Raw genomic sequence first — 57,671 nt, 5'->3', positions numbered from 1 at the left:
GCAGTAATTTCAAAAGAGGCAAAGCATTTATGGCGCATATCCTACTAATCGATGATGACACCGAACTCACCAGCTTATTGAAAGAGGTATTAAGCTATGAAGGGTTTACGGTGACGGAAACCAACGATGGCGAGTCTGGACTTGCAGAAGTCAGTGATGATATCGATTTAATTTTGCTGGATGTCATGATGCCAAAGCTCAACGGCATGGATACCTTGAAGAAGTTACGTGAAACATGGAGCACACCGGTTCTGATGCTCACCGCCCGAGGCGAAGAGATCGACCGTGTCATTGGGCTAGAACTAGGTGCTGATGATTATTTACCTAAGCCTTTTAGTGATCGCGAGCTACTGGCAAGAATGAAAGCGATATTACGCCGAACGCAAACCCAAGCTGCGCCTAAAATGACGGACTGCATCGAGTATTTAGATATTAAGGTTTATCCCGGAAAACAAGAGGCGTACTGCCAAGAGCAGCTATTAGAGCTAACCACCACTGAATTTGCCCTATTAACGCACTTTATTCAAAACCCCGGAGTCACGCTCACTAAAGAAACGCTAAGCCTTGATGTGCTAGGAAAGCGTCTAGCCGCTTTTGACCGAGCCATTGATATGCATGTCTCCAACTTACGCAAAAAACTGCCTGATACAGAATCGGGTCGCTCACGAATTAAGACCTTAAGAGGTCGCGGCTATTTGCTGATTGAGGAGGATTGATGCGCCTGCCTAAAGCCACAAGCCTATATGGCCGTATCTTTGCCATTTTTTGGTTCACCATGCTATTGGTCCTGCTTGCGGTTCTCTCTCTGCCTCACCTCGATCCAAGAAAAGCCCGAGATGTTCCGGGTGATCAACTGCAAAAGCTCGCTAGGCTTAAAGAAAACATAGAGAACAGACACAGAAAAGATACCGACCTCGGGCGGATCATCTTTAATCTTGAAGATCAGCGCGGATCCCATCGAAATTCGCGACCGCGCATTTTTATCACCGATCTTGAGGGTAATGTGCTCACCACGAAGAAACACCATGACTTTAAGATTCGAGCACTGAAAAACTTTGTCACCAGCATCGAGTCCATTGAGACACCAAAGCAGAAGCTTTATGGTCAATATATGGTGGCAGGTCCACTTCCAATCACTCTTGCTAAGCGTGACCTGCTGCTTTATGTCGGTCTGAGATGGGATCAACCTTCGCCATTCTTACTGCGACTGTTTGATAAGCCCTTTCAGTTACTGTTTGCTGTCATGCTGGTCAGTACTCCACTGCTACTGTGGTTAGCATGGGCTTTAAGTCAACCAGCACGAAAGCTTGAACGAGCGGCAAAACGTGTCGCAAGGGGAGAGTTTATTGTCGACCCTGAGCTTGAAAAAGGAACATCAGAATTTCGCCAAGCGGGCACCAGTTTTAACCAAATGGTTGAAGCGGTAAACAGCATGCTCTCAGGTCAACAGAGGCTTCTATCGGACATATCTCATGAACTGAGATCGCCATTAACAAGGTTGAGAATGGCTAATGCACTCGCGACTCGAAAGCAGGGAGAAAGCTCAGAACTGAGCCGGATTGACACCGAAGCTCAGCGATTAGAGCAGATGATAGCCGAACTATTAGAGCTTTCACGCATGCAAGCGGATAGTCACCTAAAGCGTGAAGAACAACCATTAAGCAGCTTATGGGAAGAGCTACTCAAAGACGCACAGTTTGAAGCCGAACAGATAGAAAAGAGCTTATGCTTCTCTTCGATTCCCGAGCGAGTTATCTCAGGCAATCCAAAGCTGCTGATGAGTGCAATTGAGAACATTACTCGCAATGCTATCTATTATGGTAAAGACCAAGTTAGAGTCACAATGAATGCGAGTGAAACTAATCTAACGATCGTTGTTGAAGACAACGGTGAAGGCGTACCTGAAAATGAAATGAATGAGATATTTCGCCCTTTCTATCGTGTATCGACTGCCCGAGATCGAAATTCAGGGGGAGCCGGATTGGGCCTAGCGATTACAGAGAGTGCGATTCGCCAACATAGCGGCACCATTTCAGCGAGTCGAAGTGAGCTTGGAGGCTTGAAAGTCACGGTCCAACTGCCTTTAAGTGCTTAAATCGACTGTCAGCGATAAAACCACACAAATAACGCAGTTGTAAATGATTATCATTAGCAATAAAGTAATCCTTCTATTAAGGAGGATTACTATGTCTCACACATTCCCAGAGTTACCTTATGCTTACGATGCCCTAGAGCCTTATATTGATGCTCAAACCATGGAAATCCATTACAGCAGACATCATCGAACCTATTACGATAAATTCATCACAGCAGTAAAAGGAACATCACTAGAGCAAGCGACACTGACGGATATTTTTGATTCGGTATCTCAACACTCTCCTGCGGTGAGAAATAACGGCGGCGGCTACTTTAATCATATTCTGTATTGGCACTGCATGACACCCAACCCTCAAGGGGAGCCCACGGGCGCATTGGCTCAAGCCATCATCTCAACCTTTGGTACATTTGACGCCTTCCAAGAGCAATTTACTCAAGCAGCGATCAACACCTTCGGTTCAGGTTTTGTTTGGTTAATCGTTCAAGACGAACAACTAAAAATCACTTCAACAAGCAATCAAGACAACCCACTTATGGATGTCGTTTCTGAACGGGGTGAGCCGATTCTGGCTCTCGATGTATGGGAGCACGCCTATTACATCAGCTATCGAAATAAACGGCCTGAGTATATTCAAGCGTGGTGGAATGTGGTCAATTGGGATGCAGTAAGTGAAAATTACGCAGTCGCGAGAACGATAAATTCCTAGCCGCACTTCACTGAGAATCATTATCTTGCTTGGCGGCTACCATAAGCCGCCTTATACTCTAGTCCCAAACTTTTAACACAGACACTTTCCGTATGTTTGATATTGCTCTCTATGAACCTGAAATAGCCCCGAACACTGGGAACATCATTCGACTTTGCGCTAATTGTGGAGCGAACCTACATCTTATCGAGCCACTCGGCTTTGATCTGGAAGAGAAGAAAGTACGTCGCGCTGGTTTGGATTATCACGATTTAGCCCGCGTAAAACGTCACAAAGATTTCGCTGCGTTTATGGAATATTTGGAAAATGAACGTGAAGGACAGTTCCGAATTTTCGCCTGCACCACTAAAACAACAGGTCATCACGTCGATGCTAAATATACCCAAGGTGACGTACTGCTGTTTGGTCCTGAAACGCGTGGGCTTCCAGCGGATCTGATTGAAAGCTTACCAATGGATCAGCGTATTCGAATTCCAATGATGCCAGACGCGAGAAGCCTTAATCTGTCGAATGCCGTCGCTATCATTGCTTTTGAAGCATGGCGTCAGATGGGTTTTGATGGTGCAGTGTAAATATTGCCTTTATGGCACTGACTGTTTCGCCATAAACTAGATAACAAAAAAGCAGCTCCTTAGCTGCTTTTTTTCACTCTCAGAAACTGAAATAGTTCTAATTCAGCTTGTTTCTGTCTTGGTCGTCTTTCTTTTCGTATTCACCCTCAAAGGTGCTGCCGTTCGAATCAGAATTAAACGGGTCACGATGAAAAGGGTCCTGTTCAAATGGGCTCTGCCCAAATGGCTGACCACCAAAGCCAGCCCCACCGACAGACTTAACCACCATTTTACTCATAAGGTATTTCGCTATCGCAGCTCTCGGAGCAGGAAGTAGAACTAACATACCAAAGGCGTCGGTCATAAAGCCCGGAGTCAGTAGTAAAACCCCAGAAACCGCCAGCATGACACCTTCAAAAATTTGTTGTGCAGGCATTTCACCTTGATTTAGGCGACCCTGTACAGACCTTAACGTCTGCAAACCTTGGCTACGAACCAATGAAGCGCCGACAAAAGCCGTCAGTAAAACTAAGCCGATTGTTGGCCATAGGCCAAAGAAATCACCCACTTGGATAAATAGAGCAATCTCTATGATCGGTACAAAAATAAATAGTAATAGTAAGATAGGAAACACACGCCCTCCTTTGTTGAATCCAGTGTACGCGCAAACGCTCTCTTAGCTCAAATGAATCATGTAAAAATCTGTATGTTCAACAAAAAACGTACACTAAGCAGTATCCATTTTTAGATAACTATTACTAATGGATCACCAATACATTTCCTCTTGTGAAGTATCGTTCATATTTTCATAAAAAGGTGATCCAGTTACTATTTTTATGTGCCTAGTTCAGTATCATGTGCTTCAGATGTTAGGAAAGATTTCCTAGCCCACAATTCTGAAGAAGGGATTCTTAAATGCAGAGTTGGGGAATATTTTATTAATTACCAATAATAATTCTCTAAGGATCCCGTTATGGCTACCCCGTCTAATGCTACAACTACAGCTCAACAAGCCACTCGAATCGAAGAAGATCTTTTAGGTCAACGTCATGTCCCTGCTGATGCGTATTACGGCATCCATACTTTACGCGCGATTGAAAATTTCAACATCTCTAACTCAACCATCTCTGACGTACCTGAATTCGTTCGCGGCATGGTGATGACTAAAAAAGCAGCCGCTCTAGCAAATAAAGAGCTCGGCGTGCTACCAAAAGATGTCGCAAACCATATTATTCAAGCGTGTGATTTGATCCTTGATACAGGTAAGTGCATGGATCAGTTCCCATCGGATGTATTCCAAGGTGGTGCTGGAACGTCAGTTAACATGAACACCAACGAAGTAATTGCTAACGTTGCATTAGAGTTAATGGGTAAAGAGAAAGGTCAATACGAGTTCGTTAATCCAAATGATCACGTCAATAAGAGCCAATCAACTAACTGTGCTTACCCAACGGGCTTCCGTATTTCTGTATTTAATAGCGTTCGTAAACTCATTGACGCAATTGAGTACCTAAAGGGTTCTTTCGATCTCAAGAGCAAAGAGTACGAAAACACATTAAAGATGGGTCGAACTCAGCTTCAAGATGCTGTACCTATGACGGTTGGACAAGAGTTCCATGCTTGGTCAGTCACTCTAAATGAAGAGATTCGTGCACTACAGTTCACCTCTAAGTTACTGCTTGAAGTAAACCTTGGTGCAACGGCAATCGGTACCGGTCTAAACGCTGTTGATGGTTACCAAGAAGCGGCAGTTAGACACTTGGCAGAAGTAACTGGACACGAATGTGTTCAAGCAGAAGATCTAATTGAAGCAACATCAGACTGTGGCGCTTACGTAATGGCACACGGCGCACTTAAGCGTCTAGCAGTGAAACTGTCTAAGATCTGTAATGACCTACGTCTACTCTCTTCTGGTCCCCGTACTGGTCTTAACGAGCTAAACCTTCCTGAACTGCAAGCTGGCTCTTCAATCATGCCTGCTAAAGTAAACCCAGTTGTTCCTGAAGTAGTAAACCAAGTGTGCTTTAAGGTTCTAGGTAACGACAACACCATCTCTTTCGCAGCAGAAGGCGGTCAGCTTCAACTTAACGTGATGGAGCCTGTAATTGCTCAAAGCATGTTTGAGTCTTTAGATATTCTGACTAACGCGTGTGTCAACCTACGTGATAAATGTGTGGATGGTATCACCGTCAACAAAGAAGTCTGTGAAGGCTACGTGTTTAACTCTATTGGCATCGTCACTTACTTAAATCCATACATTGGCCACCACGAAGGTGACATTGTCGGTAAGATTTGTGCAGAAACAGGTAAGAGTGTCCGTGAAGTCGTACTAGAGCGAGGCTTATTAACCGAAGAAGAGCTTGATGACATTTTCTCGGTTGAAAACCTAATGAGACCTCAGTATAAAGGCAAGCGTTACGAGTAATTGCTAAAACAGGCTCCCAACTGGGGGCCTTTTTTGGGCTTATTGACAATAAATCAAAATAACAAATACGTATAAGCTACTCATAATAAACATTTATCTTATTTAATTTAACAATATAAAAGAGGTGATCACATGATCGCAGTTGAACTATTTGTGGTTCTGTTCTTTATTTTTATCGGAGCACGAATCGGTGGAATCGGTATTGGTTTCGCAGGTGGTGCCGGTGTTATCGCACTATCACTGATCCTTGGTGTACCAACCAGCCAATCGTTTATTCCCGTCGATGTTATTCTTATTATCATGTCTGTTATTACCGCCATTGCTGCAATGCAGGTTGCGGGCGGCATGGACTGGCTAGTGCAGATTGCTGAAAATTTTCTGCGAAAACACCCTGAGCGAATCACTTTTTACGCACCTATTGTTACCTTCTTTATGACGCTAATGGCGGGTACTGGCCATACAGCCTTCTCAACTCTTCCTGTTATTGCAGAAGTTGCAAAAGGCCAAGGCGTTCGCCCATCTCGCCCTCTTTCTATCGCCGTTGTTGCTTCACAAATTGCCATTACCGCATCTCCTATTTCAGCTGCGGTAGTCGCTTTTGCTGCTATGCTGGCTCCTTTTGGCGTTGATTACTTAACGCTACTTGCGATATGTATTCCAACCACTTTCCTTGCTTGTATGGCGGGTGCCTTTGTTGCCAACTTTATGGGCTGTGAGCTAAAAGATGATCCTGTTTATCAAGAGCGTCTTGCAAAAGGGCTTATCAAACAAGAGAACAACCAACAACGTGAAATTTTACCAACAGCAAAACGCGCTACCTATATTTTCCTTGCTGCGATTGGTTTCGTTGTTTGTTACGCGGCTGCTATTTCAGGTTCAGTCGGTCTAATTGAGAACCCAACGCTAGGTCGTAATGAAGCAATCATGACCTTCATGCTAGCGGCCGCTGCTGCTATTGTTCTGTTCACAAAAATTGATGCGTCTAAAATCCCAGCTGCGGCAACTTTCCGCTCGGGTATGACAGCGTGTGTTTGTGTACTGGGCGTAGCATGGCTAGGTTCAACGTTTGTTAACGCACACGTAGATAGCATCAAAGACGTGGCTGGTGCGCTGCTTTCTGATTACCCATGGATGTTGGCATTGGTATTGTTCTTTGCGTCTATGCTTCTATATTCTCAAGGTGCAACAACAGTTGCTCTAATGCCAGCAGCGCTTGCTATTGGTGTTGCTCCGCTAACGGCTGTTGCTTCATTTGCTGCGGTTAGTGCACTGTTTGTTCTTCCAACCTACCCGACTCTACTGGCGGCGGTTGAGATGGACGATACAGGCTCAACTCGAATTGGTAAGTATGTGTTTAACCACGCATTCTTTATTCCAGGTGTTACCACCATCGCGACAGCTGTCGCGTTAGGTTTCACTTTTGGTAGCCTATTCATCTAATTAACCGCGTCTAAACAAAGGGAGCTTCGGCTCCCTTTGTTATTTATACTCTATAATTTTATTGACCCTAATCAAAATAGCCTTCGAAAATTGCATTCCTCTCCAAAAATAAAGTTTGAATAAAATTCCACACTTACTATTTGTTATAAGAAAAACCCATCAACAGCCGTGTTCACTTGATTAAACGGTCGAATATTAATTCAAGTTTAATAACAGAATACCCCTCCTGATTTTTAGACTAAAAAGCACCTACTTTTTAGTGGTTAATTTTTGTGAACGAACACAAGGTTAACTCTTTGAGTCACGCTTAGAATAATTGCAGCTAGATTACCTAAACACCTAATAACAGTGGATTACAACCACTGAAATAATTTAACTATAAATATATATTTATCAATTTAGTCCATGCGATTTATTTTAATTTCGCCAATAACATAATTAATTAGTCGCTTATTCACATCTATTTAACTATTAATAGATGTAAGGAGATAGCTATGACAACTGAAACTCTACCAACAGAAAAAAAGAAGGGTGGCTTCTTTGCCAACTTTAAATTCCCCTCTGCCTACACCATTTTATTTATTCTTATTGCATTAGTTGCCCTACTTACTTGGATTGTCCCAGCTGGGCAATACGATCGCGCAATGAACGATGACCTCGGCCGAGAAGTTCCAGTTACTGGCACCTATCAAAAAGTCGACGGTAACCCTCAAGGTGTCATTGATGTATTACTGGCACCAATTGATGGCTTCTACGATCACGAAAGCTACGAAGCAGCCGCCATTGATGTCTCGCTATTCATCCTTATTATTGGTGGCTTTCTAGGGCTAGTAACAAAAACTGGTGCTATAGATGCTGGGATAGAGCGAGTAACCGCACGCTTAGAAGGGCGTGAAGAGTTAATGATCCCCATACTCATGGCGCTGTTCGCTGCAGGCGGCACGGTTTATGGTATGGCGGAAGAGTCCTTACCTTTCTACACCCTACTAGTCCCTGTCATGATGGCGGCTCGATTTGACCCCCTCACTGCAGCGGCAACCGTACTACTGGGTGCAGGTATCGGTGTTCTTGGCTCTACCATTAACCCGTTTGCTACCGTGATTGCAGCTAACGCCTCTGGTATACCATTCACTGACGGCATCATGCTACGTATCGCAATGCTTGTCATCGGTTGGGTCATCTGCGTTGCCTATGTCATGCGCTATGCTCGCATGGTGAAAGCAGACCCTAGTAAATCGATTGTTTATGACAAGTACGAAGAGAACAAAGCTCACTTCTTGGGTAATGCAAACGGTGAAAAACTGGAGTTCACCGCAACACGTAAAGCAATATTGGCTATTTTTGGCGGCTCATTCGGGGTCATGATCTACGGCGTATCTGTTGCTGGTTGGTGGATGGCAGAGATCTCTGCGATGTTCTTAGCTGCGACTATCATCGTTGGAATTGTGGCTCGAATGAGTGAAGAGGAGTTTACTAATAGCTTTATTGATGGTGCTCGCGACCTATTAGGCGTTGCACTGATCATTGGTATTGCTCGTGGTATCGTCGTCGTCATGGACCGCGGAATGATCACCGATACTATTTTGTTTTCTGCGGAACAAATGGTGACGGGGCTATCTTCGGTAGTCTTCATTAACGTAATGTTTTTCCTTGAAATTCTACTATCGTTCTTGGTTCCTTCAACGTCTGGTCTTGCAGTATTAACTATGCCAATTATGGCTCCATTGGCTGATTTTGCGGGAGTCGGGCGAGATCTGGTTATCACCGCTTATCAATCAGCTTCAGGGCTTGTTAACCTTATTACACCAACCTCCGCTGTGGTAATGGGTGGTCTAGCGATTGCGAGAGTGCCTTACGTACGATGGGTTAAATGGGTCATGCCACTGATTGGAATCTTAACCGTGTTCTGTATTATCACGCTAAGCATTGGTGCGCTTATCTAGCGCCTAACCATTAGCATACAATCTGCAAAAACAGATTCAATAAAGCCACTGTCTCTCAGTGGCTTTTTTATTAGCTAGAGCTTCTAGGTGATTCTAACCATCACGAGTAGCTGAGTCTTTAATCAAATAAATAGGCACTATTCATCGTTATTTATATTTAGCGCCAACTCAATATGATTAGATTAATTTATAAGAGCATGACTATTTCTAATGGAACACTTTCCCTATCTAAAACAGCCTCAGTAATAAAATGTGATCCTAACGATTTTATTAGGAAAAAGTTTTGTTAACAACCGTCGAAATCACTCTTCATTTATAACTATCTAAATAAAAAAAATGCATATTTTAATAATGTACATACTCACATTAAGCATCATGTATTGAATACAATCCCCCAAACCTATCCTCATCTTTAGAGTGATTAGGTAAATAGTGCATAATATTCCTTAACCAACGGCTAGTTAGGAGGAGATAACCGAGTGGATAACTGAATAGATATTGTTAAACCCTCGTATTTAAAGGGTTCCGTGATAAAAAACAATTTGTGATTGACCTCTAAGAAAGCCAGCCAAACCTGAGTAATATGAATTACAGAACAAAAGAATAATATTAAATATTCTCTACTTTCCTCCTACAAAATAAATATTGTTTTTTGAATAAAACAATTTCAATTAATAAGAGAGATACGATCATGAGTAAGTTCTATGTAGGTTCTGAAATAGGTCAATTACGTCGCGTTTTAATTCATCGCCCAAGACGAGCACTGACTCACTTAACACCATCAAATTGCCACGATTTGCTGTTTGATGATGTTCTTGCTGTTGAACGTGCTGGTGAAGAGCATGATGCATTTGCTCAAACCTTGAAAGACCAAGGTGTTGAAGTACTGCTGTTGACTCACCTACTTGCTGATACATTGGCAGTACCTGAAGCAAAAGACTGGTTGCTTAATACACAAATATCGAACTATCGTTATGGCCCGACGTTTGCCAATGATGTGCGTTGTTACCTTGGTGATATCCCTAATCTTGAACTGGCTAAAATCTTAACTGGTGGTTTGTCGTTTGCTGAGTTACCAATGAAGTCCTCTTCAATGCTGCAATCTATGCACAAACCGACCGACTTCATCATCGATCCGCTACCTAATCATTTATTTACTCGTGATACCTCATGCTGGGTCTATGGTGGTGTGTCCATCAACCCGATGGCGAAAATGGCTCGTCAACGTGAAACGAATCATTTGCGTGCAATTTATCGCTGGCATCCAACGTTTGCTGGTGAAGATTTCATTAAGTACTACGGAGACGAAGAACGTGCCTACGACCGCTCAACTATAGAGGGTGGTGATGTACTGGTCATCGGCAAAGGTGCTGTTCTTATTGGTATGTCTGAGCGTACGACTGCTCAAGGTGTTGAGCAGCTTGCATCAAGCCTATTCAAACACGGTCAAGCGAAGCAAGTCATTGCACTTGAGCTGCCACAAGATCGCTCTTGTATGCACTTAGATACCGTCATGACGCACATGCGTGAAGATACGTTCTCTATCTATCCAAACGTTATTCCAGATGATGTGAACTGCTGGAGTTTGACTGGGGATGAATCCGGCACGGTCAAAGCAACACAGCAAGAATCTTACATGCGCACTATCGCTAAAGCCCTGCATGTCGACAAACTCAATCTTATTACTACGGGTGGTAATAGCTTTGAGGCAGAACGTGAACAGTGGAACGATGCCAACAACGTATTGACGGTGAAACCAGGTGTGGTTATCGGCTATGAGCGTAACACCTACACCAATGAAAAATACGATAAAGCAGGCATTACTGTTCTGCCAATTCCAGGGGATGAGCTTGGCCGAGGCCGTGGTGGTGCTCGCTGCATGAGTTGCCCAATTGAGCGTGACGGTATCTAACCGCCAAAGCGATAACGGTCGAGGTGCCTATCTCGACCACAATTAAAGAGAAAATCATTATGACTAGAAAAACAGTTGTTGTCGCACTGGGTGGGAATGCACTTCTAAAACGTGGCGAGCCACTAGAAGTTGACGTTCAACGCCACAATATTGAAACAGCAGTTAAAACCATTTCAGAGATCGCTAAAGAGTATGACGTGGTATTGGTTCACGGCAATGGCCCACAAGTTGGTCTACTTGCACTGCAAGGTTTGGAATACAAGAAAGTGAGCCCTTACCCGCTCGATGTTCTTGGCAGTGAAACTCAGGGCATGATTGGTTACATGCTCATGCAAGAGTTCAAAAACTATCTGCCTGAGCGCAACATCTCTTGCATGCTGACTCAGATGATGGTTGATCCCAACGATCCTGCGTTTGCCGATCCAACCAAGCCAATTGGCCCTATTTACGAAGAGAAAGAAGCCCGAGAAATGGCTGAAAAATACCACTGGACAATCAAGCCAGACGGAAAGCACTTCCGCCGTGTTGTCCCAAGTCCTCAGCCGACTGGTATTGTCGAACATCAAGCTATCACTAAACTTATCGACGAAGGTCACCTTGTTATCTGTACCGGTGGCGGTGGCATTCCAGTGAAAAAAGAGAACGGCAAGTTAGTTGGTGTTGAAGCGGTTATCGACAAAGACATGTCAGCGGCATTTTTAGCAAAACAGCTTGATGCTGACGCGCTACTTATTCTCACTGATGCCGATGCCGTTTACCTAGATTGGGGCAAACCAACTCAGCACCCACTACGCAGCACAACGCCAAGTGCGCTAGCAAAATACAAGTTTGATGCGGGCTCCATGGGACCAAAAATCGAAGCTTCATGTGAGTTTATTAAGCACGGTGGAAAAGTCGTGGGCATTGGCGCACTCGAAGATGGTCTACACATTCTTCAAGGTACAGCGGGCACAAACATTGTCCGAGAGCACTAATCTCTAACTCAATATCTGTTGAAAATAGAGTCATTACCTACTGATTCTATTAATAAATAACAAAATGACTAATAACTAAAAACAGAGCGCTCTTTGCTCTTCCCTACAACGCAAGAGCGCCTAATACAGAAGGAATAGACCATGGCTTTTAATCTACGTAACCGTAATTTCCTAAAATTGTTAGATTTTACTCCTCGTGAAATCCAACACCTATTAGAGCTATCAGCAGAGCTGAAAAAAGCAAAATACAACGGCTACGAACAACCGCGTCTAACCGGAAAGAACGTCGCTTTAATCTTTGAGAAAAGCTCGACTCGTACTCGTTGTGCTTTCGAAGTTGCCGCTTATGACCAAGGCGCACGCGTATCTTACTTAGGCCCATCAGGCTCTCAAATTGGCCATAAAGAATCAATGAAAGACACCGCTCGTGTTCTTGGCCGTATGTACGATGGCATCGAATATCGCGGCTTTGGACAAGAGATTGTTGAAGACCTAGGGGCTTACGCAGGTGTCCCTGTATGGAATGGGCTAACAGATGAGTTCCACCCAACGCAAATCTTGGCTGATTTCCTTACCATGATGGAGCACGGCCGTGGTAAGCAGCTACATGAAATGAAATTCGCTTATCTTGGTGATGCTCGCAACAACATGGGTAACTCACTGATGGTTGGCGCGGCAAAAATGGGCATGGACATTCGCCTTGTGGCACCAAAGCAGTTCTGGCCAGAAGAGCAGTTATTAGCAACATGCCAAGAAATTGCACTTACAACGGGCGCCAAAATCACGCTAACTGAAGATGTCCAAGAGGGCGTACAAGGCTGTGATTACCTCTACACTGATGTTTGGGTATCGATGGGTGAAGCGAAAGAGGCGTGGGCAGAACGCATCAACTTAATGCTCCCTTACCAAGTGAATATGGCGATGCTAAAAGCGACTGGCAATCCACATGTGAAATTCATGCACTGTCTACCTGCCTTCCACGGCGAAGATACTACGGTAGGTAAGCAACTAGCCGAAGAGTACCCAATGCTCAAAGAGGGTGTTGAAGTCACTGATGAAGTGATCGAATCCGACCACTCAATTGTCTTTGACGAAGCAGAGAACCGTATGCACACCATCAAAGCGGTCATGGTCGCCACCTTGGGTGATTAATCAATAGAAAATGCCTCCTTTAAGGGGGCGTTTTTTTGTCTGCAATTTATAGGTAGCTATCCACCTTGATACACAGGGTTAATATATAAAATAAGGAGCTTTTTCTATGGCACATTCACTGTTTAATAAACACATCATATCGATTCCGGAGCTGACCCGAAGTGAGTTAGAACTCATCGTCAATACCGCAACAAAGCTCAAAGCAGAGCCAAACCCAGAGTTGTTAAAAAATAAGGTGGTTGCGAGCTGTTTCTTTGAGCCTTCGACACGAACTCGACTTTCATTTGAGACTGCGGTTCAACGTCTAGGTGGGACAATCATTGGCTTTGATAACGGTGGCAATACATCACTGGCAAAAAAAGGCGAGACACTGGCGGATTCAGTTCAAGTGATCTCATCGTATGTAGACGCCTTTGTAATGCGTCACCCACAAGAAGGAGCCGCTCGTTTAGCGTCAGAATTTTCCAACGGTGTCCCTATTGTTAATGGTGGTGATGGCGCCAATCAGCACCCAACCCAAACGCTACTCGATCTGTTCTCCATTCAAGAGACTCAAGGCTCGCTTGATAACCTTAATGTCGCCTTTGTTGGTGATCTGAAATATGGCCGCACCGTACACTCACTGACTCAGGCGCTATCTAAATTCAACAATGTGCGCTTCTTCTTTATCGCGCCAGATATTTTAGCGATGCCTGATTACATTTGTGAGGAGCTTGATGATGCCGGGATCACTTACAGTACCCACAGCAGTATTGAGGAAGTTGTGCCTGAGCTTGATATTCTGTACATGACCCGTGTACAAAAAGAGCGCTTCGATGAGTCTGAATACGCTCATATGAAATCCTTGTATATCTTAACCAAGGAAGCGTTAACCGAAGCTCGAAGCAATATGCGAGTGTTACACCCGCTTCCAAGAGTGGATGAGATCACCACTGATGTTGATAAAACCCCACATGCCTACTATTTCGAGCAAGCTGAGAATGGTGTTTACGCTCGTGAAGCCCTATTAGCCCTCGTACTCAATGACAACCTATAAGCAGGAGATACCATCATGGTGAAGCAAACCCAACTTCAAGTTGAAGCCATTCGTAGCGGCAGCGTTATCGATCATATTCCTGCGCACGTTGGAATAAAAATCCTCAAGCTTTTCAAAATGCATAAAACCGACCACCGTATTACTATCGGTCTGAATCTACCCTCTTCAGCCTTAGGGGCTAAAGATTTGATTAAAATAGAGGATCTCTTTTTAACCAAGGAGCAAGCCAATCAACTCGCACTTTATGCACCCAATGCAACGGTTAATCAGATTGAAGAGTACAACGTGGTGAATAAGTTAACACTCGCACTGCCTGAGCAGATAAACGGTGTGTTTGAGTGCCCGAACAGCAACTGTATTTCTCATGGTGAACCGGTAGAAAGTTGTTTTAATGTGCAGCTAAAACACGAGAAAGTTCAGCTAAAATGTCACTATTGTGAAAAAGTATTCTCTCGCGGAATAATGAGAGAAGCGCGCTAGCGCCCATACCTATTAATCAAGCATATAAACAGATGAACCATCACCGGATAATTATTCACTCAAGTGGATAATTATCCCACCAGATAGAATTAAACGCCAAAATTACAACGAATTACTAGTTGTTTGTTTTGGTGATCGCCTTCAAATAGCCTATTTAAATTCAGTGCTACACTCCAAATGCAAAATATAATAACAACTCAACTTAAAGAGTGGACAGTAAAAGAACTGATACTTTAAGGATTTAGAAGTATCCATGATGCTAAGGACCAGCAACATCCAGAACGTCAAATACAAGGAGTTGACCTTGAACGACACCTTAGAACACGGATCCTTATTTTCCGCAGAAGACAAAACCCTGACTGCGGCTTGTAAACGCTTACTGCAACAGCAAAGTTTCGCAACGCAAAACGATCTGCGATTAAAGCTTGTTGAGATTGGTTTTGAGGGGATCAGCCAATCGACCGTTTCACGCTTATTATCCAATTTGGGCGTGGTAAAAGTTCAAAATGCTTGTGGAAAAAAGGTCTACTGCATTACCGTTGAAAATGCTCCAGTGCGTGTCGAATCCTCTATTGCTTCACAGATTGAATTTATCACTCATAATCAAGCGACAGTCGTGGTAAAAACGCACCCGGGTAGTGCTCAGCTGGTTGCTAGGCTGGTCGACATTGACCCACATACCGAAATACTCGGTACGGTTGGCGGAAATGATACTGTTTTGATCATCCCTAAAAGCGTAGAGAATATTGACGCTTGCGAGGCTGTAGTAAAGGCGCGCCTCGGCGTTAGGTGATTTATCTAATACATAAGCACTTACAATCAGGCTTGTTCTTCAAGCCTGTTTTATTTTGGATGAAACTTATTCCCTTCTAAACCTGTCTGATTAAGTTAAGATACCCAATCCACTAATAGAAAGACGACTCATATGCGTTTATTTTCTCTTGTATTAGCTTTTTGTTTATCGCTCACGGCGCTTCCCGCCAATGCTTTGTTTTCAACAAACTCAGAGCTTTCAAATAGCTCGGACTCGCTGTTTTCACAATCTGACAGCAATACCTTTGTCCCTGTGGACGAAGCGTTTCCGTTTAATTTCTATCAACAAGGCAATATTCTTTCTCTAGATTGGCAAGTAAAGGATGACTATTACCTTTATCAAAGCCGTATCTCATTTAGTGGTGAAAACGTTACGCTAGGCGAGATTGACATGCGCCAAGGTCAGCCTTATGAAGATGAGTTCTTTGGCAAGGTAAACATTTATACCGAGCCTTTATTAGTCGATATCCCTTTAAGTGATTACCAAGACAACGCGCGCGTCATCGTTCAATATCAAGGCTGCGCTAAAGCAGGGTTTTGCTACCCGCCAGAAACACGCGTCATCGATATTTCCAACTTCGAGTTTTCAGGCAGCACTCCCATCGTCAATGCCTCAAAACAAGTGACGGCAGAAAACTCTCAACCTCAATCGAATATTCAAACCTCACAAGACAGCAGTCTGGCTGATAACTTAGCTGAAAATTGGTGGACACCCCTGCTATTTCTCGCGTTAGGTGTCGGCCTAGCATTCACGCCTTGCGTGCTACCGATGTACCCAATTTTAACCAGTATCGTATTGGGCAGTGGCAAGCTAAGTCATCGCCGAGCACTTGGGCTTTCGTTTATTTATGTTCAAGGGATGGCGCTGACCTATACCTTGCTTGGTTTAGTGGTAGCCTCTGCGGGCATGCAATTTCAAGCCGCTATGCAGCATCCGTACGTATTAATAGGGCTAAGTACTCTGTTCATCGCGCTGGCAGCTTCCATGTTTGGCTTATATAGCCTACAACTCCCAAGCGGAATGCAAACTTGGCTTAATAACTTAAGTAACCAGCAGAAAGGCGGCAGCACTCTTGGTGTTTTCTCAATGGGCGCAATTTCTGGTCTAGTTTGTTCCCCGTGCACCACCGCACCGCTATCTGGCGCACTACTTTATGTGGCGCAAAGTGGTGACTTACTCACTGGTGGTGTAGCTCTGTATGCATTAGCCATGGGGATGGGCATTCCGTTGATGCTCGCAGCAGTGTTCGGTAATAAACTGCTACCAAAAGCAGGCGCATGGATGGATGTGGTCAAAACTTTGTTCGGCTTCGTTCTGCTTGCCGCGCCAATCTTCTTACTGGAGCGAATTCTGCCAACACTATGGACGACGATACTATGGTCACTGCTTGGTTTAGTGGCATTTAGTTGGCTTTATCACCTAAAAAACAGATTGCCATTCGGCGGATGGAAGCAGAGCGTGATTGGGATTATTGCCGTACTTGGTCTTTTTGCTTCAGCTCAACCTGCACTCAACTATTACTTCAACCCAAGTTCTAGTATCAGCGAGACTAAGGTAGAGTTTATTCAGGTCAGTAGCGTGGCAGAGCTTGAAGAACAGTTAGCGATTGCCAAGCAAAATAACAAGCCAGCGATGCTCGATTTCTATGCGGACTGGTGTGTAGCGTGTAAAGAGTTTGAGAAGTACACCTTCCACCAACCTGATGTTGAAGCGCAGCTCAAAAACTTTGTCTTGCTACAAGCCGATGTAACTCGTAATCAACTTAACGACATCGCTCTGCTGCAACACCTGAATGTGCTCGGCCTACCGACTATTGAATTCTGGGATGCCTCAGGCGAACAAGTGAATGCCGCACGCTTAACCGGATTTATGGAAGCGAAGCCATTCTTGGAGCATATCAATGCTCTACTTAATCAGCCTGCAATTCAGAAATAGCGATTCAAAAATAACGACTCACCAAATAACACCATCAGTGCCTATGCGGTTAGACTCGACATAGGCACTGTCTATCTCACTGACACCAAATTATTCCCTTGATAAATAGATGAATAAGACCATTACGTTCTTATTAGCGAGAACTATTTAGCTCACAAAAACAAATGTTTCATTTTTGTTACAAGAAAAAAGCCGTAATAATAACCGCTGTGCAATTATTAGGTGCTGCCTCTCATGCGTTTCAATCTTCGTTGTACCATCGTTTCTTGCCTTATTTTTCCGATTAATATCGCTTGGGCTGCACCTTCTATTCTCATCTTAACCTCTTACCCTGAAAGCTTTTATTCCCCCATTACCCAAGCATTCAATCAACAATACCCTGACATCACACTGCGCGTTCTCAACAAAAAAACCCCCGCCCTCATCACACATGTCGTCTCAAAACGATCACCAACGGCGGATCTGGTTTGGCTCAGTTCATCCGATGCAATGGCTCAGCTTCATACCCAGCAATACATTGATGAGCCAAGTACCTTTGCTTGGTCTCAGTTCGGTTTTCTTTGGCATCAGGATAAACTCAAGAGCCATAACCTCTCACCACCAGAGAAGTGGGAAGATCTGCTAAAACCTGAATTTGCTAACCAAGTTGCGCTAAGTGCCCCCTCTCGTTCAGGGACCAATCACCTACTCATTGAGCTTGTGTTGCAACAATATGGCTGGGAGAGTGGTTGGGCGTTGCTCAATCAATTAGGAGGGAACATAGCAACCATTACTGCGCGTAGCTTTGGCGTTAGAGAAGGAATACTTAAGCAACGCTTTATCACTGCACCCGTGGTCGATTTCTTTTATAAGAGCGCGCTGGCACAAGGGCATAATGTCGGGTTTAAGCCCCTTCCCTACACGCCATTAATTCCCGCTCAGATCGCCACCTTAAAATCTCATGGCGGTAACCCAAGTGCGCTTAAATTTATTCAATTTCTGACCTCTACCGAAGGCCAATCCTTAATGGAGTCACCGCATGTCGGTCGAATTCCATTAAACGTCGGTCGTCAAATCACCCAACAGCAGTCACTTCCTCCCTTTGATGCGAACCTTTCAGCTCAGCGTTACCACACCGTCAATGTCCTCTTTGATTTCATCGTCACGCAGCGACTACCGCAGTTACAAGAATTTTGGCAACAGTGGGCGCAACTCAATAACCAACCACTGACTGAAGAAGAAGAGCGCTACTTACAAAGTGCCGTCCAAATAATCATTAAAGCGCCCGTTGATGAGTCCGTTGCTTCAGACCCAACCCTTAATCAAAAGTTGAGCCCACCATTTAAATATGAACATTTTTATCAACGTGTGACTAAGGGGTGGGAAGCGGAATTAAACGCCCAACTTGAGCAAGCGTATCAGCAGCTAGAATACGTTATCGCATTAAGGAGAGGGGTATGAAAAAGCGTCACAGTATCGCGACGCGAATCTTCGCGTTGTTTGTCCTGCTTGGCGTGTTAGCAGGCAGCTTCATCCTATCTAATTCTCTTTCAATGCAAAATCTTGCTAATCGCTCAGAAGCCCTCATCAACACCCAACTTCCTACTCTTGTGGCTGCTGCAAAAGTGGCCCAAGTAGGAGGAAGTATCACCACTGACGCCAGTAACTTAGCGTTAGCAAATACCCAGCAAGCCCTTTCCAAAGCACAGACTAATTTACAGTATTTGATACCCGAATTAGAGCGCTTAGTTGAGTCCAGTAATAACCATAGTAGACCCATAGAATTTGACAGCTTAATAGAAGCGCTAAGCCTTAATATCGATAGTATGGCGAAAAATACCCAGCAAAAAATTCATATCCAAAAACTACAAACTCAGCTCAGACAGCAACTTCATTGGCTACAAATCGATTTTGTTGATGAGGTTTCCCCTCTTATCACTGAAAGTAAATACAACTTAGAGCTGCTATTAGAGAAGCTCACCACTCGACAAGACCTAAGCTACGATGAATTTACAACGCTAAAACAAGAGATAACAGTGCAAGAGCAGCTGCTAAATCTAGGGGCTAACTCAAACTTAGTCTTTGATTTATTGCAACGGGCTTCACTATTCAACAGCCGTAACGACATTCTCGCCGCCCAAAGCGTCATTGATGAAACAGTGCCGAGTATTCAAATTCAAATAGAGGCGCTGAAAAGCTTACCGAGTACCGTTACTATTCGACAAATAGCAAAACAGTTGAATGAACTTACTGATGACAACCATAGCACTCTCAATAACGGCCTGAGAGTATTAGCCTTGGCTGACCACAACAGTGAGCTTCTGAGAGAAAATCAACACCTCATACAGCGCGTAAAATTGATCATCAATCAAGCTGTATCTAATGCTGAGCTGCAAAACAGCGTTAATGCCGATCAACTTGCCATCGTAATAAACAATAGCCGAACTCAGTTAAACATCACCTTGGTGGCCATTGCCTCACTAACTCTACTCGTTGGCTGGTACTTACGCTCTCAACTGCTCTATCGATTATCTCTTGTGCTGCGCAGTATGCGCCATCTTGCTAACGGGGAAGCGCAAAGACAGATTCATATCAATGGCCAAGATGAAGTCGCCTCACTAGCAAAAGCCACCAACATTTTTAACCAACAAGCGTTGCAACTGCAGCGACACAGTCATGAGCTAGAAGAGAAGAACAGCCAATTAATTGAAGAGATACAACAACGACGACAAACCGAACAGGAGCTAAAAGATACCCAGTCAGACCTTATCCAAGCGGGCAAGCTTGCTGTATTAGGTCAAATGACAACAGGCATCGTGCATGAATTCAGCCAGCCTCTCGCAGCGATTCGCTCTAATAGCTACCTAACCGAGCAGTACATCACCAAGCAGCAGAACGACAATGCACTTAGTAAACTACAACGTATCAACCTTATTACCGACAGAGCCACCAAGCTCTGCCAGCACCTAAAATCATTTGCCCGCAAGACAGATGATATTACTCAGCCTACGTCGGTTTATTTAGCACTAAGAAATGCCATAGAGCTATTCGTCGATAAACTGCCGCCTGAGTGGATCGAAAATAACATCGACACAGAACTTTATGTTTCAGCCAATGAAGTCCGTTTAGAGCAAGTATTTGTTAATCTCATCAGTAACAGTATTGATGCGATACAAGCCCGCCTAGAGTTAGACCTCGAATCTAAACCGGCACCTGCCCTAGCTAAAATCTCCATTTCAGCCAAACCTTGTAAAGAGATGATTAAGATCTCCCTTATCGACACAGGGCTAGGTATGACAAGCCATCAATTAGACAACATATTCGAGCCTTTTTTTACCACCAAAGAAGTGGGTAAAGGGCTTGGGCTCGGTATGTCGATTACTCATAATATAATTCAAGACTTTGGTGGCATGATTGAGATTAGCTCATCCCCAGAGCAAGGAACGGAGGTGACCTTATGTCTCAAACTAACGTAATTTTGGTCGAAGATGATAAAGAAATTCGCGAGAGCTTAAGTGAGATACTGCAGATCAATGACTTCTCTGTCACCGCGTTCTCATCCGCAGATAAAGCACTGCCGTGTGTACAGTACAACGGTAATAGCGTTGTCATCACCGATATCCGAATGCCTAATATGGATGGTGTTCAGTTTCTCGAGCACTTACAACAACTCGATTCAGATCTGCCCGTTATTATTATCTCAGGTCATGCGGATATTGAAATGGCGCTGCAATGCATCAAGCTTGGTGCCTTTGATTTTATTGAAAAGCCGTTACACCCAGACCACCTCATCGGCATCACCAGCAAGGCAATTCAGCATCGAGCACTGATACTAGAGAACCGACGCTTAAAACAGCTCTCCCCTCGTAATATCCAGTTAGATGAATTGCTATTAGGGGAGTCCGACTCAATGCAAAAGCTCAAGCAAAGACTGACGACCTTAGCCAATGCAGACGTTAATATAGTCATCAATGGAGAGACTGGCACAGGTAAAGAAAAGATCGCTCGCACCCTGCACCATCAATCTAATAGAAAAGAGCAACCTTTTGTCGCCATCAACTGTGGTGCCATGCCAGAAAACCTTATTGAATCGGAGCTATTTGGTCATGAAGCTGGGAGCTTTACAGGTGCGAGTAAAAAACGAATTGGAAAAATAGAATATGCCTCAGGAGGAACGCTGTTTCTTGACGAAATAGAGAGCATGCCGTTGAGCGCGCAAATTAGGTTGCTACGAGTAGTACAAGAGGGAGAGTTAGAACGAGTCGGCAGCAACCAAAGTGTCAAAGTCGACTTGAAAGTTCTTTCAGCCTCCAAGGATGATCTCTTCACACTGTCTCAAAACGGTTCATTTCGCCAAGATCTCTATTACCGTTTAAATGTAGCGAGTTTAGACATTCCTCCACTTCGCCAACGTAAAAGCGATATTCCTTTACTACTCAGCCATTTTATTCACTCGGCACAGCAACGATTAAATAAAAAGGCACCTACGCTGTCTCCAATACACTTTCAGCACTTAATGTCCCACGACTGGCCTGGTAATGTGCGTGAGCTCATGAATGAAGCCGATCGCATTGTATTGGGTATTTCTGATTTAATCTTTACCCCTCACCAACAAGAGTGCCATAGCCTTGGACACCAACTGGCTCAATTTGAGCTATCTGTTCTACACCACACACTCACAAGCTACCAAGGCCATATCGGTGAAAGCGCCGAACATTTGGATATTCCAAGGAAAAACCTCTATTTGCGGATGAAAAAATTTGGTTTGCGCCGTGAAGATTATCAAACAGAAGAGACTCTTGAGGAGTAGGTCACTTTTGACCTACGCTTTAACAGCATTAGTCTAGAAGTGACCTATAGCATCTAGCCATCTAATTATAAGCGATTGAAAATACTTAATTTAACCTTTTATTAACATTGGCACGCTAATTGGAATACCTAAGAGGCATCTCTTATCGAGAGCGCCTCTTAACTATTTTAATATGGAGTGAATAATGAAACATGGAATCAATTTGCTTAAAGTAGCCAGTGCGTTAACGCTTGCACTCAGTGGCTCATCCGCTTTTGCTAAAACAGATAACCAACTCACTATCGTCACCTCATTCTCCAATGACGTTACTGATGTATACAAAACGGCCTTTGAGAAAAAATACCCTGACATCAAAGTAGAAATTTTAAAAAAGAAAACCACGTCAGGCATCAAATACCTACAAGAAACGCAGTCACGTAATACCTCTGATATTTTCTGGGCATCTGCGCCTGATGCTTTTGAAGTACTGAAAGACAATGAATTGTTAGAGCAATATCAATCCTCTGTATCCGGTATTCCAGAAAAAGTTGGCAGCTTCCCTATCAATGATCCTGATGGCTACTACAAAGGTTTTGCCCTATCGGGTTATGGCATGATGTGGAATGAACGCTACATCAAAGCGAAAAAGCTTCCTGTACCACAGGAGTGGGAAGATCTCGCAGATCCGATTTATCATAAGCATGTTGGTATGTCAGCGCCATCGCGCTCAGGCACTACTCACCTAACCGTAGAGGCTATTTTACAAGGTAAAGGTTGGCAGCAAGGTTGGACAACCTTGAAGGCTATTTCAGGTAACTTCAAGACAGTAACAGAGCGAAGCTTTGGCGTGCCTGATGGGGTTAACAGTGGTTCATTTGGCATCGGCATCGTGATTGATTTCTTTGGCCTCTCGTCAAAAGCGACCGGATTCCCCGTTGACTTTAACTACCCAACGGTCACGGCACTGGTTCCCGCGAATGTTGGTAAGATAAAGAATGCCGCCAACCCGGAAGCTGCGAATGCTTTCATTGATTTCTTGTTGTCTGAAGAAGGGCAAAATCTACTACTGAATAAAAAAATTCAGCGCTTGCCGGTTAATCCTGCCGTTTATGCCAGTACACCGGAAGGATTTCCAAACCCGTTTACAGGAGAAAAACTCGGTACTGTCGACTTTGACCTCAACCTTTCTAAATCTCGCTACAACGTGGTTAACAGCCTTTTCGATGTCATGATCACTTACCGACTAGAAGAGCTTCGTGATGCAACGAAGCTTATTCAAGAAGCTGAAGATAAAGCCAAAGGAAATAACAACACAAAAGCGAATGAGATGATTGCGCAAGCTAAGACTCTTATAAATCAACTTCCTATCACCGCTGAACAGGCAAGTGACCCAGAATTTGCTGGCATCTTTACTAAAAAGCGTAAAAAAGCCACAGATAAGGTTACGGCTCGCCAAGCTGAAATTGAGCAATCGTGGGATAACAAGGTGGTTGCCAACTACACCGAGGCATCACTGTTAGCCGAGAAAGCACTCGACTTACTCTAGTCATTCCCCTTCCCCAACATACCGATAAGCACCACTGGAAATGTGGTGCTCTGGGAAGTTTTGTCTCAATTATTTGGAGCCTAATATGAGTAGTGTTTCTCTACCACAAGATAATAAGACCACCTCGAATGGAAAAAATGGTCTAATCAAAAAGATCCGTGAAGATTGGGGCTTATATCTCAGCGCGATTATTATCGCCTTGTTTATCCTCGTGTTCTTATTTATCCCAGTCATTAAAGTCATTTTTGTTGCGTTTCAAAACCAAGAAGGAGGCTTTACCTTAGTTAACTTTCAAGACTTCTTTAGTTCGAGTCTATTTCGAGAGTCATTCTTTAACTCTTTTTACGTCGCCTTTATGTCGGTGATCGTCGCCTCTATTATCGCTATGCCACTGGCCTATTTTACTAGCCGATTCCAGTTTAAAGGGACGGTTCTGATTCAGACATTAGGTATTGTTCCACTGATTATGCCTCCTTTCATTGGCGCTGTAGCTATGCAGTTGTTGTTTGGCGAAAATGGCACAATGAATCTGCTTCTCGACGAGTACCTCGGATTCACTGTCCCTATCATGGAAGGGCTGAATGGGGTTATCTTCGTCCAAAGTGTCCACTATTTTCCATTTATTCTCATAAACTTATCGGCGGCACTGCAAAACATTGATCGCTCTATGGAAGAGTCCGCACAGTCACTCGGTTCATCAGGATTGAAGCTATTTCGACGCATTGTATTTCCACTGGCGATGCCGGGTTACGTTGCAGGAGCATCATTAGTCTTTGTTAAAGTTTTTGATGATTTGGGCACGCCACTGCTGCTGAACGTCAACAATATGCTGGCACCACAAGCGTACCTACGTATCTCATCGGTTGGGATTTCAGATCCAATGGGTTACGTAATTTCGGTCATCTTAGTTGCGTTCTCTGTGTTTGCTCTGTGGATCTCTTTTTTAGCACTTAGAGGAAAAGATTACTCAACCACACAAAAAGGGGGCGGAGGTCTCTCTAAGCGTGAACTTCGTAAAGGGGAAATGATTGGTTGCTATGCCGTCATTGCACTGATTTTAATGCTCGTACTTGCCCCTCATTTTGCACTGCTATTACTCTCGTTCGGGACTATTTGGAGCTACAGCCCACTTCCTGATGGCTACACTCTCGATCACTACACGACCGCGATTACTCAAGCGTCTGACTTCATCACCAATACACTGCTCTATGCGGGGTTAGCTGGTGTTATTGATGTCATTCTGGGTACCGCTATCGCTTATCTTGTTTGGCGTACAAAAATGGTTGGCCGTAAATGGCTAGACTTCGGTGCCATGGCTGCTCTTGCTGTTCCTGGCGTTGTTCTAGGTATTGGCTACCTACGAACCTTCTACGATGTGGATCTGCCAATCGTGGGAACCTCTATGGCCACATGGTGGGGAATTATTGTTATCGCGCTTTCCGTAAGAAGGCTTCCTTACGCTCTACGCTCTTGTGTTGCCGCACTGCAGCAAGTTAGCCCATCTCTTGAGGAAGCCTCTTCCAACTTAGGAGCCAATAGAGCCACCACTATCCGTCGAATTGTAGTGCCTTTAATGGCTGCGGGTATTCTGGCTGGCTTTGTGACCGCATTTGCGACCGCAGCCGTTGAGCTTTCCGCCACCATCATGCTTGTTTCCCAAGAGTCTGATGCGCCATTGGCCTATGGCTTGTATATATTCATGCAAAGTGCCGCAGGGCGTGGTCCAGGCGCTGCACTAGGAGTCATTGCTGTACTGATTGTCGGTCTGGCTACCTATGTCTCTCATACTATTGTTGAACGCACTCGCCAAGCCCACGGCGAAAAAAGTCACTAAGATAAAAGGAATTCTCTATGAGCTTACAAGCCCAACAACAAGCTGGAATTACGATTAAAGAACTCACCCTCTCTTTTGGTGAAACAGAGGTACTCAAAGGCATTAACCTTGATATAAAACCGGGCGAGTTCTTTGCTTTTTTAGGACCGTCTGGGTCAGGAAAATCGACGCTACTCCGTGCTATTGCAGGTTTTGGCCCGACACCTCAGGGGCAAATTTTGTTAGGTGATGAAAGTGTACTCGAGCAGCCTCCTTGGAAACGTAATGTCGGGATGGTTTTTCAAAGTTACGCTCTTTGGCCTCACATGACCGTTAGGCAAAATGTCGCTTATGGCCTTGAAGAGCGCAAGGTAGCGAAGCCAGAAATCAAAAAACGCGTCGATGAAGCGCTCAATCTAGTCGGACTATTTCATCTTGCCGAGCGCCGTCCTTCTCAGCTTTCAGGGGGGCAACAACAACGCGTTGCAATTGCTCGAACCGTCGTGGTTGAACCCAGAGTGCTGCTACTTGATGAGCCGCTATCGAACCTTGATGCGAACCTACGTGAACAAATGCGTCGAGACTTATTAGACCTACAACGGCAGTTAGGACTAACCACCATATTTGTAACCCATGACCAAGAGGAAGCCAATACGATTTCCGATCGGATGGCCGTATTAGATCAAGGAGTAATCCAGCAAGTTGGTGAGCCCATTGATCTTTATGACAACCCCGCCAATCGGTTTGTTGCAGATTTCCTTGGCACGGCTAACGTGCTGAATGGGCAAGTTAAAAGCAATGCTTCTGGCTCTTTCTTTGAAACAGAGTCGGGGATTCACTTCCCATATCATGGCAAAGAGAAAGGCGATACTTCCCTCATTTTCAGACCACAAAGCTTATCGGTGTGCCACAACACTCCCGCACACAATTCCATTACATTAGCAGGTCAGGTTAAGCATCGTGAGTTTCTAGGGCACTTGATACGTTATGGTATTGAGGTGGGAGGGCAGACATTAATGGTTGATGACCCTCATTTACGAGGTGCAAAACACCTTACAACCGGTGCAGACATTGTGCTTGAGTTAGACCCGAAGGAGATAATTTCTTTAAGCTAGCCATTTCATTTTAATAAACGGTTAAGAGTTGGGAGTGATAACCCAACTCTTTCACATTTTAGGAAGAAAAGTCAGGCAATAAGCCTGTATTGGTTGTCACGCTGCTCTCAAGTGGTGATACTAAATTTAACTTTTTCCTAATAAGTGCATAACCTTATGGAACCAACCTATTCCATTATCATTGCTGATGATCATCCGCTATTTCGCAATGCATTATTTCAGTCAGTTCATATGGCCGTCAGTGGGGCAAACTTACTTGAAGCCGATTCTCTGGATGCACTTCTTAGCTTATTGAAAAAAGAAGATGAGCCCGATCTGCTGTTGCTTGATCTTAAAATGCCCGGTGCTAATGGTATGTCTGGCCTTATTCACCTTCGAGCTGAATACCCAGATCTGCCGATTGTTGTAGTATCAGCCAGTGAAGAAGCGTCGGTGGTAAGTCAGGTTAAAAGCCATGGGGCGTTTGGTTTCATCCCTAAATCAAGTGATATGCGAGAGCTAATTAGTGCGCTTAACCAAGTCCTTAACGGCGACCCATTTTTCCCTGAAGGATTGATCACCAACAATGCCGCCTGTAACGATTTGGCAGAAAAAATTTCAGCCCTGACACCGCAACAATATAAGGTACTAGGAATGCTCTCTGATGGGCTACTCAACAAGCAGATTGCTTATGAGCTCAGTGTTTCAGAAGCAACCATCAAAGCGCATATGACTGCCATCTTCCGAAAGCTTGGGGTTAAAAACCGTACTCAGGCCGTTATTCTTATACAAGAGCAGCACAACTAGTTCAGTGAAGACCAGAAGTAAACTCTGCTACGAGTTTTCTTCTGGTAAGCACAACCCTATCTTAATCACTTCATGATCCTGCACTTCTGCAATCACCCAATGAAGATTTTCCCAATCAAAACTATCGCCTAGAACAGGGTATTGCCCGATCTGTTCTTTCGCCAGTTGCTGAAGTGTTATGCTCTGATCTTCCAATGAAACTGAAATGCCATAGTGTTCGACAATACTTTGAATTGAGGTCGTCGCATCAAGAAAGAAATCACCATAGAAACGTGCCGTGTCTTCTTGTTCAACAGGGGCTTCACTAAATAGCTCACTTAACGCATCAAGATTCTTATCTTGCCCCAATACACACAATGTATCGTTCGCTTCCAATACCGTGCTTCCTGACGGGTGCAGCAGTGTGTTATTTCTAAATAATGCCGTAATTCTTGTCCCTTCTGGCATCGTCAGGCGTTTAAGTGGTTCGCCAATACACCACTTTTCTTCCTTAAGTTTGTAGACAAACATCTCCCACTCACTGGTTGGGAAAATCTCAATACCACTGCGAGAGATTGGGCTTGGTTTCGGCGGTAGTGAAACGTTCGCTAGAGAAGCGGCTTTCATCAGACTGCCACCTTGAATGATCAATGAAACCATAACAACAAAGAAGGCAATATTGAAATAGAGCTGGGCGTTAGGTAGCCCTGCCATCATCGGGAATACAGCAAGGATGATCGGCACTGCACCTCTAAGTCCAACCCAAGAAAGAAACCAACGTTCACGAGTATTAAAGCTTCTAAATGGTAATAAGCCTAACCAGACTGAGATCGGCCTTGCGATTAGAATCATACCGAATGCTAACGCCAACGCTGGAAGCATTATCTCGAGTAGCGTTGATGGGGTAACCAATAATCCTAACACCAAGAACATCACGATTTGGCTAAGCCAGGTCATGCCATCGAGTACGCTTAAAATTGAGTGGCGAGACGTGGTTGGCTTGTTACCAATTAACAAGCCCACGATATAGATAGTAAGGATACCGCTGCCACCAAAAATAGTAGACAAGGCGAACAGTGCAATACCGCCACTGAGTACCAAGATAGAGTACATCCCTTCTGGCAGGTTGATTCGGTTCACCAACGACCACAACAACCAACCACCAACAAACCCAACCAACGCTCCAATACCAAACTGCATTGCAAAGCTGGTGAGTAAAAAGTTCATTCCCATATCCATCTCTGGACTGGATAGAATAGTAATGAGGGTGACAGTTAAAAATACGGCCATCGGATCATTAGTGCCCGATTCTATTTCAAGTGTCGCACCTACTCGCTCATTAAGGCTTTTACCTTTTAATAGCGAGAAAACCGCAGCCGCATCGGTCGAACCAACAATAGCTCCCACCAATATGCCTTGTAGCAAGGTAAGATCAAATAACCATGATGCCATGAGACCGGTCAGTGTTGCGGTACAAGCAACCCCAATCGTAGCTAATGAGAGTGATGGCCAGAAAGCGACCTTAAAGCTCGATACTTTGGTTCGCATACCACCATCCAGCAGGATAATCGCCAAAGCCAAATTACTAACAAGGTAAGTGAGAGAGTAGTCATCAAAATTAATACCGCCGGGGCCATCTTCACCCGCCAACATACCAACGAATAAGAAGACTAATAAAATGGGGACACCTAGCTTAGAAGAAGCACGACTGACTAGAACACTTATTGCGATTAATGTTGCTCCGGTTAGAAACAAACCATTGATAGTATCGACGTCCAATTTACCCTCCTAAGCGAAGCCATTTAGAGTGTTACAATATAACAAACATGCCGACTGAATAGTCAAAATGTTATAAGGAAATTACATTTAATTACCACTTATTCATAAACACGCAAGTTCAAGCTAAATATTTTACAACAATCATGCGATACATCATGCATACCAGCATTAGACCTTTGGCTAAATTAACAACGCATTAACATCACACTTTTCCCTCTAGCCTCACCTAAAAGCCTATTTTTCGACAGTTTTTACTTTATTGCCCACGACTAAAGTTGAAAAGATCCATTGTCCAGTCCTTGCTATTGTGAAAATGAAACAATTTATTAACAACACAAAAAGGAGACGGCAATGGCATTTGAAAATCAAGATCGCGCCAAGGCCTACTGGGACAAAAACGTAAGGTTGATGATCGGGCTACTGGTCATTTGGTTTACCGTATCGTTCGGTTGCGGCATCTTGTTCGTTGATGTTCTAAACCAATTCCAAATAGGCGGATACAAACTCGGGTTCTGGTTTGCTCAGCAGGGGGCTATATATGCATTTTTAGCCATCATTTTTTATTACGCGTGGAAAATGAGACAGATCGACCGCGAATTTAATGTAGACGAATAAGGAATACGTCAGATGGACTTGAAAACTATCACCTATCTCGTAGTAGGTGCCACATTTATCCTATATATCGGTATCGCCATTTGGGCGCGTGCTGGTTCAACCAAAGAGTTTTATGTTGCCGGCGGTGGTGTACACCCTATCGCTAATGGTATGGCAACCGCAGCCGATTGGATGTCAGCAGCGTCGTTTATTTCGATGGCTGGCCTGATAGCCTTCATGGGTTACGGTGGTTCAGTATTCTTAATGGGCTGGACGGGTGGCTATGTACTACTTGCCCTACTTCTAGCGCCTTACCTACGTAAGTTTGGTAAGTTCACTGTGCCTGAGTTTGTAGGTGAGCGTTTTTACTCTAAGACGGCTCGTGTTGTTGCTGTAGCGTGTTTGATCATCGCTTCTGTAACCTACGTTATCGGTCAAATGAAAGGGGTTGGTGTTGCCTTCGGTCGCTTCCTTGAAGTGGACTACTCAACCGGTCTTGTTATTGGTATGTGTATCGTATTCATCTACGCAGTAATGGGTGGAATGAAAGGGATTACCTACACACAGATTGCTCAATATTGCGTACTCATTTTAGCTTACACTATTCCAGCAATATTCATCTCCCTACAACTAACAGGTCACCCTCTACCCCAAATAGGTCTCGGGAGTACCATGCTCGGAACCGATGTCTATCTGCTCGACCGGCTCGATCAGGTGGTCACCGAACTCGGGTTTACCGAATATACCACCCAAGTTCGGGGCGATACCTTAAACATGTTCGTTTACACCATGTCTCTAATGATTGGTACTGCGGGTCTGCCTCACGTAATCATCCGTTTCTTTACTGTACCAAAAGTACGTGATGCTCGTACATCAGCAGGTTGGGCACTATTCTTCATTGCTATTCTTTATACGACTGCACCTGCTGTATCAGCAATGGCTCGTCTAAACCTGATGGATACGGTAAATCCAAATCCTGGCGAATATCTTGCTTACGATGAACGACCTGACTGGTTTAAAAACTGGGAGAAAACAGGACTTCTAGGCTTTGATGATATTAATGGTGATGGCAACATCCAATATACTTCTAACGCAGAAACAAACGAGCTAAAAGTTGACCGTGACATTATGGTACTGGCTAACCCTGAGATTGCGAAACTACCTAACTGGGTAATCGCACTAGTCGCAGCGGGTGGCTTAGCGGCTGCACTATCAACAGCGGCAGGTCTACTGCTAGCGATCTCCTCCTCCATATCGCACGACTTGATTAAAGGGGTGATCAATCCAAATATATCCGAGAAAAAAGAACTACTCGCCAGTCGAATATCCATGGCTGTAGCAATTGGTGTCGCGGGGTATCTAGGGCTTAATCCACCAGGGTTTGCCGCCGGTACTGTTGCTCTCGCCTTCGGTCTAGCTGCTTCCTCTATCTTCCCTGCGCTGATGATGGGTATCTTCAGCAAAGGGATCAATAAAGAGGGTGCTATCGCAGGTATGATTGCAGGTATCAGTATCACGCTGTTCTACGTATTCCAACACAAAGGCATTCTATTCGTTGCTGACTGGAAATTCTTAGAAAGCTGGGGTAGCAACTGGTTCCTAGGCATTGAGCCAAACGCATTCGGTGCCATTGGTGCGGTATGTAACTTTGTTGTGGCATTCGCTGTTTCGAAAGTAACCGCTGAAACACCACAAGAAGTAAAAGACTTAGTTGAGCATGTACGTATGCCAGCGGGTGCTGGTGATGCGGTTGATCACTAAAATCTAACCTAAACCACAAAAGCCCCTTCGGGGGCTTTTTTATTCTATTCAATGCTGTACTTTATCTATTATTACAATTAGTTACCCAGTCTACACAACGTCTTTAGCTGCAAGGAAGCCAATATGTTTAAAAGTAAGCACTTCATCGTCGCTATGCTTGTTACGCCAGTTCTCTCAATTCTCGCTTACGTTGGTACCGACATGGCCCTTAGTGAGAAGCCTCATGCGGCCAAAAAGGGAGAGGCCTACAAACTACTGAGTAAATCTAACTGTCGTTACACTAGTGGTTTGTGCGATATGGAAAATGGCGAGTTTAAAATTCAATTCCGCTCAGAAAGCGTGACTGATGAACAGCTCTACCTTAGCTTGACATCAAAGCTGCCTCTACAGGGCATAAAACTCTCACTCGTTGATAGCTTAGAAGCAACAGGGGATCCTATCGCCATGCAATCTGTCGATGAGACTAACCAAAAATGGCACATTAGCTTGCCTGCGCCAACTTCTGATGAAAACTGGTTAAGGGTTGCCGCTCAGGCCAGTGATACGCTGTATTATGGCGATACTCAGACCATATTCGTGACTTATGAAACACTGCTTGACCAAGCGCAATAGATTGGAAGAGCGCTCGCGGCTCTTCCAATAATAACTTCTGCATATCAAGTTAACTCTGCCGATAGTTAATACCACTTATCTACTAGGTAAATAGGCAACAAATAGGCTAGTTAACTTGATTCAAAATTGCTCTAAGTTTGAGTGGTTTGACTGGCTTTGGAATGAAAGCAAATCCATTAGACTTGATGCCTTCTAGCATATCATCGGTTCTATCCGCGCTGATGATAACCCCTTTAAAACTATCCCCTAGTCTCAAGCGGCACTGCTGAAGAACTTCTAATCCTGTACGACCATTGTCCAGTCGATAGTCAGAGAAGATAACATCAGGCACCCAGCTATTCTCTAGTGCCTTCATGCTCTGTACTAAGTCCATCGCAGTCTTAATCTCACACCCCCAGCGAGCCAGTAGGTTTTCCATTCCAACTAAAATTTCTTGCTCGTTATCCACACATAGAATTTTCAAATGAGACAAATCAGAGACTGGTAGTGATGGCGTTATAACCTCAATAATTTCATCGCTCTGTGCTCGATTCAGGGTAATCGAGAAGACGCTACCCCTATCTGGCCAAGAACGTAAAGAGATAGAGTGCCCCAATACATGAGCGATCCCTTTAGAGATCGCAAGCCCTAATCCAAGCCCTTGATCGGAGCGAATTTGGCTTCCTCGAGTGAACTCTTCAAAGATCTCTTGCTGCTTCCCTTCATCAATGCCGATACCGTTGTCCCAGACATCAATTCGAACATTGTCACCAATTCGCCTAACCCCTAAACGAACCTTACCTTTTGGGCAATACCGAAAAGCATTCGTCAAAAAGTTCTGCACGACTCGTCTTAGTAATTTAGGATCAGACTGAACCAGTAGTGATGATGGAATCATCTTAAATGAGAGCTGTTGCTGTTTCGCCAAAGCACTAAATTCAGCGTCAAGGTTGGCAAGCACGTCTTTAATCGCAAAGCTTTGGATATGGACATCCAACTTACCAGACTCTAGACGAGAGATATCGAGCAGATCACCAATAAGATCTTCTGCCGCCTCTAACGCACTCTCAATATGCGTTGATAGACCTTTAACTTCTTTATCTTTTGCCACTTCAGAAAGCGATGATGCAAACAGTCGCGCGGCATTGAGGGGCTGCATTAAATCGTGACTAACCGCAGCAAGAAAGCGAGATTTAGATTGAGACTCATGCTCTGATCGCTGAGTAGCACTGACTAACTGCTTATTGAGTCGCTCTAACTCCTGCGTTCGTTTTAGTACCCTAACCTCCAATGTTTCGTTCGCTTCTTTTAACGCCTGCTCTGCGTCTCTAAAGACGGTGATGTCGGTAAAGCTCATCACAAACCCTCCGCTAGGCATAGGGTTACCTTGAACCTCAATCACACGTCCATCAGGGCGAATTCGTGAAGAGGTATGACGGGTGCCTTGCTCTAGGTGTGATACTCGGCGCCGAACGTGGTCTTCAGGATCGCCAGGACCGCATAACCCATGCTCTGCATTGTGGCGAATCACATCGGAAATTGGCCGTCCAACTTGAATCAGCCCACTAGGAAACTCAAACAGTTCTAAATAACGCTGATTCCAAGCCACCAACCTAAGCTGTCTATCAACAACTGCAATGCCTTGACCAATGTGTTCAATCGCCCCCTGAAGCAGGCCTCGGCTAAAGTCGTACAGCTCTGAAGCTTCATCAACAATGGTCGCCACTTCTTCTAGCTGCATATTTTTACCTTGCAGGGCAGAAGTAAGCACTAACTTGGCAGAAGATGCGCCAAAAACACCCGCTAATACACGCTCGGTATGACGAATCAGAGTTGATGGTGCCTGTTGATTAGGCAATAAGGTTTCATGTTGCTGAGTCCAGTATTGGTTGAAGGCGTTACGCACTCTCGTTCGGCCCACAAAGCGAGAAGCGAGCATCTCTAACTCACCAACGGTAACACGACTTTGATACAGGCTCTGATTTTCACTCTCAGGCATTGGTGTGCCAATAAAAGAGGCCGACTGTAAGCGCTCACTTAGGCTTGATCGTGTCATCATTGAAATCACGACATAGCAAACCGTATTGCTCACAACACTGAGTAGCATTCCCCAGTCAGAGCTTTTAATCCCCCAGCCGCTTAGTGTTTCAGGCGGTGTAATCAACCAAATAAGTGCATTATTGCTGGCATCTCCAGCTAATACACCAGTTTGACTCATTAAGGTAATGAGCCAAATACCAAATCCAACCGCTAGACCAACATACACCCCTTTTCGGTTGCCTCTACGCCAGTACATACCACCTATAAGTGCGGGCGCGAACTGAGTAATCGCAGCAAATGAGAGAAAGCCAATCGCGGACAAGGAGTGAATGGTATCAAGTGCTTGATAAAACCCCCATGCACCGATTAACAGCAGCAGAATCAGCGCTCGCCTAATGATCAGAAGTAACCCAGAGAAGTGACGATAGTTACGGTCTGTAATACGCATACGACGCAGTAGAAGTGGCATCACCAAGTCATTGGAGACCATGATCGCTAACGCAATCGTCGAGACAATCACCATCCCGCTGGCAGCCGATGTACCACCTAAAAAGGCCAATAGTGCGATGTTATTGGCACCCACTGACATTGGTACACTGATCACGTAGGCGTCCGCCGGGCTTCCACCAAGTAAGCTTTGTCCGACCCAAGCGATAGGAAGAACGAAGATCCCCATTAAAATAAGGTAGAGCGGGAACAGCCAACGGGCAGTATGGAGATCTTGAGCGCGCTCATTCTCCACCACCATGGTATGAAACTGCCGTGGTAAACAGACTATCGCGACCATGGTCAGTGCAGTATGAATAAGAAGTGTCGGTATATTTGGCGATTGATAAGTCTGCTTGGCAACTGAGACAAGGTCGACATGCTCTTGATTCCAAGCCAAATAGATAATAAAAAAACCAACGGTCAAAAAGGCCACCAGCTTAATCACTGATTCAAAAGCAATGGCCATCATCATACCGCGGTGATGTTCAGTGTTATCAATATGTCTGGTACCAAACAGCATGGTAAAAATAGCCAAAGCAGCAACAACAAACCAAGAAACATACCGTTCTTGATAGCCTAAATCGGACGCTAAGTTTGGGGCTACAATGTCTAACCCCATGGTAATGCCACGAAGCTGCAATGCGATGTAAGGCAGTATTCCAGCAACCGCTATGAGCGTAACAGCAACCGCTAATCCCTGAGATTTCCCATACCTTGCAGCAATAAAGTCAGCAATTGAGGTGATGTGTTCACGTTTTGCGGTTAATACCAAGCGAGCAAGGACTCGCCAGCCAAAGGTAAAAACAAGAATGGGGGCAATGTATATCGGTAAGAATGACCAAGGATTACTGCTTGCCTGCCCAACCGTTCCGTAGAAGGTCCAAGAGGTACAGTACACTGCAATTGATAAGCTGTAGATCCATGGTCGCCACTTGGCAAGCCAGTTCGTTTGACGATCACCATACCAAGCGATGAGAAAGAGAACGCCAAGATAAGCGAGCGAAACAGGTATGACAATCCATCCTTGCATTAGAGATCCTTTCTAAGCGATTAATTTCTGTGTTCATATAAAAAAACCTCTCCACAGGGAGAGGTTCTATTTAACTAAGTAACTGCTGTAATCTCAATCAATTGAGTCTAATTCTGTGCTTTGGGCTCGGCTTTATTAACATCGGTGATCTTGGATGCTCTGGGTTCTACTTTCACAAACAGAGCCAATGCCCCCATTAGCGACATTGCCCAGAAAACATTAGCGCCCCAATTATCGTAACCCCAGCCACTTAATGTGGTGATTAGAGCGATAACAGCACCAAGTGGAATAGCATTATACAGCGCCTGCAGTGCCACCATTTTATGCTCTTCTTCCTGCTGTATATATTGAATTGCGGCAATGTGCGCCATCGCGAAGGTCACACCGTGCAGCAGTTGAATCAGTACCAACGCTGAAAGATCCGTCGTTGAAGCCGTCATCCCCCAACGAACCATCACACCAATAGATGCCGTCACAAAGAGTGCTCGGAGTGTCCAACCTGAAAAAATGCGCTTACTAAAGGCAAACACCATCACCTCAGCAACAACACCCAAGCTCCATAAGTAGCCAATAATATCGGCAGAGTAACCTGCATCTCGCCAATATATGGCACTGAAACTGTAGTAGGCAGCATGACTACCTTGGATCAGAGCAATAAGCGTTAAGAACTTAACTACAGGCCATTCACGTAATAGTTGAGACACTTTCGGGCGCTCAACATGCTGCTTGCTTTGTGTCACCGGCATGGTGCTGATGCTACGCATTGAAATCAGCAGTGAAAAAAGCACTCCAGCTAAAGCGGTGTATAGAATCATGTCACTGCCGTACAGCGACACCAGATAGCCTACAACCGTAGAACCGCCAATAAAGGCAATAGAGCCCCATAATCGTGTTCTCCCATAGTCCAACATTTTCAGACGAGCATAGTAGTTAGCCAGAGCATCAGACAGAGGGACTATCGGACCGCAACAGAGATTAAATAGAACCGTTGCCAGCACCATCAACCAGAAGTCACCACCGGTAAAGAAGTGGAAGCCAATAAATAAGAAAGCCGCAAAACTGAGCCACCGAAGCGCGGGTAAGAGGTGTTCGGCTTTATGAATCCGAGGCGTAATGACAAGATTAGCCACACATCGTGTCGCGAAACCAATACCCACTAGGAGACCGATATCGGTTGCAGAAACGCCCTGCTCTTCAAACCAAAGAGCCCAGAACGGAAGATAAACACCGTAAGCAAAAAAGAAACCGAGAAAGTACTGGGAGATCCAGCCATAGGGAGATGGGGTTAGCATCGAGTGCTCCTAAAACATGGCAAAAGTGCAAGCGCGGCTATTATGGACCTAGATCATTTAATTAAAAAGGGAAGAAAGCCGCTTTACACATTTCCGCTTTAAAAACCGACAAAATGATCTTTTGCTTTAGTGATTATTAGACCAAAGTCGTCTGGAGGTACTGGTGAAAGTTGTCACACTGGTAGGTACGAAATTTACCAAGAGGAATGGTGATGCCAGACAAGTTTAATATGCAATCTCCACCTTTTGATCGCTTAACGGACAAACAGCAGCATCAACTACGCTCGTCTCTGGATGTTGCTTATTACCGCGACAAAGACATCATTTTACAGCCAGACCAGCCGTGTCAGCACCTTAATATATTAATCAAAGGGGCTGTTGAAGAGCGCTCAATCGACACCTCCGAAATCTATGCGCACTATGCCAACGATGACATGTTTGATGTCAGAGCACTATTTGAAGGTGAGGTTCGCCATCAATACATTGCATTAGAAGATACGCTGTCATACTTGCTACCAAAAGCGGTCTTTATTGAACTGTATGAAGCCAACGGGCAATTTGCCGCTTACTTTGATAATAATCTAAAAAACCGCCAAATCCTTATTGAAGCTGCGCAGCAGCAGCAAAACCTTGCCGAATTCATACTGACTAAAGTCGACCAATCGATCTATCACCCACCGATGATCCTAAAGCCTGAACAGCCTCTTAATGAGGTGACACTTCAACTAAAAGAGAGCGGTGTTGACTCAGCATTGGTTAGACTATCCGATAATGATGCTCGTTTAAGCAATAGCCCAAACGAACTTCCATATGCCATCGTAACTAGAACCAACATGCTTCATGCCGTGATGCTAGAGAACCAAACTTTAGATACTGAGATTGGAAAAATAGCGACATTTCCCGTTCTTCATATCGACGATGGTGACTTCCTATTTAACGCTATGATCACCATGACACGGAATAAGATGAAGCGAGTGATGGTCTGTGATGGTAAAGATGCAGTGGGTATGCTCGATATGACCCAGATCCTCAGTGCCTTCTCTACCCATTCACACGTACTCACCCTTAGTATAGCCAGAGCCTCGAGTGTTGAAGAATTAGCACTGGCTTCAAACAAGCAGAGGCAATTAGTCGAAAGCTTATTAGGCAATGGTATTCGCACCAGATTTATCATGGAACTCATTGCCGCAGTCAATGAACAGATCATCGAAAAAGCGTTTGAGTTAGTCGTGCCACCAGCGCTTCATGATCACTGTTGTTTAATAGTGCTAGGTTCAGAGGGGCGTGGCGAACAAATTTTAAAAACCGATCAAGACAACGCGCTCATTATCAAAGACGGGCTTGAGTGGGAAAACTGCCAAAGTGTGATGGATGAGCTTACTCATACATTACAGCAGCTCGGTTACCCTTTATGTCCAGGTGACGTTATGGTGAACAACCCCAAATGGGTCAAGACTCAACAGCAGTGGAAAGATACCGTGAGTCGCTGGATTCAAGGCGCTAAACCCGAGCACGTCATGGATCTCGCAATCATAGCCGATGCCCATGCCGTTGCGGGAAACCGAGACCTACTTACCAGCGTGAGTGAGCACTTACACGGCTTAATGAAAAATAAGATGTTAGTTCTACAAGAGTTTACTCGCCCCGCTTTGCAGTTCTCTATTCCGCTAACCCTATTTGGTAACGTAAAGCGAAACAAAGAAGGCTTAGATATTAAGCGAGGGGGCATTTTCCCCATCGTACACGGCATTCGAACGCTTTCACTTGAATATGCGTTGAGTGAGAAAAATACCTTTGATCGAATTAATGAACTCCAAGCTAAGCGTATTTTAGAACCAGAAACTGCAGATAATCTCAGTGAAGCGCTCAAGCTGTTCTTCAAGCTGCGCCTGTCACAGCAACTCTCACAGCGCCACAATTCAAATAATATTGAGCTCAAACAGCTCGATAGAACAGAGCGAGATTTGCTACGTCACAGCCTTCATGTAGTAAAGAAATTTAAGCAGCTGCTGGGCTATCACTATCAAATTAGAGACTAGCTACCACCAACGTATTAAATATATTGAAAGCATAAAGGAGTGAGAGGTCTTAAATGAATTGGTTGATTCGTAAATACTGGCATTACAAATTAAAAGGATCGCCCTACCGGTCCCTATTCCGCTCGCCTCAAAAAGGGGAATTTGTGTCACTCGACTGCGAAACCACCAGCCTCGATCCTCACCGAGCTGAGCTTGTGACCATTGCTGCAACCAAAATCATTGATAATCGCATCATTACCAGCCAGCCATTCGAGGTGAGGCTTAGAGCTCCGCAATCACTGGACTCAGGTTCAGTCAAAATCCATAAGATTCGACATCAAGATTTGCTTGATGGTATCGGAGAAAAAGAAGCACTACTGCAACTGCTCAATTTCATTGGTAATCGCCCTTTAGTCGGTTATCACATTCGATATGATAAAAAGATCCTCGATATTGCTTGTCGTAAACAGCTAGGCTTTCCTCTGCCAAATCCACTTATTGAAGTAAGCCAGATTTATCATGATAAGCTTGAGCGCCATTTACCCAACGCCTATTTCGATCTCAGCTTAGAGGCTATCTGCAAGCATTTAGATCTTCCAATACAAGGCAAGCATGACGCTCTGCAAGACGCTATTTCTGCTGCTCTGGTCTTTGTTCGGCTAACAAAAGGTGATCTACCTTCGTTCACTTCCCCATATCATCAACGTTAATCTCTCGACTGACATCTCAATTTATCAACTTAAGTCGTTATCAAATAAGATAAAACCCTTCTCTCATCCTAAAGTCTAATTGTGAAAATGAGCAAGGTGGCGGAAAGTGATAGGCATACAAACTTTCCAACCTAGCTCAACTATTCAATAACAAAGTGGAAATTTGTCCTGCTCACAACATCATAGGCGCAAGGAGAGAAGCAATGAGTGAAGCCCATATTTATCCGGTAAAAGAACACATTAAAGCAACGACTCACGCGGATAATGACACTTACCTAGCCATGTACCAACAATCGGTCTCTAACCCTGAAGGGTTCTGGGCGGAACATGGAAAAATCGTTGATTGGATCAAACCATTCACTCAAGTTAAAAGCACTTCATTTGATACTGGCCATGTTGATATTCGCTGGTTTGAAGACGGTACACTTAACGTTTCTGCAAACTGTATTGACCGCCACCTCGCTGACCGCGGTGATGAAGTGGCTATCATTTGGGAAGGCGACGACCCTGCCGATGATAAAACACTGACCTTCAATGAGCTGCACAAAGAAGTGTGCTTATTCTCTAACGCTTTAAAAGAGCAAGGCGTTCGTAAAGGCGATGTGGTTTGTCTTTACATGCCGATGGTACCTGAAGCTGCTGTCGCGATGCTCGCTTGTACCCGTATTGGCGCCGTACACACAGTTGTATTTGGTGGGTTCTCTCCAGAAGCACTATCAGGTCGTATCATCGATTCAGATTCAAAAATTGTCATCACAGCCGATGAAGGCGTTCGTGGTGGTCGCGCTGTTCCACTTAAGAAAAATGTCGATGAAGCGCTAACAAACCCTGAAGTTAAAAACATTGAAAAAGTCATCGTATTCAAACGTACCGGTGGCGATATTGAATGGCACGACCATCGTGACGTTTGGTGGCACGAAGCAACGGCAACCGTGTCTGCAGATTGCCCACCAGAAGAGATGAAAGCAGAAGACCCACTATTTATTCTCTACACCTCGGGGTCAACAGGTAAACCAAAAGGCGTATTGCACACAACTGGCGGCTACCTTGTCTACGCAACCATGACCTTCAAATACGTCTTTGATTATCAACAAGGCGAAACCTTCTGGTGTACGGCTGATGTGGGTTGGATCACTGGTCATACTTACCTTATCTATGGTCCTCTGGCAAACGGCGCGAAAACGATCTTGTTTGAAGGCGTGCCTAATTATCCAAACACAAGCCGTATGAGTGAAGTGGTTGATAAGCACCAAGTCAATATTCTTTATACTGCACCTACCGCAATTCGTGCTCTTATGGCGAAAGGCACAGAAGCGGTTGATGGTACATCACGTTCGAGCCTTCGCATTATGGGCTCTGTTGGTGAACCTATTAACCCAGAAGCGTGGGAGTGGTACTACAAAACCATTGGTAATGAGAAATCGCCTATCGTTGATACTTGGTGGCAAACTGAGACTGGCGGTATTTTGATAGCACCTCTACCAGGAGCAACCGATCTAAAACCGGGGTCAGCTACTCGTCCATTCTTTGGTGTTCAACCCGCACTTGTCGACAACATGGGTAATATCATTGAAGGTGCTGCCGAAGGTAACCTAGTCATCCTTGATTCTTGGCCAGGCCAAATGCGAACCGTTTATGGTGACCACGATCGCTTTGAACAAACCTACTTCTCTACCTTCAAAGGCATGTACTTCACAAGTGATGGTGCCCGCCGTGATGAAGATGGCTATTACTGGATCACAGGCCGTGTTGATGACGTACTGAACGTATCAGGGCACCGCATGGGGACAGCCGAAGTTGAATCAGCACTCGTTGCGCACAGTAAGATTGCAGAAGCGGCTATCGTAGGGATTCCTCACGATATTAAAGGCCAAGCAATCTACGCTTACATCACATTAAATGATGGTGAGTTCCCGTCAGCTGAGCTTCATAAAGAAGTCAAAGACTGGGTACGTAAAGAGATTGGCCCAATTGCAACGCCAGATGTGCTCCACTGGACAGACTCTCTACCAAAAACGCGTTCAGGTAAGATCATGCGTCGTATCCTACGTAAGATTGCCACTGGAGATACCAGCAATTTGGGTGATACTTCAACGCTCGCAGACCCAAGTGTTGTTGACAAGCTAATCGCTGAAAAAGCCGAGCTTGCTTAAAGTCGATACACAGTCTCTTTAGTTGCATAAATTAACGAGATTGCAGTAAGCAAAACAATACGTTTAAAACATCTAACTGATAAAGCCGTCACTCCTGTGGCGGTTTTTTTATGCGTATAACCTCAAAATTTGACCATAGATAGAGAGTGGTTATCGCCATTTTTGTTAACTCGGTTACAGAATTAGTCGTTACAACTAGGTGATAAGACCAGTAAATTGCTGCGATTTGCGCTGAATTCGCTATAATCTTGGTCTAATTTCAAAGAACCGTGATTTTTTGACATAAATCTCATGCTGATTCTCTGATAATATGGGAACATTAAGATTCGTCACACGATATAGGAAGATGGCAACACAATGACTGCAAAATCACGCATTCTAGTCCTAAACGGTCCAAATATTAATCTTTTGGGGTTACGAGAGCCAGCACATTACGGTTCTCAAACGCTAGCTCAGATCATTGACACCTTAACTCAACAAGCATCTGATGCTCAGGTTGAGTTACAACATCTACAGTCGAATCGAGAGTACGAGCTGCTCGAAACCATTCATAATGCCTTTGGTAAAGTGGATTTTATTATTATAAATCCCGCAGCTTTTACGCACACCAGTGTTGCATTACGCGATGCTCTCCTCGGTGTCGCTATCCCATTTATTGAAGTGCATTTATCAAACGTTCATGCACGTGAACCTTTCCGTCACCACTCTTACCTTTCAGATAAAGCTGAAGGCGTCATCTGTGGTTTAGGCGCGCAAGGTTATGAATTCGCTTTGACGGCTGCGATTAAGCATTTGCAAGCTAAGTAATTAGCAACCGAAATAACTAATTAGCCGTGAAAGTAACGTAATTACTTTTAAAGTAAACGAACACTCTACAGCTCTATGGGAGCTGTCTTATTCACAAGATAAAGAGAAAGAAAAATGGATATTCGCAAAATCAAAAAGCTTATTGAGTTAGTTGAAGAATCTGGCATTGCTGAGCTAGAGATCTCTGAAGGTGAAGAGTCAGTACGAATCAGTCGTAACCACACTGGCGCACCAGCTCCAGTTCAATACGCAGCAGCGCCAATGGCCGCTCCTGTAGCTGCACCTGTTGCCGCTCCTGTAGCCGCTGCAACTGAAGCTGCGCCAGAAGTTGTATCTGGTCACCAAGTTCTTTCTCCAATGGTTGGTACTTTCTACGGCGCTCCAAGCCCTGATGCAAAACCATTCGTTAAAGTGGGTCAACAAGTTAATGCTGGCGATACAATCTGTATCGTTGAAGCAATGAAAATGATGAACCAAATTGAAGCTGATAAATCTGGTGTTGTTACTGCAATTCTAGTTGAAGATGGCCAACCGGTTGAGTTCGACCAAGCACTTGTTGTTATCGAATAATAGAGGCAGTCTCTCATGTTAGATAAATTAGTCATCGCGAACCGAGGTGAAATTGCACTTCGTATCCTTCGCGCATGTAAAGAGTTAGGTATTAAGACAGTTGCTGTTCACTCAACAGCTGACCGCGATCTAAAACACGTACTACTTGCAGACGAAACGGTATGTATCGGTCCTGCGCGCGGTATCGATAGCTACCTAAATATCCCTCGCATTATTTCTGCAGCAGAAGTCACCGGTGCGGTTGCTATCCACCCTGGCTACGGCTTCTTATCAGAGAATGCTGATTTCGCTGAGCAAGTTGAGCGCAGTGGATTCATCTTTGTTGGCCCTAAAGCGGAAACTATCCGTATCATGGGTGACAAAGTGTCTGCGATCACTTCAATGAAGAAAGCAGGCGTTCCTTGTGTACCTGGCTCTGATGGCCCACTTGATGACGATGATGCTAAGAATAAAGCTCACGCTAAACGTATTGGCTTCCCAGTAATCATCAAAGCCTCTGGTGGCGGTGGTGGCCGCGGTATGCGTGTTGTTCGCAGCGAAGCTGATCTTGTTGAAGCGATTGCTATGACTCGTGCTGAAGCAAAAGCATGTTTCAACAATGACGTGGTTTACATGGAAAAATTCCTAGAAAACCCTCGTCACGTTGAAGTTCAGATCATTGCTGATGGTCAAGGTGGCGCAATTCACCTTGGTGAGCGTGACTGTTCAATGCAACGTCGTCACCAAAAAGTGGTTGAGGAAGCTCCGGCTCCGGGTATCACTGAAGAGATGCGTAAATACATCGGTGAACGTTGTACACGCGCTTGTCTTGAAATTGGCTATCGCGGTGCAGGTACGTTTGAATTCCTATACGAAAATGGCGAATTCTACTTCATCGAAATGAACACTCGTATTCAAGTAGAGCACCCAGTAACGGAAATGGTAACTGGTGTTGATCTTATCAAAGAGCAACTTCGTGTTGCTGCCGGTCAACCTCTGTCATTCACGCAAGACGACATTAGACTAAGCGGCCACGCTATTGAATGTCGTATCAATGCTGAAGATCCAGAGCGTTTCCTACCGTCTCCAGGTAAGATCACTCGTTTCCATGCTCCTGGTGGCATGGGTGTTCGTTGGGAATCTCACATCTACACAGGTTACACAGTACCGCCTCATTACGACTCAATGATTGGTAAACTGATCACCTTTGGTGAAAACCGCGATGTTGCTATTGCTCGCATGAAAAATGCATTGAGTGAAATGATCATCGAAGGCATCAAAGTGAACGTAACACTGCAAGAATCAATCATGAACGACGAGAACTTCCAACACGGTGGCGCTAACATCCACTACCTTGAGAAGAAACTTGGTCTTCAATAAGATTGAACACTAAGCGGGGTCATTTAGCCTCAGCACAGTCAAAATGCTCACTTCGGTGAGCATTTTTGTTTATGGCTATAAAATCGTCAGATATCTGCTAAACTCAGCGCCATTCCTATCTTCAAACATAGTAAGAGTACAACTCATGCCTTGGATTCAAATCAAACTCAATGCCACTAAAGACAATGCTGAAACGATTAGCGACATGCTAATGGAAGCTGCTGGCGCACTATCGGTGACGTTTTTAGATGCTCGCGACACACCTATTTTTGAGCCGCTCCCCGGTGAAACACGCCTTTGGGGTGACATTGATGTTCTTGCACTCTTTGATGCTGAAGCTGATACACAGTTTGTCCTAGAGCAAATTAAGCTTAGCAACTTGCTTGACGCTAACTTTGCTTACAAAATTGAACAGCTGGAAGATAAAGATTGGGAACGTGAGTGGATGGATAACTTTCACCCAATGAAGTTTGGCGAACGACTATGGATTTGCCCAAGCTGGCGTGAAGTTCCAGAGCCTGATGCCATCAATGTCATGCTCGACCCTGGCCTTGCCTTTGGTACTGGCACTCACCCAACGACGGCTTTATGTCTAGAGTGGTTGGAAGGGATCGATCTTACGGATAAAACAGTGATCGATTTTGGTTGTGGTTCAGGCATCTTAGCGATTGCAGCTATCAAACTTGGCGCTAAAAAAGTTGTCGGTATTGATATCGATCCTCAAGCTTTACTTGCCTCAAAAGACAACGCCCAGCGTAATGGCGTTGTTGACCAATTAGAAGTCTACTTGCCGCAAGACCAACCTGAAGGGCTTCTCGCTGATGTCTTGGTTGCCAACATTCTAGCAGCACCACTACGTGAGCTATCGCCTATCATTAAAGGCCTAGTAAAACCGTCAGGTATGCTCGCTATGTCTGGTGTTTTAGACACTCAAGCAGAGGATGTCGCGACCTATTACCGTGATGAATTCAACATTGACCCAATCAAAGAGATTGATGAATGGTGTCGCGTATCGGGTTCTAAACAGGCTGAATAAGACTTTTTGGGCTTAATTGTCTGAATTTCATGCATTTTGCATAAACAAATTGTAAATGCTCAAATATTAGTCTTTTCACGCAGCGAAAAAATGCGTAAAATGCGCGCCCTTACTGCTGTAATACTGTGAAGACGTTTTGAAAATAGGAAATCATCAACTTAAGAACAATCTTATCGTCGCTCCTATGGCTGGAGTTACTGATAGACCGTTTCGAGAGTTATGCCTTCGCTATGGTGCGGGAATGGCGGTCAGTGAAATGATGTCCTCTAACCCGAAACTATGGAAAACGTCCAAATCAATGCAACGCATGGTACATGAGGGCGAATCGGGCATTCGTTCAGTACAGATTGCGGGCGCTGATCCACAACTTATGGCGGAAGCTGCACAATTTAATGTTGAGAACGGTGCGCAAATCATCGATATCAACATGGGTTGTCCAGCTAAAAAAGTGAATAAGAAGCTAGCCGGATCTGCTTTACTACAGCACCCTGAACTCATCAAAGAGATTCTAACCGCAGTAGTGAACGCAGTAGATGTTCCTGTAACACTAAAGACCCGTACTGGCTGGGATACAGAGAGTCGCAACTGTGTCCAAATCGCTAAATTAGCCGAAGACTGCGGCATACAAGCAATAGCACTCCATGGGAGAACTCGCGCTTGTATGTACAAAGGTGAGGCCGAATATGAACACATTAAAGCGGCAAAACAAGCTATCTCGATTCCGGTTATTGCTAACGGCGATATCGATAGTCCAGAAAAAGCTAAGTTTGTACTGGAGTACACCGGTGCCGACGCTTTAATGATTGGTCGTCCCGCCCAGGGTCGCCCATGGATTTTTCAGGAAATCCTACACTATTTGGAAAACGGTACCACAATGCCTGAGCTTCCTTTCGAGGTAGTGAAAGGCATACTGCTTGGCCATGTAGATGCTCTCCATGATTTTTATGGTGAGTTTTTAGGCCCTCGTATTGCTCGTAAGCATGTCGGGTGGTATCTAAAAGAGCATGAACAAGCAAGTGAGTTTCGCCGTACCTTTAATGCTATCGATGCTGCCTCGCAGCAACTTGAAGCATTGGAAGGTTATTTTGATAACGTTGCATCATAATTAATGAGAAGAGCTAGACCGAATATGTTCGAACAAAATATAACTTCAGAAGCTTTAACAGTTACTACCGTTACTTCACAAGATCAGATCGCGCAAAAACCACTGCGTGATTCAGTTAAAGCATCTCTTAAAAACTATCTTGCTCAATTAAATGGCCAAGAAGTCACTGAACTATATGAGTTAGTGCTAGCTGAAGTTGAACAGCCATTACTCGACACCATCATGCAGTACACGCGTGGTAACCAAACTCGCGCAGCAACTATGATGGGTATCAACCGCGGTACTCTTCGCAAGAAACTAAAAAAATACGGCATGAACTAGAAAGTTAGTCGCTATTATATTTCAAGACCGCACATATTAATGTGCGGTTTTTTTATATCTACACATTCTCATCACGCTAGCACACCATGCTCTAATGCATTGAAATCACACGCTAAGCAACCAGGTTTATTTCTCACTGCAACTTACCCCCTTGATTAAATTATCAATACAGCTACCAAACCCTTCTTTCCTCCACTACATTTATGAATAGATAAAATAACAATAATAGTCAGCGGCTAGCCAAAGAATTAAACGTACCTAATGGAGTGTACTATGAACATTTTTGGCCTAAGAACTCTGACGATTCAAAAACGTCTGATCCTACTCACTACGCTCGTGACTATTGCGCTCCTAATCCCACTAGGTTACGTCCTTAATCAATATCAAAATGACCTTATGGAAGCTAAAAAGCTAAAAACTCGTCATCTTGTTGAGTCTACGCATAGCTTAATTAGTCACTTCCACCAACAACAGCTTTCCGGTGCACTCTCCCAAGAAGATGCTCAAGAACAAGCTAAACGTGCTGTTGAAAAGTTAAGATATGAAAGTAAGGATTACTTCTGGATTAACGACATGCAGCCAGTCGTGGTTATGCACCCTATTAAACCATCACTCAATGGTAAGGATGTTTCCGGAGTCAAAGACCCTACTGGTAAACGGATCTTCATGGAGTTTATTAGTGTCGTTCGCTCTAACGGAGGCGGTGGCTATGTCGATTATATGTGGCCAAAACCCGGTTCAGACACTGATGTTGGGAAAATATCCTATATTAAACTCTTTAAACCTTGGGGCTGGATCGTTGGTACAGGAGTCTATGTAGACGATATAAAAGTCATCGTCTGGGAAAGAATTCAACATGTTCTAATTGCTCTAGTGTTCTCTTTGTCTCTAATGGTAGTTTTAGCTCTATGGATTGGCCGAAGTATCTCTGCACCTTGCCAAGAGACCCTCGATGCACTCAATGAAATTGCCAGTGGTGACGGGGATTTAACCAAGCAGTTAGCCGAAGATGGCAACGATGAGCTGTCTCAAATTGCTACGGCGTTCAATCAATTCACCAATAAAATCCGAACGATCGTACTCAACATGACACCTGTGAGTGAGAATATTACTAACGCGGCAGTCGATCTCAACAATGTCGCACAAGACAGTTCATCTAAAGCAAATCAACAGCACCAAGCCGTTGATACTGTTGCTTCAGCAATGAACGAGCTACATGCCAGTAATCAAGAGGTCGCCAATGCGGCTCAACATGCGGCGACGGCAGCTAAAGAAGCAAGCGACAAAGGCTCACAAGGCGCTGGCGTCATTGATCAAGCTAGTACTCAAATTGATTCACTTTCAGCACTGTTGAGTCAGACAGAAACAAACACCAATCAACTAGCTCAAGATTCTCAGGAAGTAGGTACAGTACTCGATGTTATTCGAGGCATCGCTGAACAAACCAATCTATTGGCATTAAATGCCGCCATAGAGGCTGCCAGAGCAGGTGAACAAGGACGAGGGTTCGCTGTCGTTGCTGATGAAGTTCGAACACTCGCAACTCGTACTCAAGCAAGTACAGACGAGATAGAACAGATTGTGTCTACCTTACAAGGCAGAGCAAAAGAAGTGTCTGAATCGATGGCTCAGACTCAAGTGCAATCTTCACAAACTCAAGAGCAAGCCGTCCTTGCAAAAGACGCATTAAGCGCCATTGAAGAACAGGTGAATATCATCTTAGGGCTAAATGAGCAGATAGCAGAAGCGAGTTCTCAGCAGACTCTAGCAACCGATGAGATAAGCCAGAATCTTACTAGCATTGCAGATCATAGTATTCAAACCACATCGCAAGCAGAACAAGTTGCGCAGGCAAGTAATAACATGATGGAAAGTGGTCAACAACTGCAAGTTAATCTAGGGCTATTTAAGGTCTAATCCTCTGCGGAGCATGATGTCTTAACGATGTCATATTCAAGAGAGGCTAAAATAGAGCAGTGCGTCGCTTTGTCATCAGTATGACCACAACAAGCGTCATTGATCTTTTTAAGTGCAGAACGAATACGAGTGAGCTCATTGATTTTGTCATCAATGAGCTCTAATTTTGACGATGTAATCGATTTAACCTCAGCACAACTGTGCTCCGTTGGCTCCAGCTTTATCTCCAATAGCTCTTTAATCTCATCTAAGCTAAGTCCAAGCTCCTTCGCTTTGATAATAAAACTCACCTGACGCTGGTTCGCTTCGCTATATAAACGATAACCTGACTCGCTTCGTCCTGCTGGTTTAATTAATTTATTTTTCTCATAAAAACGCAGCGTGTCTGTGCTTACTTGACACTTTTTAGCCAGTTCACCAATCTGAAACATAACATTCCTCATTAACCATCTTGTTACTTATTTGGTTCATTTTCGTCGATTTTACAATTATTTTTGCGATGCCAAACGATTGCGCAAGCTTTATTGTAATAAATTAGTTAGAATGTGCGCCATCAAATCTAGAGTCTATTAGCGCATAATACACCTAAAGGTCTTTACCAAAGCTAACCAACATTCTAATCCGCGCATGAGCATTTAACCTCATCCATTGTTACATTGCCAATTAGGGCTTGTTTACAATGACATCGGATTAATAGTGGTTTATTTTGGCAAATATCTTTACTACTTTAACTCCGTGAATTTGAGGAAGATGGAAGCATGAATAACGCTCGCCCTATTCGTCGCGCTCTTATCAGCGTGTCAGACAAAACTGGTATTGTAGAGTTTGCACAAGCTCTAAGTGACCGTGGTGTCGATATCCTTTCTACTGGTGGCACTGCACGCCTTCTAGCTGAAAAAGGTATCTCTGTAACTGAAGTTTCTGACTACACTGGTTTTCCAGAAATGATGGACGGTCGTGTAAAAACGCTTCATCCAAAAGTTCACGGTGGTGTTTTAGGCCGTCGTGGTCAAGATGACGACATCATGGCCACTCACGGTATCAACCCTATCGATATGGTTGTCGTTAACCTATACCCATTTGCAGAAACTGTGGCTAAAGAAGGCTGTACGCTTGCTGATGCTGTTGAGAACATCGATATCGGTGGTCCAACTATGGTTCGCTCTGCGGCTAAAAACCACAAAGACGTAGCTATAGTTGTTAACGCACATGACTACGATCGCGTTGTTGCAGAAATGGATTCAAACAAGAAATCTCTAACGCTAGAAACTCGTTTCGACTTAGCTATTGCAGCATTTGAGCACACCGCTTCTTACGACGGTATGATTGCTAACTATTTCGGTACTATGGTTCCATCTTACGGTGCCTCTTTGCTTGATGAAGAAGGAAAGAAGGCTGATGCAGAGTCTAAATTCCCTCGTACATTCAACCAACAATTCGAGAAGAAACAAGACATGCGCTACGGTGAGAACAGCCACCAAGCAGCCGCTTTCTACGTAGAAGCAAACCCTGAAGAAGCATCTGTATCAACAGCTACTCAAATTCAAGGTAAAGCACTGTCTTACAACAACATCGCGGACACTGACGCTGCACTAGAGTGTGTGAAAGAGTTCGACGAGCCAGCATGTGTCATCGTTAAGCACGCAAACCCTTGTGGTGTTGCGCTAGGTAAAGACATCCTAGAAGCTTACGACCGAGCTTTCAAAACTGACCCAACATCAGCATTTGGCGGCATCATCGCATTTAATCGTGAATTAGATGCAGCAACAGCGACAGCAATCACTGAACGTCAATTCGTTGAAGTTATCATTGCACCTTCTGTTTCTGCTGAAGCGGTAGAAATCGTAGCAGCTAAGAAAAACCTTCGTCTACTTGAGTGTGGCGAATGGGCAGCGAAAACAACAGGCTTTGATGTTAAGCGTGTTAATGGCGGCCTACTTGTTCAAGATCGTGACCAAGGTATGGTTGAAGCGTCTGACCTTAAAGTGGTATCAAAACGTCAACCAACAGAAGAAGAGCTAAAAGATGCACTATTCTGCTGGAAGGTTGCTAAATACGTTAAGTCTAATGCCATTGTTTACTCAAAAGGCGATATGACTATCGGCGTCGGCGCTGGCCAAATGAGCCGCGTTTACTCTGCTAAAATTGCCGGTATTAAAGCTGCTGATGAAGGTCTTGTGGTTGAAGGTTGTGCGATGGCATCTGATGCTTTCTTCCCTTTCCGCGATGGTATTGATGCAGCAGCTGAAGCTGGCATTAAGTGTGTTATCCAACCTGGCGGCTCTATGCGTGATGACGAAGTTATCGCTGCAGCAGATGAGCACGGCATGGCGATGATCTTCACTGGCATGCGTCACTTCCGTCACTAATTATTAGAGTTAACTTCTAAACAGTAGACGAATATCAAGCCTCTCATTATGAGGGGCTTTTGAGAATTTAGAACTTAAGGAATAGAACATGAACGTATTAATCATTGGTGCTGGCGGTCGTGAACACGCACTTGGTTGGAAAGCTGCACAAAACCCAGATGTTGAAACAGTATTCGTAGCGCCTGGTAATGCAGGTACGGCACTTGAGCCGAAACTTGAGAATGTAAGCATTGGTGTGGAAGATATTCCTGCACTGGTAGCCTTTGCTAAAGAGAAAGCAATTGAGCTAACGATTGTTGGCCCAGAAGCCCCCCTTGTGATTGGTGTTGTTGATGCATTCCGCGAAGCGGGTCTGCCAATATTTGGTCCTACTCAGGCGGCTGCTCAACTAGAAGGCTCTAAAGCATTCACTAAAGATTTCCTAGCTCGTCATGACATCCCGACGGGCTACTACGCTAACTTTACTGAGATTGAGCCTGCTCTAGCGTACGTTCGTGAGCAAGGTGCTCCAATCGTAGTTAAAGCTGATGGCCTAGCCGCAGGTAAAGGTGTCATCGTTGCAATGACATTGGAAGAAGCAGAAGACGCTATCAAAGACATGCTAGCAGGTAACGCCTTTGGTGAAGCGGGCAGCCGCGTTGTTATCGAAGAGTTCCTAGAAGGCGAAGAAGCAAGCTTCATTGTTATGGTTGATGGTTCAAGTGTTCTTCCAATGGCAACAAGCCAAGACCACAAACGTGTAGGCGATAAAGATACTGGCCCTAACACGGGTGGCATGGGCGCATACTCTCCTGCTCCAGTTGTTACACCTGAAATCCATAACCGTATTCTAGAGGAAGTTATCTACCCAACAGTACGTGGTATGGACGCAGAAGGCGCACCTTATACTGGCTTCCTGTACGCTGGCCTTATGATCGATGCAGATGGTACTCCGAAGGTTATCGAATATAACTGCCGCTTTGGTGACCCAGAAACACAGCCAATCATGATGCGTATGGAGTCAGACTTAGTAGAACTTTGTCTAGCTGCAGTTAATGAGAAGCTAGATGAAGCTGAATCTCACTGGGATCCACGCGCATCAATCGGTGTTGTATTAGCAGCTGGCGGCTACCCTGCCGATTATGCAAAGGGAGATGTTATTACTCTTTCAACAGATAATGTTGAAGGGCAAAAAATCTTCCACGCTGGTACAGCAAATAATGAAGCTGGCGACGTTGTGACAAACGGTGGACGAGTATTGTGTGCAACAGCACTAGGTAACACCGTTTCTGAAGCTCAAGAGCGTGCGTACGCCCTAACTAAGCAAGTGAGCTGGAATGGTATGTTCCACCGCAATGACATCGGTTACCGTGCTATAGCTCGTGAAAATGAAGCTAAATAATTAGCTGATTACTGGCTAAGCAAAAGCTTGGCCTTTAATTACAACAAAGGCGCTATTATTAGCGCCTTTGCTTTATTCTGGTTGCTTCGAACGATTAATTAGATTCGATTAAATTTGGCCGTTCAATACAGTCGTGACTGTCGGTATCGAGCATTAATAGCTCTTCAATGATGACTTTATTTGACCGAGTCTTACCGAGTACTGCTACATAGCTATCGAGGCTTGCTAATCGATTTACAACAAAGCTTGGTAACGAGTGATTAAACTCAATCCCATCATAAGTTTGTCCATTGCAGCTTTCGAAGGTTGAACCATCCCAATAGCCTTGGATCAGATCAATGCCTTCTCGACCAAACTCTTTCGTAACATCAGCCACTGTTTTCGCTTCGTTTTGATAGCGCTGAAGTTGCTCTTCATTAATTGGTAGAACTTTATCGTCAATTCGGTACTGCTGATAAACAGCTTCACCTTTAACATTGAACCGAACGTGGATACGATACGGTACTAAACCAACATCTTGGCGTATTTGTTCACCCTCACGAATTAGCTCTCGAACTTCACCATCACTCCAGCGGTAATCTGTTTTATACCAGCCATAATCCCCGGCAAAAACATAATCACCTGCAGTATAAGACTGACTGAGTCTCTCTGTGTACCAATAGAACGTAGTAGCATCGCCCATTGATTGGCCGCCACTATAATGAGAGAACTGGTCTAAGTTAGGAGTTGGCACGGATGACGAACACCCGATTAAGGCAGAGCAAATTAGTGAGGATAAAAGAAGTTTTTTCATAAATAGAAAATCACGCCGAGATAAAGACTACCTCGGCGTATTATAAATTATTTCACTGAATCTTTCAGTGCTTTACCAGCAACAAATGCAGGAACATTTGCAGCAGCGATTTGAATCTCAGCACCAGTCTTTGGGTTACGACCTGTACGAGCTGCACGGTGATTAACTTTGAACGTACCAAAACCAATTAGTTGAACTTGGTCACCCTCTTTAAGAGCCTCTGTTACGCTACCAAGTGTTGCTTCTAGAGCAGCTTTAGCTTGTGCTTTTGATAGATCTGCTTTTTCAGCAATAAAGTCGATTAATTGGGTCTTGTTCATTAGGTTTCCCTTCTCATAGGTTATCGAATTCAACTCACTCTAATGCATAAAGCCCCCGTCTGGCAAAGGTTTGTCGGTGTTCTTTGGCTTTCCTGACGTACTTTTAACCGCATAATGAGCAATAACTCACAATTTGGACGTGTTTGATTACTTTGTGACTATTAAGATTGACCTTCCATTGACAGAATTCATCTTTCTAAATAGGTGTCTAAAGAGAAAGTTTACTTAAGGTAATGAAAAATAATAGAAGGATATAGCGTTAGTATGTGAACCATTTATACAGTTAAACTGTCGTAGTATTGCATTATTCACCTATAGGAAAACCATGCTTTTACTTTTCACTTACGTTACTGTTGCTATCGGTATTTCGTTTATCTGTTCGGTCTTAGAGGCCGTACTGTTAAGTCTTACACCCAGTTATATTGCTCAGTTAAAGCAATCAGGGCATCCATCAGCACCAGCACTAAGTAAATTAAAACAAAATATCGATAGACCACTTGCTTCAATTTTGACTTTAAATACCATCGCACACACAATTGGTGCAGCTACGGCCGGCGCTCAAGCAGCTGCCGTATTTGGTAGTCAATGGTTAGGCGTTTTCTCCGCCATACTAACACTTGGGATTCTGGTGCTATCTGAGATAGTTCCTAAAACAATTGGGGCCACTTACTGGCGACAACTCGCTCCATTATCAGCCGTTATTTTATATTGGATGGTGTGGGCATTAACCCCTTTCGTCTGGTTTTCCGAACAGATTACTAAACGCCTATCAAGAGGCTATCAAGAGCCAAAAGTAAGGGATGAACTTACGGCTATGGCGACCCTAGCAAAAGAGAGCGGAGAGTTTGCTGAGGGCGAATCAAAGATACTCTATAACTTGTTAAACATAACAAACATACCAATCACTCAGATAATGACCCCACGCCCAGTAGTATTTCGTGAAAGTGCTGAGCTAACTATTGACGATTTCTTATCTAAACATCCAGATACCCCATTTTCTCGCCCTTTGGTGTACAGCGAGTCTAAGGATAACGTTATTGGCTTTGTGCATCGTCTAGACCTCTTTAAGCAACAGCAGATTGGAGCGGGAGACAAACGACTAGGAGCAATCAGCCGCCCTATTCACGTTATTCTGAGCACTCAAACGTTGCCTATAGCGTTCGATCAGATGATGTCATTACGGATTCAACTAGCAATGATTGTCGACGAGTATGGCACTATTCAAGGCATAGTGACGCTGGAAGATATTTTTGAACATTTAATTGGCGAGGAAATTGTCGATGAAGCGGATCACGCCGTCGACATGCAGCAACTGGCATTTGAACGTTGGGAAATATGGAAAAAACAACACGGGGTAATAGACAGTAAAAAAGATGAATAGAATGAGTGGGAGCAAGGCTCCCACTATCACACTAAAGTGAAATACCGATATTACTGATCGCGTCATCTTTCAACTCTTGACGCAGATCTTTAATTAAATCAATATCACGAGCTTCCGCTTCTCTCAATGGTCTAAATATCGCCCACTGAACATCCCACTCAGAACAGACTGCTTCGTTCTCTTTTTGATTTTCATTAGTAATTTCAACTTGAGTTTGTGCTTCTTCAAGCTGAGCTACTGTCACTACCGAAACCTGACTTAATTTTTGCATGTTATCGTAAAGATCATCACGGTCCAACAAGCCGTGCAATAACGTCGACAATCCAATACACGCATCAATGGCCGGATAGACACCATAGAAGTCAAAGTCTTCCGAGCTTGGAATGATCTCTTCAAGCTTCTCAAGTTGACGCTCGAAATTGATTTTTGCGCTCTTAACAGTTAATAACTCCCAGACACTGTCGAGAATATCTCTGTAGATTCGGCTTTCTGCAAATTCTGTATTCTGACAAAATGTGGCATAGTTAGGGTACATACGCTCGCAAAGACAAGCCATAAATGTAATTTGTTGCCAAGGTTCGAACTTTTCAAGACGAACTTGTATTGGGTTCTGTAGCATGGTCACTCGTTATTGCAGAAGAAAAATACAACGAAAGTGTACTTGATTACTCTCTGGGAAAAAAGCAAAGCCGATGAAGAATTTGAATAATAGTCTCTATATAGACACAGAACACAACGCCACTTACCGAGAACTTATCGTCGATTTGAGTCTACCAGATCTGGAGATCGTAGATGATATTCAACTTGCCAATATTATCCTTGCTTCGCCGCCACAGATCGCGGCCAAACTGGATACACTTCCTGCACTTGAATGGATTCAATCTATTTACGCCGGTGTTGATGCCATTACATCTAAAGAGATAAAAACAGATTTTACACTGACCAATGTGAAAGGAATATTTGGCCAACAAATTTCAGAATACGTAATTGGCTATGCCCTACAGTACTTCAGACATTTCCCTCAATACAGCGCTCAGCAATCTCAACAGAATTGGCAACAAATTCCCTACGAGACAGTTAATAGTAAATGTATGTTGATTCTAGGAACTGGCTCTATAGGTAATCAAGTGGCCAATACAGCGAAAGCAATGGGAATGAAGGTTATTGGCTTAAATCGCAGTGGAATTCCTCCACACAACTCAAACTTCGATGATACTTACCATATTCAAGAGCTAGAACAATCACTTTCACGAGCAAACATCATTGTTAGCACATTGCCTAATACCGAAGAAACAAATTCTTTGCTAAACGAAAAGACACTAAGCCACTGTAATGGTGCGCTGTTATTCAACGTTGGAAGGGGGGCTACCATTTCAGAGCAAGGGCTACTGATGGCTATTGAAAATAAATCGATAAGCCACGCCTTCTTAGATGTGTTTATCAATGAACCTTTAGCTAAAGATCATGCTTTCTGGAAACATCCGTCAATTACGATCACACCTCATATCGCTGCACTTAGTTTTCCTGCGCAAGTGGTGGATATATTCAAAGAGAACTACTTAAATTTCCAAAGCGGGTTTAGATTAGAGTACGAAGTCTGCCTTGATAAGGGCTATTAACACTGCATAGAGTGATATATAAATAGGAAAACTCAGTGTTAAGTGAACTATTTAGTAATTCACTTTATTGCAGACGTAAAAAAGCCCGACTCTTTCGAATCGGGCTTTCTTAATAAGTGGCGGAGTGGACGGGACTCGAACCCGCGACCCCCGGCGTGACAGGCCGGTATTCTAACCAACTGAACTACCACTCCGCAGTGGCATACTTGCAAAGCAAGTGTCCATCTGTCTTTAGGTCTTGACCTAAAAACGATATTTAAAGCCTGGCGATGTCCTACTCTCACATGGGGAAACCCCACACTACCATCGGCGCTACTGCGTTTCACTTCTGAGTTCGGCATGGGATCAGGTGGGTCCGCAACGCTATGGTCGCCAAGCAAATTCTAAAATTCGGAAAACTGCTTTCTATTTAAAGAAAAAATAAAAGTTCTTAATACACATTCAAATATGTTCTTGCTTTGAGTCCAATCAAAACCCCTTGGGTGTTGTATGGTTAAGCCTCACGGGCAATTAGTACAGGTTAGCTCAATGCCTCACAGCACTTACACACCCTGCCTATCAACGTTCTAGTCTTGAACAACCCTTAAGGGCACTTAAAGTGCCAGGGAAGACTCATCTCAGGGCTCGCTTCGCGCTTAGATGCTTTCAGCGCTTATCGATTCCGAACTTAGCTACCGGGCAATGCCACTGGCGTGACAACCCGAACACCAGAGGTTCGTCCACTCCGGTCCTCTCGTACTAGGAGCAGCCCCCTTCAATCTTC

Annotated in this window: 46 protein-coding genes, 1 tRNA gene and 2 rRNA genes; 38 read left to right on the top strand and 11 right to left on the bottom strand. The window is 44.3% G+C overall.

Features of this window, described 5'->3' with window-relative positions:
* Positions 1–29: 29 nt before the first annotated feature.
* The 4 genes from L4C54_RS22760 to trmL all read left to right on the top strand — a co-directional run bounded on the left by L4C54_RS22760 (position 30) and on the right by trmL (position 3,376).
* Complete coding sequence (locus L4C54_RS22760) at positions 30–716, top strand: response regulator (RefSeq protein WP_428803908.1); 687 nt, start codon at positions 30–32, stop codon at positions 714–716.
* Positions 716–2,095 carry an envelope stress sensor histidine kinase CpxA gene (gene cpxA, locus L4C54_RS22755; protein WP_428809904.1) on the top strand — a complete coding sequence of 460 codons (1,380 nt, stop codon included), beginning with the start codon at positions 716–718 and terminating at the stop codon, positions 2,093–2,095. Before L4C54_RS22760 ends, cpxA begins: the two co-directional genes overlap by 1 nt.
* Before the next feature lie 91 nt (positions 2,096–2,186).
* The gene (locus L4C54_RS22750) at positions 2,187–2,804 is read left to right on the top strand and encodes a superoxide dismutase (protein WP_428809903.1); all 618 of its coding nucleotides are present in this window, start codon (positions 2,187–2,189) and stop codon (positions 2,802–2,804) included.
* A gap of 92 nt (positions 2,805–2,896) precedes the next feature.
* Positions 2,897–3,376: a tRNA (uridine(34)/cytosine(34)/5-carboxymethylaminomethyluridine(34)-2'-O)-methyltransferase TrmL gene (trmL, locus tag L4C54_RS22745; RefSeq protein ID WP_428803911.1), complete on the top strand. Its 480-nt coding sequence runs from the start codon at positions 2,897–2,899 to the stop codon at positions 3,374–3,376.
* 97 nt (positions 3,377–3,473) lie between these two features.
* Here the strand turns inward: trmL and L4C54_RS22740 are convergent, their stop codons facing one another.
* On the bottom strand, positions 3,474–3,989 hold the full coding sequence (locus tag L4C54_RS22740) for an FxsA family protein (protein WP_428803912.1): 516 nt from the start codon (positions 3,987–3,989) through the stop codon (positions 3,474–3,476).
* Between the two features lie 339 nt (positions 3,990–4,328).
* On the opposite strand from L4C54_RS22740, the gene aspA reads away from it, so the two are divergent.
* The 17 genes from aspA to L4C54_RS22655 all read left to right on the top strand — a co-directional run bounded on the left by aspA (position 4,329) and on the right by L4C54_RS22655 (position 27,494).
* Positions 4,329–5,780: an aspartate ammonia-lyase gene (gene aspA, locus L4C54_RS22735; protein WP_428803913.1), complete on the top strand. Its 1,452-nt coding sequence runs from the start codon at positions 4,329–4,331 to the stop codon at positions 5,778–5,780.
* 132 nt (positions 5,781–5,912) lie between these two features.
* Positions 5,913–7,220, top strand: coding sequence for an anaerobic C4-dicarboxylate transporter (locus tag L4C54_RS22730; protein ID WP_428809902.1), 1,308 nt, complete (start codon positions 5,913–5,915; stop codon positions 7,218–7,220).
* A 494-nt stretch (positions 7,221–7,714) separates the two neighbouring features.
* Positions 7,715–9,163 carry a YfcC family protein gene (locus tag L4C54_RS22725; protein ID WP_428803915.1) on the top strand — a complete coding sequence of 483 codons (1,449 nt, stop codon included), beginning with the start codon at positions 7,715–7,717 and terminating at the stop codon, positions 9,161–9,163.
* A gap of 691 nt (positions 9,164–9,854) precedes the next feature.
* Positions 9,855–11,075, top strand: a complete 1,221-nt coding sequence (gene arcA, locus L4C54_RS22720; RefSeq protein ID WP_428803916.1) for an arginine deiminase — start codon at positions 9,855–9,857, stop codon at positions 11,073–11,075.
* A 59-nt stretch (positions 11,076–11,134) separates the two neighbouring features.
* Positions 11,135–12,049 carry a carbamate kinase gene (arcC, locus tag L4C54_RS22715; protein WP_428809901.1) on the top strand — a complete coding sequence of 305 codons (915 nt, stop codon included), beginning with the start codon at positions 11,135–11,137 and terminating at the stop codon, positions 12,047–12,049.
* Positions 12,050–12,190: 141 nt separating this feature from the next.
* A complete protein-coding gene (gene argF / locus L4C54_RS22710) occupies positions 12,191–13,201 on the top strand; it encodes an ornithine carbamoyltransferase (RefSeq protein WP_428809900.1) in 1,011 nt (336 codons plus the stop codon).
* A 106-nt stretch (positions 13,202–13,307) separates the two neighbouring features.
* Positions 13,308–14,237, top strand: coding sequence for an aspartate carbamoyltransferase (pyrB, locus tag L4C54_RS22705; protein WP_428809899.1), 930 nt, complete (start codon positions 13,308–13,310; stop codon positions 14,235–14,237).
* Between the two features lie 15 nt (positions 14,238–14,252).
* The gene (gene pyrI, locus L4C54_RS22700) at positions 14,253–14,717 is read left to right on the top strand and encodes an aspartate carbamoyltransferase regulatory subunit (RefSeq protein ID WP_428803920.1); all 465 of its coding nucleotides are present in this window, start codon (positions 14,253–14,255) and stop codon (positions 14,715–14,717) included.
* Positions 14,718–15,021: 304 nt separating this feature from the next.
* Complete coding sequence (locus tag L4C54_RS22695; RefSeq protein ID WP_428803921.1) at positions 15,022–15,510, top strand: arginine repressor; 489 nt, start codon at positions 15,022–15,024, stop codon at positions 15,508–15,510.
* A gap of 132 nt (positions 15,511–15,642) precedes the next feature.
* Complete coding sequence (locus L4C54_RS22690) at positions 15,643–17,466, top strand: protein-disulfide reductase DsbD (RefSeq protein ID WP_428809898.1); 1,824 nt, start codon at positions 15,643–15,645, stop codon at positions 17,464–17,466.
* Between the two features lie 234 nt (positions 17,467–17,700).
* Positions 17,701–18,906: an ABC transporter substrate-binding protein gene (locus L4C54_RS22685; RefSeq protein WP_428809897.1), complete on the top strand. Its 1,206-nt coding sequence runs from the start codon at positions 17,701–17,703 to the stop codon at positions 18,904–18,906.
* Complete coding sequence (locus L4C54_RS22680) at positions 18,903–20,921, top strand: ATP-binding protein (protein WP_428809896.1); 2,019 nt, start codon at positions 18,903–18,905, stop codon at positions 20,919–20,921. Before L4C54_RS22685 ends, L4C54_RS22680 begins: the two co-directional genes overlap by 4 nt.
* The gene (locus L4C54_RS22675) at positions 20,903–22,255 is read left to right on the top strand and encodes a sigma-54-dependent transcriptional regulator (protein WP_428809895.1); all 1,353 of its coding nucleotides are present in this window, start codon (positions 20,903–20,905) and stop codon (positions 22,253–22,255) included. The genes L4C54_RS22680 and L4C54_RS22675 overlap by 19 nt, the downstream gene beginning before the upstream one ends.
* Before the next feature lie 184 nt (positions 22,256–22,439).
* Positions 22,440–23,780 (top strand): ABC transporter substrate-binding protein, encoded by a 1,341-nt coding sequence (locus L4C54_RS22670; RefSeq protein ID WP_428809894.1) that lies wholly within the window; start codon positions 22,440–22,442, stop codon positions 23,778–23,780.
* A gap of 85 nt (positions 23,781–23,865) precedes the next feature.
* The gene (locus L4C54_RS22665; protein WP_428809893.1) at positions 23,866–25,614 is read left to right on the top strand and encodes an ABC transporter permease; all 1,749 of its coding nucleotides are present in this window, start codon (positions 23,866–23,868) and stop codon (positions 25,612–25,614) included.
* Between the two features lie 17 nt (positions 25,615–25,631).
* Positions 25,632–26,708, top strand: a complete 1,077-nt coding sequence (locus L4C54_RS22660; RefSeq protein WP_428809892.1) for an ABC transporter ATP-binding protein — start codon at positions 25,632–25,634, stop codon at positions 26,706–26,708.
* 156 nt (positions 26,709–26,864) lie between these two features.
* Positions 26,865–27,494, top strand: coding sequence for a response regulator (locus L4C54_RS22655; protein ID WP_428803923.1), 630 nt, complete (start codon positions 26,865–26,867; stop codon positions 27,492–27,494).
* Positions 27,495–27,521: 27 nt separating this feature from the next.
* Here L4C54_RS22655 and L4C54_RS22650 read toward each other — a convergent pair whose 3' ends face one another.
* Positions 27,522–29,252, bottom strand: a complete 1,731-nt coding sequence (locus L4C54_RS22650; protein ID WP_428809891.1) for a potassium/proton antiporter — start codon at positions 29,250–29,252, stop codon at positions 27,522–27,524.
* 351 nt (positions 29,253–29,603) lie between these two features.
* On the opposite strand from L4C54_RS22650, the gene L4C54_RS22645 reads away from it, so the two are divergent.
* From L4C54_RS22645 to L4C54_RS22635, 3 genes are all read left to right on the top strand, one after another.
* Complete coding sequence (locus L4C54_RS22645; RefSeq protein ID WP_428803925.1) at positions 29,604–29,867, top strand: DUF4212 domain-containing protein; 264 nt, start codon at positions 29,604–29,606, stop codon at positions 29,865–29,867.
* 12 nt (positions 29,868–29,879) lie between these two features.
* Positions 29,880–31,607, top strand: a complete 1,728-nt coding sequence (locus tag L4C54_RS22640; protein WP_428803926.1) for a sodium:solute symporter family protein — start codon at positions 29,880–29,882, stop codon at positions 31,605–31,607.
* Between the two features lie 123 nt (positions 31,608–31,730).
* On the top strand, positions 31,731–32,219 hold the full coding sequence (locus L4C54_RS22635) for a hypothetical protein (protein ID WP_428803927.1): 489 nt from the start codon (positions 31,731–31,733) through the stop codon (positions 32,217–32,219).
* Positions 32,220–32,325: 106 nt separating this feature from the next.
* On the opposite strand, the gene L4C54_RS22630 is transcribed toward L4C54_RS22635, so the two are convergent.
* A complete protein-coding gene (locus L4C54_RS22630; protein WP_428809890.1) occupies positions 32,326–35,757 on the bottom strand; it encodes a hybrid sensor histidine kinase/response regulator in 3,432 nt (1,143 codons plus the stop codon).
* Positions 35,758–35,864: 107 nt separating this feature from the next.
* Positions 35,865–37,049, bottom strand: coding sequence for a 3-phenylpropionate MFS transporter (locus tag L4C54_RS22625; RefSeq protein ID WP_428809889.1), 1,185 nt, complete (start codon positions 37,047–37,049; stop codon positions 35,865–35,867).
* Between the two features lie 212 nt (positions 37,050–37,261).
* Here L4C54_RS22625 and L4C54_RS22620 point away from each other — a divergent pair, with 212 nt between their 5' ends.
* The 10 genes from L4C54_RS22620 (at position 37,262) to L4C54_RS22575 (ending at position 49,045) form a co-directional block, all read left to right on the top strand.
* The gene (locus L4C54_RS22620; protein WP_428809888.1) at positions 37,262–39,088 is read left to right on the top strand and encodes a DUF294 nucleotidyltransferase-like domain-containing protein; all 1,827 of its coding nucleotides are present in this window, start codon (positions 37,262–37,264) and stop codon (positions 39,086–39,088) included.
* 53 nt (positions 39,089–39,141) lie between these two features.
* Positions 39,142–39,777, top strand: coding sequence for a 3'-5' exonuclease (locus L4C54_RS22615; RefSeq protein ID WP_428809887.1), 636 nt, complete (start codon positions 39,142–39,144; stop codon positions 39,775–39,777).
* 203 nt (positions 39,778–39,980) lie between these two features.
* Positions 39,981–41,930 (top strand): acetate--CoA ligase, encoded by a 1,950-nt coding sequence (acs, locus tag L4C54_RS22610; RefSeq protein WP_428809886.1) that lies wholly within the window; start codon positions 39,981–39,983, stop codon positions 41,928–41,930.
* A gap of 357 nt (positions 41,931–42,287) precedes the next feature.
* On the top strand, positions 42,288–42,737 hold the full coding sequence (aroQ, locus tag L4C54_RS22605; protein ID WP_428803933.1) for a type II 3-dehydroquinate dehydratase: 450 nt from the start codon (positions 42,288–42,290) through the stop codon (positions 42,735–42,737).
* Between the two features lie 114 nt (positions 42,738–42,851).
* Positions 42,852–43,307 carry an acetyl-CoA carboxylase biotin carboxyl carrier protein gene (gene accB / locus L4C54_RS22600; RefSeq protein WP_428809885.1) on the top strand — a complete coding sequence of 152 codons (456 nt, stop codon included), beginning with the start codon at positions 42,852–42,854 and terminating at the stop codon, positions 43,305–43,307.
* A 15-nt stretch (positions 43,308–43,322) separates the two neighbouring features.
* Positions 43,323–44,666 carry an acetyl-CoA carboxylase biotin carboxylase subunit gene (accC, locus tag L4C54_RS22595; RefSeq protein WP_428803935.1) on the top strand — a complete coding sequence of 448 codons (1,344 nt, stop codon included), beginning with the start codon at positions 43,323–43,325 and terminating at the stop codon, positions 44,664–44,666.
* A gap of 145 nt (positions 44,667–44,811) precedes the next feature.
* Positions 44,812–45,702, top strand: a complete 891-nt coding sequence (prmA, locus tag L4C54_RS22590) for a 50S ribosomal protein L11 methyltransferase (RefSeq protein WP_428809884.1) — start codon at positions 44,812–44,814, stop codon at positions 45,700–45,702.
* A 136-nt stretch (positions 45,703–45,838) separates the two neighbouring features.
* Positions 45,839–46,807 carry a tRNA dihydrouridine synthase DusB gene (gene dusB / locus L4C54_RS22585; protein WP_428809883.1) on the top strand — a complete coding sequence of 323 codons (969 nt, stop codon included), beginning with the start codon at positions 45,839–45,841 and terminating at the stop codon, positions 46,805–46,807.
* 24 nt (positions 46,808–46,831) lie between these two features.
* Positions 46,832–47,128 (top strand): DNA-binding transcriptional regulator Fis, encoded by a 297-nt coding sequence (gene fis, locus L4C54_RS22580; RefSeq protein WP_017035697.1) that lies wholly within the window; start codon positions 46,832–46,834, stop codon positions 47,126–47,128.
* A 273-nt stretch (positions 47,129–47,401) separates the two neighbouring features.
* The gene (locus tag L4C54_RS22575) at positions 47,402–49,045 is read left to right on the top strand and encodes a methyl-accepting chemotaxis protein (RefSeq protein ID WP_428809882.1); all 1,644 of its coding nucleotides are present in this window, start codon (positions 47,402–47,404) and stop codon (positions 49,043–49,045) included.
* Here the strand turns inward: L4C54_RS22575 and zntR are convergent.
* Positions 49,042–49,476, bottom strand: a complete 435-nt coding sequence (gene zntR, locus L4C54_RS22570) for a Zn(2+)-responsive transcriptional regulator (RefSeq protein ID WP_428809881.1) — start codon at positions 49,474–49,476, stop codon at positions 49,042–49,044. The genes L4C54_RS22575 and zntR overlap by 4 nt on opposite strands.
* 327 nt (positions 49,477–49,803) lie before the next feature.
* On the opposite strand from zntR, the gene purH reads away from it, so the two are divergent.
* Together purH and purD are read left to right on the top strand one after the other, a co-directional pair.
* Entirely contained in the window at positions 49,804–51,414 is a 1,611-nt protein-coding gene (gene purH, locus L4C54_RS22565) for a bifunctional phosphoribosylaminoimidazolecarboxamide formyltransferase/IMP cyclohydrolase (protein WP_428809880.1), read from the top strand.
* A gap of 88 nt (positions 51,415–51,502) precedes the next feature.
* Positions 51,503–52,795 (top strand): phosphoribosylamine--glycine ligase, encoded by a 1,293-nt coding sequence (gene purD / locus L4C54_RS22560; protein WP_428809879.1) that lies wholly within the window; start codon positions 51,503–51,505, stop codon positions 52,793–52,795.
* Positions 52,796–52,889: 94 nt separating this feature from the next.
* On the opposite strand, the gene L4C54_RS22555 is transcribed toward purD, so the two are convergent.
* Both L4C54_RS22555 and hupA read right to left on the bottom strand, forming a co-directional pair.
* Positions 52,890–53,588 (bottom strand): DUF1481 domain-containing protein, encoded by a 699-nt coding sequence (locus L4C54_RS22555; protein WP_428809878.1) that lies wholly within the window; start codon positions 53,586–53,588, stop codon positions 52,890–52,892.
* A 47-nt stretch (positions 53,589–53,635) separates the two neighbouring features.
* The gene (gene hupA, locus L4C54_RS22550; RefSeq protein WP_428803943.1) at positions 53,636–53,908 is read right to left on the bottom strand and encodes a nucleoid-associated protein HU-alpha; all 273 of its coding nucleotides are present in this window, start codon (positions 53,906–53,908) and stop codon (positions 53,636–53,638) included.
* Positions 53,909–54,233: 325 nt separating this feature from the next.
* Between hupA and L4C54_RS22545 the strand changes: the two genes are divergently transcribed.
* Positions 54,234–55,289 (top strand): CNNM domain-containing protein, encoded by a 1,056-nt coding sequence (locus L4C54_RS22545; protein ID WP_428809877.1) that lies wholly within the window; start codon positions 54,234–54,236, stop codon positions 55,287–55,289.
* A 31-nt stretch (positions 55,290–55,320) separates the two neighbouring features.
* Here the strand turns inward: L4C54_RS22545 and L4C54_RS22540 are convergent, their stop codons facing one another.
* Positions 55,321–55,908, bottom strand: coding sequence for a YjaG family protein (locus L4C54_RS22540; RefSeq protein ID WP_428809876.1), 588 nt, complete (start codon positions 55,906–55,908; stop codon positions 55,321–55,323).
* Between the two features lie 73 nt (positions 55,909–55,981).
* Between L4C54_RS22540 and L4C54_RS22535 the strand changes: the two genes are divergently transcribed.
* The gene (locus L4C54_RS22535) at positions 55,982–56,908 is read left to right on the top strand and encodes a D-2-hydroxyacid dehydrogenase (protein WP_428809875.1); all 927 of its coding nucleotides are present in this window, start codon (positions 55,982–55,984) and stop codon (positions 56,906–56,908) included.
* A 117-nt stretch (positions 56,909–57,025) separates the two neighbouring features.
* Here L4C54_RS22535 and L4C54_RS22530 read toward each other — a convergent pair.
* The 3 genes from L4C54_RS22530 to L4C54_RS22520 form a co-directional block, all read right to left on the bottom strand.
* Positions 57,026–57,102, bottom strand: a tRNA-Asp gene (locus L4C54_RS22530).
* A gap of 67 nt (positions 57,103–57,169) precedes the next feature.
* Positions 57,170–57,285: ribosomal RNA gene (gene rrf / locus L4C54_RS22525) — 5S ribosomal RNA — on the bottom strand.
* 112 nt (positions 57,286–57,397) lie between these two features.
* Positions 57,398–57,671: ribosomal RNA gene (locus L4C54_RS22520) — 23S ribosomal RNA — on the bottom strand; the annotation flags it as partial.

Origin of the sequence: Vibrio lamellibrachiae, from assembly GCF_050337265.1 — a bacterium.
In the GTDB taxonomy this organism is placed as follows: Bacteria; Pseudomonadota; Gammaproteobacteria; order Enterobacterales; family Vibrionaceae; genus Vibrio; species Vibrio kyushuensis.
The sequence above is the reverse complement of the archived record's forward strand: the minus strand, read 5'-3'. Positions and strand labels throughout refer to the sequence as shown.

What these genes read in the sequence shown, in the direction of transcription:
- L4C54_RS22760 (WP_428803908.1), top strand. Translation starts at nt 30, where the DNA reads ATGGCGCATATCCTACTAATCGATGATGACACCGAACTCACCAGCTTA.
- cpxA (WP_428809904.1), top strand. Translation starts at nt 716, where the DNA reads ATGCGCCTGCCTAAAGCCACAAGCCTATATGGCCGTATCTTTGCCATT.
- L4C54_RS22750 (WP_428809903.1), top strand. Translation starts at nt 2,187, where the DNA reads ATGTCTCACACATTCCCAGAGTTACCTTATGCTTACGATGCCCTAGAG.
- trmL (WP_428803911.1), top strand. Translation starts at nt 2,897, where the DNA reads ATGTTTGATATTGCTCTCTATGAACCTGAAATAGCCCCGAACACTGGG.
- aspA (WP_428803913.1), top strand. Translation starts at nt 4,329, where the DNA reads ATGGCTACCCCGTCTAATGCTACAACTACAGCTCAACAAGCCACTCGA.
- L4C54_RS22730 (WP_428809902.1), top strand. Translation starts at nt 5,913, where the DNA reads ATGATCGCAGTTGAACTATTTGTGGTTCTGTTCTTTATTTTTATCGGA.
- L4C54_RS22725 (WP_428803915.1), top strand. Translation starts at nt 7,715, where the DNA reads ATGACAACTGAAACTCTACCAACAGAAAAAAAGAAGGGTGGCTTCTTT.
- arcA (WP_428803916.1), top strand. Translation starts at nt 9,855, where the DNA reads ATGAGTAAGTTCTATGTAGGTTCTGAAATAGGTCAATTACGTCGCGTT.
- arcC (WP_428809901.1), top strand. Translation starts at nt 11,135, where the DNA reads ATGACTAGAAAAACAGTTGTTGTCGCACTGGGTGGGAATGCACTTCTA.
- argF (WP_428809900.1), top strand. Translation starts at nt 12,191, where the DNA reads ATGGCTTTTAATCTACGTAACCGTAATTTCCTAAAATTGTTAGATTTT.
- pyrB (WP_428809899.1), top strand. Translation starts at nt 13,308, where the DNA reads ATGGCACATTCACTGTTTAATAAACACATCATATCGATTCCGGAGCTG.
- pyrI (WP_428803920.1), top strand. Translation starts at nt 14,253, where the DNA reads ATGGTGAAGCAAACCCAACTTCAAGTTGAAGCCATTCGTAGCGGCAGC.
- L4C54_RS22690 (WP_428809898.1), top strand. Translation starts at nt 15,643, where the DNA reads ATGCGTTTATTTTCTCTTGTATTAGCTTTTTGTTTATCGCTCACGGCG.
- L4C54_RS22685 (WP_428809897.1), top strand. Translation starts at nt 17,701, where the DNA reads ATGCGTTTCAATCTTCGTTGTACCATCGTTTCTTGCCTTATTTTTCCG.
- L4C54_RS22680 (WP_428809896.1), top strand. Translation starts at nt 18,903, where the DNA reads ATGAAAAAGCGTCACAGTATCGCGACGCGAATCTTCGCGTTGTTTGTC.
- L4C54_RS22675 (WP_428809895.1), top strand. Translation starts at nt 20,903, where the DNA reads ATGTCTCAAACTAACGTAATTTTGGTCGAAGATGATAAAGAAATTCGC.
- L4C54_RS22670 (WP_428809894.1), top strand. Translation starts at nt 22,440, where the DNA reads ATGAAACATGGAATCAATTTGCTTAAAGTAGCCAGTGCGTTAACGCTT.
- L4C54_RS22665 (WP_428809893.1), top strand. Translation starts at nt 23,866, where the DNA reads ATGAGTAGTGTTTCTCTACCACAAGATAATAAGACCACCTCGAATGGA.
- L4C54_RS22660 (WP_428809892.1), top strand. Translation starts at nt 25,632, where the DNA reads ATGAGCTTACAAGCCCAACAACAAGCTGGAATTACGATTAAAGAACTC.
- L4C54_RS22655 (WP_428803923.1), top strand. Translation starts at nt 26,865, where the DNA reads ATGGAACCAACCTATTCCATTATCATTGCTGATGATCATCCGCTATTT.
- L4C54_RS22645 (WP_428803925.1), top strand. Translation starts at nt 29,604, where the DNA reads ATGGCATTTGAAAATCAAGATCGCGCCAAGGCCTACTGGGACAAAAAC.
- L4C54_RS22640 (WP_428803926.1), top strand. Translation starts at nt 29,880, where the DNA reads ATGGACTTGAAAACTATCACCTATCTCGTAGTAGGTGCCACATTTATC.
- L4C54_RS22635 (WP_428803927.1), top strand. Translation starts at nt 31,731, where the DNA reads ATGTTTAAAAGTAAGCACTTCATCGTCGCTATGCTTGTTACGCCAGTT.
- L4C54_RS22630 (WP_428809890.1), bottom strand. Translation starts at nt 35,757, where the DNA reads ATGCAAGGATGGATTGTCATACCTGTTTCGCTCGCTTATCTTGGCGTT.
- L4C54_RS22625 (WP_428809889.1), bottom strand. Translation starts at nt 37,049, where the DNA reads ATGCTAACCCCATCTCCCTATGGCTGGATCTCCCAGTACTTTCTCGGT.
- L4C54_RS22620 (WP_428809888.1), top strand. Translation starts at nt 37,262, where the DNA reads ATGCCAGACAAGTTTAATATGCAATCTCCACCTTTTGATCGCTTAACG.
- L4C54_RS22615 (WP_428809887.1), top strand. Translation starts at nt 39,142, where the DNA reads ATGAATTGGTTGATTCGTAAATACTGGCATTACAAATTAAAAGGATCG.
- acs (WP_428809886.1), top strand. Translation starts at nt 39,981, where the DNA reads ATGAGTGAAGCCCATATTTATCCGGTAAAAGAACACATTAAAGCAACG.
- aroQ (WP_428803933.1), top strand. Translation starts at nt 42,288, where the DNA reads ATGACTGCAAAATCACGCATTCTAGTCCTAAACGGTCCAAATATTAAT.
- accB (WP_428809885.1), top strand. Translation starts at nt 42,852, where the DNA reads ATGGATATTCGCAAAATCAAAAAGCTTATTGAGTTAGTTGAAGAATCT.
- accC (WP_428803935.1), top strand. Translation starts at nt 43,323, where the DNA reads ATGTTAGATAAATTAGTCATCGCGAACCGAGGTGAAATTGCACTTCGT.
- prmA (WP_428809884.1), top strand. Translation starts at nt 44,812, where the DNA reads ATGCCTTGGATTCAAATCAAACTCAATGCCACTAAAGACAATGCTGAA.
- fis (WP_017035697.1), top strand. Translation starts at nt 46,832, where the DNA reads ATGTTCGAACAAAATATAACTTCAGAAGCTTTAACAGTTACTACCGTT.
- L4C54_RS22575 (WP_428809882.1), top strand. Translation starts at nt 47,402, where the DNA reads ATGAACATTTTTGGCCTAAGAACTCTGACGATTCAAAAACGTCTGATC.
- zntR (WP_428809881.1), bottom strand. Translation starts at nt 49,476, where the DNA reads ATGTTTCAGATTGGTGAACTGGCTAAAAAGTGTCAAGTAAGCACAGAC.
- purH (WP_428809880.1), top strand. Translation starts at nt 49,804, where the DNA reads ATGAATAACGCTCGCCCTATTCGTCGCGCTCTTATCAGCGTGTCAGAC.
- purD (WP_428809879.1), top strand. Translation starts at nt 51,503, where the DNA reads ATGAACGTATTAATCATTGGTGCTGGCGGTCGTGAACACGCACTTGGT.
- L4C54_RS22555 (WP_428809878.1), bottom strand. Translation starts at nt 53,588, where the DNA reads ATGAAAAAACTTCTTTTATCCTCACTAATTTGCTCTGCCTTAATCGGG.
- hupA (WP_428803943.1), bottom strand. Translation starts at nt 53,908, where the DNA reads ATGAACAAGACCCAATTAATCGACTTTATTGCTGAAAAAGCAGATCTA.
- L4C54_RS22545 (WP_428809877.1), top strand. Translation starts at nt 54,234, where the DNA reads ATGCTTTTACTTTTCACTTACGTTACTGTTGCTATCGGTATTTCGTTT.
- L4C54_RS22540 (WP_428809876.1), bottom strand. Translation starts at nt 55,908, where the DNA reads ATGCTACAGAACCCAATACAAGTTCGTCTTGAAAAGTTCGAACCTTGG.
- L4C54_RS22535 (WP_428809875.1), top strand. Translation starts at nt 55,982, where the DNA reads ATGAAGAATTTGAATAATAGTCTCTATATAGACACAGAACACAACGCC.